This is a genomic window from Ruegeria sp. BF12 (assembly GCF_056538705.1).
Genome location: NZ_JBQFTP010000002.1, coordinates 452771 through 508064 on the forward strand (window position 1 = coordinate 452771; position 55294 = coordinate 508064).

At 56.9% G+C, this 55294-nt stretch carries 59 protein-coding genes and 1 tRNA gene (2 of these 60 cut by a window edge); 27 read left to right on the forward strand and 33 right to left on the reverse strand.

Annotation, left to right across the window (positions count from 1 at the left end; genetic code table 11):
- The 5 genes in view from ACR0J0_RS05190 to ACR0J0_RS05210 are tightly spaced (at most 44 nt apart) and all read left to right on the forward strand, a layout consistent with a single transcriptional unit that may run on beyond the window.
- Positions 1-408, forward strand: partial view of a LysE family translocator gene (locus tag ACR0J0_RS05190; RefSeq protein ID WP_480661740.1) — the 3' portion only. The gene continues 201 nt to the left of window position 1, outside the view; the window shows 408 of its 609 coding nt (coding positions 202-609); its start codon lies beyond the left edge, outside the window; its stop codon occupies positions 406-408.
- Positions 405-941 (forward strand): GNAT family N-acetyltransferase, encoded by a 537-nt coding sequence (locus tag ACR0J0_RS05195; protein ID WP_480661742.1) that lies wholly within the window; start codon positions 405-407, stop codon positions 939-941. The genes ACR0J0_RS05190 and ACR0J0_RS05195 overlap by 4 nt, the downstream gene beginning before the upstream one ends.
- Positions 942-978: 37 nt before the next feature.
- Positions 979-2013, forward strand: coding sequence for a GTPase ObgE (gene obgE, locus ACR0J0_RS05200; RefSeq protein ID WP_480661744.1), 1035 nt, complete (start codon positions 979-981; stop codon positions 2011-2013).
- Positions 2001-3107 carry a glutamate 5-kinase gene (proB, locus tag ACR0J0_RS05205; protein ID WP_480661746.1) on the forward strand — a complete coding sequence of 369 codons (1107 nt, stop codon included), beginning with the start codon at positions 2001-2003 and terminating at the stop codon, positions 3105-3107. The genes obgE and proB overlap by 13 nt, the downstream gene beginning before the upstream one ends.
- 44 nt (positions 3108-3151) lie before the next feature.
- On the forward strand, positions 3152-4414 hold the full coding sequence (locus ACR0J0_RS05210) for a glutamate-5-semialdehyde dehydrogenase (RefSeq protein WP_480661748.1): 1263 nt from the start codon (positions 3152-3154) through the stop codon (positions 4412-4414).
- On the opposite strand, the gene ACR0J0_RS05215 is transcribed toward ACR0J0_RS05210, so the two are convergent.
- Positions 4411-5007 carry a histidine phosphotransferase family protein gene (locus ACR0J0_RS05215; RefSeq protein ID WP_480661750.1) on the reverse strand — a complete coding sequence of 199 codons (597 nt, stop codon included), beginning with the start codon at positions 5005-5007 and terminating at the stop codon, positions 4411-4413. The two genes, ACR0J0_RS05210 and ACR0J0_RS05215, sit on opposite strands and share 4 nt — an antisense overlap.
- Positions 5008-5051: 44 nt before the next feature.
- Between ACR0J0_RS05215 and ACR0J0_RS05220 the strand changes: the two genes are divergently transcribed.
- The 5 genes from ACR0J0_RS05220 to tsf all read left to right on the forward strand — a co-directional run bounded on the left by ACR0J0_RS05220 (position 5052) and on the right by tsf (position 8840).
- Positions 5052-5234 carry a DUF3553 domain-containing protein gene (locus ACR0J0_RS05220; protein ID WP_480661752.1) on the forward strand — a complete coding sequence of 61 codons (183 nt, stop codon included), beginning with the start codon at positions 5052-5054 and terminating at the stop codon, positions 5232-5234.
- 98 nt (positions 5235-5332) lie between these two features.
- Positions 5333-6088, forward strand: a complete 756-nt coding sequence (gene olsB, locus ACR0J0_RS05225) for an L-ornithine N(alpha)-acyltransferase (protein WP_480661754.1) — start codon at positions 5333-5335, stop codon at positions 6086-6088.
- Positions 6054-6929 carry a lyso-ornithine lipid O-acyltransferase gene (olsA, locus tag ACR0J0_RS05230; RefSeq protein ID WP_480661756.1) on the forward strand — a complete coding sequence of 292 codons (876 nt, stop codon included), beginning with the start codon at positions 6054-6056 and terminating at the stop codon, positions 6927-6929. The genes olsB and olsA overlap by 35 nt, the downstream gene beginning before the upstream one ends.
- Before the next feature lie 166 nt (positions 6930-7095).
- Positions 7096-7887 carry a 30S ribosomal protein S2 gene (rpsB, locus tag ACR0J0_RS05235; RefSeq protein ID WP_475203200.1) on the forward strand — a complete coding sequence of 264 codons (792 nt, stop codon included), beginning with the start codon at positions 7096-7098 and terminating at the stop codon, positions 7885-7887.
- Between the two features lie 77 nt (positions 7888-7964).
- A complete protein-coding gene (gene tsf / locus ACR0J0_RS05240) occupies positions 7965-8840 on the forward strand; it encodes a translation elongation factor Ts (protein WP_480661758.1) in 876 nt (291 codons plus the stop codon).
- 364 nt (positions 8841-9204) lie between these two features.
- On the opposite strand, the gene ACR0J0_RS05245 is transcribed toward tsf, so the two are convergent.
- From ACR0J0_RS05245 to ACR0J0_RS05255, 3 genes are all read right to left on the reverse strand, one after another.
- Positions 9205-9960 carry a LuxR family transcriptional regulator gene (locus tag ACR0J0_RS05245; protein ID WP_480661760.1) on the reverse strand — a complete coding sequence of 252 codons (756 nt, stop codon included), beginning with the start codon at positions 9958-9960 and terminating at the stop codon, positions 9205-9207.
- Positions 9957-10406, reverse strand: a complete 450-nt coding sequence (aroQ, locus tag ACR0J0_RS05250; protein WP_480661762.1) for a type II 3-dehydroquinate dehydratase — start codon at positions 10404-10406, stop codon at positions 9957-9959. The genes ACR0J0_RS05245 and aroQ overlap by 4 nt, the downstream gene beginning before the upstream one ends.
- A 128-nt stretch (positions 10407-10534) precedes the next feature.
- Positions 10535-11536: an NADPH:quinone oxidoreductase family protein gene (locus ACR0J0_RS05255; RefSeq protein ID WP_480661933.1), complete on the reverse strand. Its 1002-nt coding sequence runs from the start codon at positions 11534-11536 to the stop codon at positions 10535-10537.
- 134 nt (positions 11537-11670) lie between these two features.
- On the opposite strand from ACR0J0_RS05255, the gene ACR0J0_RS05260 reads away from it, so the two are divergent.
- Complete coding sequence (locus tag ACR0J0_RS05260) at positions 11671-12489, forward strand: SDR family oxidoreductase (protein WP_480661763.1); 819 nt, start codon at positions 11671-11673, stop codon at positions 12487-12489.
- A gap of 23 nt (positions 12490-12512) precedes the next feature.
- Positions 12513-13538 (forward strand): phosphotransferase family protein, encoded by a 1026-nt coding sequence (locus tag ACR0J0_RS05265; protein ID WP_480661765.1) that lies wholly within the window; start codon positions 12513-12515, stop codon positions 13536-13538.
- A 12-nt stretch (positions 13539-13550) separates the two neighbouring features.
- Here ACR0J0_RS05265 and ACR0J0_RS05270 read toward each other — a convergent pair whose 3' ends face one another.
- A complete protein-coding gene (locus ACR0J0_RS05270) occupies positions 13551-14159 on the reverse strand; it encodes a DsbA family protein (protein WP_480661767.1) in 609 nt (202 codons plus the stop codon).
- A gap of 197 nt (positions 14160-14356) precedes the next feature.
- Between ACR0J0_RS05270 and ACR0J0_RS05275 the strand changes: the two genes are divergently transcribed.
- Both ACR0J0_RS05275 and ACR0J0_RS05280 read left to right on the forward strand, forming a co-directional pair.
- Positions 14357-15586: a serine hydrolase domain-containing protein gene (locus tag ACR0J0_RS05275; RefSeq protein ID WP_480661769.1), complete on the forward strand. Its 1230-nt coding sequence runs from the start codon at positions 14357-14359 to the stop codon at positions 15584-15586.
- Between the two features lie 47 nt (positions 15587-15633).
- The gene (locus ACR0J0_RS05280) at positions 15634-16503 is read left to right on the forward strand and encodes an acyl-CoA thioesterase (RefSeq protein WP_480661771.1); all 870 of its coding nucleotides are present in this window, start codon (positions 15634-15636) and stop codon (positions 16501-16503) included.
- Here ACR0J0_RS05280 and ACR0J0_RS05285 read toward each other — a convergent pair.
- The 12 genes from ACR0J0_RS05285 to ACR0J0_RS05340 all read right to left on the reverse strand — a co-directional run bounded on the left by ACR0J0_RS05285 (position 16500) and on the right by ACR0J0_RS05340 (position 28265).
- On the reverse strand, positions 16500-17267 hold the full coding sequence (locus tag ACR0J0_RS05285) for an SDR family oxidoreductase (RefSeq protein ID WP_480661773.1): 768 nt from the start codon (positions 17265-17267) through the stop codon (positions 16500-16502). The two genes, ACR0J0_RS05280 and ACR0J0_RS05285, sit on opposite strands and share 4 nt — an antisense overlap.
- Positions 17268-17382: 115 nt before the next feature.
- Positions 17383-18612, reverse strand: coding sequence for an acyl-CoA dehydrogenase (locus ACR0J0_RS05290; RefSeq protein WP_480661775.1), 1230 nt, complete (start codon positions 18610-18612; stop codon positions 17383-17385).
- Between the two features lie 123 nt (positions 18613-18735).
- Complete coding sequence (phoB, locus tag ACR0J0_RS05295) at positions 18736-19425, reverse strand: phosphate regulon transcriptional regulator PhoB (protein ID WP_480661777.1); 690 nt, start codon at positions 19423-19425, stop codon at positions 18736-18738.
- Positions 19426-19437: 12 nt separating this feature from the next.
- Positions 19438-20139 carry a phosphate signaling complex protein PhoU gene (gene phoU / locus ACR0J0_RS05300; protein ID WP_480661779.1) on the reverse strand — a complete coding sequence of 234 codons (702 nt, stop codon included), beginning with the start codon at positions 20137-20139 and terminating at the stop codon, positions 19438-19440.
- 16 nt (positions 20140-20155) lie between these two features.
- Complete coding sequence (gene pstB, locus ACR0J0_RS05305) at positions 20156-20953, reverse strand: phosphate ABC transporter ATP-binding protein PstB (protein WP_239335200.1); 798 nt, start codon at positions 20951-20953, stop codon at positions 20156-20158.
- 12 nt (positions 20954-20965) lie between these two features.
- The gene (gene pstA, locus ACR0J0_RS05310; protein ID WP_480661781.1) at positions 20966-22327 is read right to left on the reverse strand and encodes a phosphate ABC transporter permease PstA; all 1362 of its coding nucleotides are present in this window, start codon (positions 22325-22327) and stop codon (positions 20966-20968) included.
- The gene (pstC, locus tag ACR0J0_RS05315) at positions 22324-23796 is read right to left on the reverse strand and encodes a phosphate ABC transporter permease subunit PstC (RefSeq protein ID WP_480661783.1); all 1473 of its coding nucleotides are present in this window, start codon (positions 23794-23796) and stop codon (positions 22324-22326) included. Before pstC ends, pstA begins: the two co-directional genes overlap by 4 nt.
- 83 nt (positions 23797-23879) lie before the next feature.
- Positions 23880-24920, reverse strand: coding sequence for a substrate-binding domain-containing protein (locus ACR0J0_RS05320; RefSeq protein ID WP_480661785.1), 1041 nt, complete (start codon positions 24918-24920; stop codon positions 23880-23882).
- A 196-nt stretch (positions 24921-25116) separates the two neighbouring features.
- Positions 25117-26163: a sensor histidine kinase gene (locus tag ACR0J0_RS05325; RefSeq protein ID WP_480661787.1), complete on the reverse strand. Its 1047-nt coding sequence runs from the start codon at positions 26161-26163 to the stop codon at positions 25117-25119.
- Between the two features lie 32 nt (positions 26164-26195).
- Positions 26196-26720 (reverse strand): gamma carbonic anhydrase family protein, encoded by a 525-nt coding sequence (locus ACR0J0_RS05330; protein WP_480661789.1) that lies wholly within the window; start codon positions 26718-26720, stop codon positions 26196-26198.
- Complete coding sequence (gmk, locus tag ACR0J0_RS05335; RefSeq protein ID WP_480661791.1) at positions 26717-27358, reverse strand: guanylate kinase; 642 nt, start codon at positions 27356-27358, stop codon at positions 26717-26719. The genes ACR0J0_RS05330 and gmk overlap by 4 nt, the downstream gene beginning before the upstream one ends.
- A gap of 16 nt (positions 27359-27374) precedes the next feature.
- Positions 27375-28265: a YicC/YloC family endoribonuclease gene (locus ACR0J0_RS05340; RefSeq protein WP_480661792.1), complete on the reverse strand. Its 891-nt coding sequence runs from the start codon at positions 28263-28265 to the stop codon at positions 27375-27377.
- A gap of 244 nt (positions 28266-28509) precedes the next feature.
- Here ACR0J0_RS05340 and ACR0J0_RS05345 point away from each other — a divergent pair, with 244 nt between their 5' ends.
- Both ACR0J0_RS05345 and ACR0J0_RS05350 read left to right on the forward strand, forming a co-directional pair.
- Positions 28510-29184, forward strand: a complete 675-nt coding sequence (locus tag ACR0J0_RS05345) for a PAS domain-containing protein (RefSeq protein ID WP_480661794.1) — start codon at positions 28510-28512, stop codon at positions 29182-29184.
- 188 nt (positions 29185-29372) lie between these two features.
- Positions 29373-29843, forward strand: coding sequence for an aminoacyl-tRNA deacylase (locus ACR0J0_RS05350; RefSeq protein WP_480661796.1), 471 nt, complete (start codon positions 29373-29375; stop codon positions 29841-29843).
- Between the two features lie 154 nt (positions 29844-29997).
- Here ACR0J0_RS05350 and ACR0J0_RS05355 read toward each other — a convergent pair whose 3' ends face one another.
- Complete coding sequence (locus ACR0J0_RS05355) at positions 29998-31368, reverse strand: class II 3-deoxy-7-phosphoheptulonate synthase (RefSeq protein WP_239335189.1); 1371 nt, start codon at positions 31366-31368, stop codon at positions 29998-30000.
- A 169-nt stretch (positions 31369-31537) separates the two neighbouring features.
- Here ACR0J0_RS05355 and ACR0J0_RS05360 point away from each other — a divergent pair, with 169 nt between their 5' ends.
- Positions 31538-32542: a GlxA family transcriptional regulator gene (locus ACR0J0_RS05360; protein WP_480661798.1), complete on the forward strand. Its 1005-nt coding sequence runs from the start codon at positions 31538-31540 to the stop codon at positions 32540-32542.
- A gap of 7 nt (positions 32543-32549) precedes the next feature.
- Here the strand turns inward: ACR0J0_RS05360 and ACR0J0_RS05365 are convergent, their stop codons facing one another.
- The gene (locus ACR0J0_RS05365) at positions 32550-33644 is read right to left on the reverse strand and encodes a PQQ-dependent sugar dehydrogenase (RefSeq protein WP_480661801.1); all 1095 of its coding nucleotides are present in this window, start codon (positions 33642-33644) and stop codon (positions 32550-32552) included.
- Positions 33645-33798: 154 nt separating this feature from the next.
- On the opposite strand from ACR0J0_RS05365, the gene ACR0J0_RS05370 reads away from it, so the two are divergent.
- The 3 genes from ACR0J0_RS05370 (at position 33799) to ACR0J0_RS05380 (ending at position 36723) form a co-directional block, all read left to right on the forward strand.
- Positions 33799-34980 (forward strand): ABC transporter substrate-binding protein, encoded by a 1182-nt coding sequence (locus tag ACR0J0_RS05370; protein WP_480661803.1) that lies wholly within the window; start codon positions 33799-33801, stop codon positions 34978-34980.
- Between the two features lie 127 nt (positions 34981-35107).
- Positions 35108-35896: an ABC transporter ATP-binding protein gene (locus tag ACR0J0_RS05375; protein ID WP_480661805.1), complete on the forward strand. Its 789-nt coding sequence runs from the start codon at positions 35108-35110 to the stop codon at positions 35894-35896.
- Complete coding sequence (locus ACR0J0_RS05380; protein ID WP_480661807.1) at positions 35893-36723, forward strand: ABC transporter ATP-binding protein; 831 nt, start codon at positions 35893-35895, stop codon at positions 36721-36723. The genes ACR0J0_RS05375 and ACR0J0_RS05380 overlap by 4 nt, the downstream gene beginning before the upstream one ends.
- A gap of 521 nt (positions 36724-37244) precedes the next feature.
- Here the strand turns inward: ACR0J0_RS05380 and ACR0J0_RS05385 are convergent.
- Positions 37245-37595, reverse strand: coding sequence for a hypothetical protein (locus ACR0J0_RS05385; RefSeq protein WP_480661809.1), 351 nt, complete (start codon positions 37593-37595; stop codon positions 37245-37247).
- A gap of 537 nt (positions 37596-38132) precedes the next feature.
- Here ACR0J0_RS05385 and ACR0J0_RS05390 point away from each other — a divergent pair.
- The 4 genes from ACR0J0_RS05390 (at position 38133) to ACR0J0_RS05405 (ending at position 41503) form a co-directional block, all read left to right on the forward strand.
- Complete coding sequence (locus tag ACR0J0_RS05390; protein WP_480661811.1) at positions 38133-38507, forward strand: hypothetical protein; 375 nt, start codon at positions 38133-38135, stop codon at positions 38505-38507.
- Between the two features lie 236 nt (positions 38508-38743).
- The gene (locus tag ACR0J0_RS05395) at positions 38744-39754 is read left to right on the forward strand and encodes a branched-chain amino acid ABC transporter permease (RefSeq protein WP_480661813.1); all 1011 of its coding nucleotides are present in this window, start codon (positions 38744-38746) and stop codon (positions 39752-39754) included.
- Positions 39751-41064, forward strand: coding sequence for a branched-chain amino acid ABC transporter permease (locus ACR0J0_RS05400; protein WP_480661815.1), 1314 nt, complete (start codon positions 39751-39753; stop codon positions 41062-41064). Before ACR0J0_RS05395 ends, ACR0J0_RS05400 begins: the two co-directional genes overlap by 4 nt.
- Before the next feature lie 187 nt (positions 41065-41251).
- Positions 41252-41503: a hypothetical protein gene (locus ACR0J0_RS05405; protein WP_480661817.1), complete on the forward strand. Its 252-nt coding sequence runs from the start codon at positions 41252-41254 to the stop codon at positions 41501-41503.
- Positions 41504-41541: 38 nt separating this feature from the next.
- Here the strand turns inward: ACR0J0_RS05405 and ACR0J0_RS05410 are convergent, their stop codons facing one another.
- Entirely contained in the window at positions 41542-43083 is a 1542-nt protein-coding gene (locus tag ACR0J0_RS05410) for a helicase HerA-like domain-containing protein (protein ID WP_480661819.1), read from the reverse strand.
- Positions 43084-43514: 431 nt separating this feature from the next.
- Between ACR0J0_RS05410 and ACR0J0_RS05415 the strand changes: the two genes are divergently transcribed.
- Positions 43515-44123 carry an invasion associated locus B family protein gene (locus ACR0J0_RS05415; RefSeq protein WP_480661821.1) on the forward strand — a complete coding sequence of 203 codons (609 nt, stop codon included), beginning with the start codon at positions 43515-43517 and terminating at the stop codon, positions 44121-44123.
- Between the two features lie 66 nt (positions 44124-44189).
- Here ACR0J0_RS05415 and ACR0J0_RS05420 read toward each other — a convergent pair whose 3' ends face one another.
- Genes ACR0J0_RS05420 through ACR0J0_RS05435 form a run of 4 tightly spaced genes read right to left on the reverse strand, consistent with a single transcriptional unit; the run spans position 44190 to position 48430 of the window.
- Complete coding sequence (locus ACR0J0_RS05420; protein ID WP_480661823.1) at positions 44190-45398, reverse strand: beta-ketoacyl-[acyl-carrier-protein] synthase family protein; 1209 nt, start codon at positions 45396-45398, stop codon at positions 44190-44192.
- 9 nt (positions 45399-45407) lie between these two features.
- Complete coding sequence (locus ACR0J0_RS05425) at positions 45408-45665, reverse strand: acyl carrier protein (protein ID WP_480661825.1); 258 nt, start codon at positions 45663-45665, stop codon at positions 45408-45410.
- A 32-nt stretch (positions 45666-45697) separates the two neighbouring features.
- Positions 45698-46789, reverse strand: a complete 1092-nt coding sequence (gene lpxD / locus ACR0J0_RS05430) for a UDP-3-O-(3-hydroxymyristoyl)glucosamine N-acyltransferase (protein WP_480661827.1) — start codon at positions 46787-46789, stop codon at positions 45698-45700.
- A 36-nt stretch (positions 46790-46825) separates the two neighbouring features.
- Positions 46826-48430, reverse strand: a complete 1605-nt coding sequence (locus ACR0J0_RS05435) for a L,D-transpeptidase family protein (RefSeq protein WP_480661829.1) — start codon at positions 48428-48430, stop codon at positions 46826-46828.
- A 354-nt stretch (positions 48431-48784) separates the two neighbouring features.
- Here ACR0J0_RS05435 and mepK point away from each other — a divergent pair, with 354 nt between their 5' ends.
- Positions 48785-49354 (forward strand): peptidoglycan L,D-endopeptidase MepK, encoded by a 570-nt coding sequence (mepK, locus tag ACR0J0_RS05440; RefSeq protein WP_480661831.1) that lies wholly within the window; start codon positions 48785-48787, stop codon positions 49352-49354.
- A gap of 452 nt (positions 49355-49806) precedes the next feature.
- Entirely contained in the window at positions 49807-49983 is a 177-nt protein-coding gene (locus tag ACR0J0_RS05445; protein WP_480661833.1) for a hypothetical protein, read from the forward strand.
- 240 nt (positions 49984-50223) lie between these two features.
- On the opposite strand, the gene ACR0J0_RS05450 is transcribed toward ACR0J0_RS05445, so the two are convergent.
- The 8 genes from ACR0J0_RS05450 to sufB all read right to left on the reverse strand — a co-directional run.
- Positions 50224-50300 (reverse strand) — tRNA-Arg (locus tag ACR0J0_RS05450).
- A 66-nt stretch (positions 50301-50366) separates the two neighbouring features.
- The gene (locus ACR0J0_RS05455) at positions 50367-51587 is read right to left on the reverse strand and encodes a cysteine desulfurase (RefSeq protein ID WP_480661835.1); all 1221 of its coding nucleotides are present in this window, start codon (positions 51585-51587) and stop codon (positions 50367-50369) included.
- A gap of 12 nt (positions 51588-51599) precedes the next feature.
- The gene (locus ACR0J0_RS05460) at positions 51600-52166 is read right to left on the reverse strand and encodes a YIP1 family protein (protein ID WP_480661837.1); all 567 of its coding nucleotides are present in this window, start codon (positions 52164-52166) and stop codon (positions 51600-51602) included.
- On the reverse strand, positions 52163-52648 hold the full coding sequence (locus tag ACR0J0_RS05465; protein ID WP_480661838.1) for a YIP1 family protein: 486 nt from the start codon (positions 52646-52648) through the stop codon (positions 52163-52165). Before ACR0J0_RS05465 ends, ACR0J0_RS05460 begins: the two co-directional genes overlap by 4 nt.
- Positions 52648-53928 (reverse strand): SufB/SufD family protein, encoded by a 1281-nt coding sequence (locus ACR0J0_RS05470; protein WP_480661840.1) that lies wholly within the window; start codon positions 53926-53928, stop codon positions 52648-52650. The genes ACR0J0_RS05465 and ACR0J0_RS05470 overlap by 1 nt, the downstream gene beginning before the upstream one ends.
- Positions 53928-54683 (reverse strand): Fe-S cluster assembly ATPase SufC, encoded by a 756-nt coding sequence (gene sufC, locus ACR0J0_RS05475; protein ID WP_239335139.1) that lies wholly within the window; start codon positions 54681-54683, stop codon positions 53928-53930. Before sufC ends, ACR0J0_RS05470 begins: the two co-directional genes overlap by 1 nt.
- A 51-nt stretch (positions 54684-54734) precedes the next feature.
- A complete protein-coding gene (locus tag ACR0J0_RS05480) occupies positions 54735-54938 on the reverse strand; it encodes a hypothetical protein (RefSeq protein ID WP_480661843.1) in 204 nt (67 codons plus the stop codon).
- A protein-coding gene (gene sufB / locus ACR0J0_RS05485) for a Fe-S cluster assembly protein SufB (RefSeq protein WP_480661845.1) crosses the window boundary here: on the reverse strand, positions 54938-55294 show its end. The gene runs 1164 nt beyond the window's last position; only the last 357 of its 1521 coding nucleotides appear in the window; its start codon lies off the right edge, out of view; it ends in the stop codon at positions 54938-54940. Before sufB ends, ACR0J0_RS05480 begins: the two co-directional genes overlap by 1 nt.

Genomic DNA, 55294 nt, shown 5'->3' on the forward strand with positions numbered 1-55294 from the left:
CCGATGGTCTTTACGGTGCTGAAATACGCCTCGGCGGCGTATATCTGCTGGCTTGCGTGGAAAATCGCCAACCTGCGCCTGTCGCGCAGTGAGAGCACCGGAGAAGTGCCCGGTTTTTGGGCGGGATTGATTGTTCACCCCCTTAACCCAAAGGCTTGGGCGATGATCATCGCCGGTTTTACCGGGTTCGTTGCGGCTGGCACGCCCACCTTTAACGCAACGTTCACGATCGCTCTCTGTTTATTGTTTTGCCAGGCGGTCTTACATCCGATCTGGACTTTTGCCGGAGATAGAATTGCCCACGTGGTTGAAGGTCGGCCCGTGGAAAAATATCTGATGTGGACGTTAGCCAGTCTCACTGTTGCGTCTGTACTTTTTGTGTTGTTCGGAGGAGGAACGCACTCATGAAACTTGAGACAATAATAAACCAGCCGGTCATCGAAACCGAGCGGTTCGATCTGCGCCCACTGCGCCGTTCGGATTTGGGTCTCATTGAACATTATGCAGGTGATGAGCGCGTGGCGCGCATGACCACAAGTATCGCGCATCCACTGGCGCCTGGCTCGACCGCGGCTTTCATTACCCGCTCGATGGGTGACGAACGAGACGAGGACGTCTGGGTCATGGATGCAACCAAGGATGGTGGTCCCGAGCTGATCGGCCTGATCTCGCTGAAACGGCTTGACCGGAACCAGTCCGAAGTTGGCTATTGGGTCGCGCCGATCTATTGGAACACAGGCATTGCTTCGCAGGCAGTCGAAGCGCTGGTCAATGCAAACCCGTTGGAAAATGCGACGATGTTTGCCAGCGTGTTTCAGGACAATCCGGCCTCGGCCCGGGTACTTACGCATTGCGGGTTTGAATACCTTGGGGATGCCGAAAGCTATTCGGTGGCACGCGATGCGAATGTGCCCACCTGGACGTACAGTAAAAAACTCTGACTTGTGGCCGATGGGGCCTTTGCATTAGGGGACAGTCATGAAATTTCTCGATCTTGCAAAGGTCTACATCCGGTCCGGGGCCGGCGGTGGCGGGTGCGTCAGCTTTCGGCGCGAAAAGTACATTGAATACGGCGGTCCCGATGGCGGCGACGGCGGTAAAGGCGGGTCCGTCTGGGCCGAGGTTGTGGATGGGCTGAACACCCTGATCGACTTCCGCTATCAGCAGCACTTCTTCGCCAAGAACGGCCAGCCCGGCCGTGGTCAGCAGCGGACAGGCAAGGATGGCGACGACATCATCCTGCGCGTTCCCGTTGGCACCGAGATACTGGACGAAGATGAAGAGACGGTTATCTGCGACCTGACCGAAGTTGGGCAGCGTTTCTTGTTGGCCAAAGGCGGCAATGGTGGCTTTGGCAACCTGCACTTTAAATCGGCCACCAACCAGGCTCCGCGCCGTGCAAATCCGGGGCAGGCCGGAATTGATCGTACGATCTGGCTGCGACTGAAATTGATCGCAGATGTTGGTCTGTTGGGCATGCCCAATGCGGGTAAATCGACCTTTCTGGCCGCCACATCAAACGCGCGCCCCAAGATTGCCGATTATCCGTTTACAACACTGCATCCCAATCTGGGCGTCGTGGGTGTCGACAATGTGGAATTCGTTGTCGCCGACATCCCCGGCCTGATCGAAGGCGCACACGAAGGGCGTGGAATCGGAGATCGGTTCCTTGGCCACGTCGAACGGTGCGCTGTTCTGTTACATCTGGTCGATGGTACGTCGGAAACCGTGGCCGAGGACTACCGGACCATCATTCATGAGCTCGAAGCCTATGGCGGTGAGCTGGCGGAAAAGCCACGCATTACGGTTCTCAACAAGGTCGATGCGCTGGACGAGGACGAGTTGGAGCTGAAAAAGGCCGAGTTGGAAGAGGCCGTTGGCGGCCCTGTGATGACAATGTCCGGCGTTGCGCATCTGGGCGTGACCGAGGTTTTGCGCGCCTTGCGAACCCAAATCGACGAAAACCGATTGCGGCAAAAACCCGTTGAGGAGACGAAGTCTTGGCAACCCTGACCGCAGCACGCCGATTGGTGGTCAAAATCGGGTCTGCCTTGCTGGTAGATCGCGATACGGGTTTGCTGAGATCAGACTGGTTGCATTCGCTCGCCCGAGACGTGGCGTGGCTCAAGGGGCAGGGGACTGATGTGATTCTAGTCTCGTCCGGCTCAATCGCATTGGGGCGCGGAGTTTTGGGCCTGCCAATGGCGACTTTGCCGTTGGAACAGTCTCAGGCTGCGGCAGCGGTGGGCCAGATCAGGCTGGCACGCGCCTATGAAGAGGCTCTGACGCCCCACAAGATCACCACCGCACAGGTTCTGGTGACGTTGGAAGACAGCGAAGACCGGAGGCGCTACCTGAACTCGCGCGCGACCCTGGAGACTCTGCTGAGCTTGGGTGCGGTTCCGATTGTCAACGAAAATGACACAGTGGCCACAGATGAGATCCGGTATGGCGACAATGACCGGCTTGCGGCGCAGATCGCGGTGACGGTAGGGGCCGACCAGCTGATCCTGTTGTCCGATGTGGATGGGTTCTATACTGGCAACCCCAACGAGGACAGCACTGCCAAGCGGTTCGACGTTATCGAAACCATCACGCCAGAGATCGAAGAGATGGCAGGTGACGCGGGTTCTGGCCTGTCCAAAGGCGGGATGAAGACAAAACTGCTGGCGGCCAAGATGGCAACGGCGGCAGGGTGTGACATGGCAATTACCGAAGGTTCGACTCTGAACCCTCTGAAATCGCTTGAAGATGGCGCAAACTGCACCTGGTTCACGGCAACTCTTGACCCGCATGCCGCGCGAAAGCGCTGGATTTCGGCCATGAAGCCCCGCGGTGAGATTGTGGTCGACGCAGGCGCTGCAAAGGCGTTGGGCAACGGTAAAAGTTTGCTCCCCGCTGGCATCGTTGAAGTCACTGGCGACTTCGGGCGTGGCGATCCGGTTGCCATCATGGATCCGCAGTCGCGGCGGCTCGCACAGGGCCTCAGCCGCTATACCGCGCAAGAGGCGGATGCGATCAAAGGGCGGAAATCCTCGGAAATCGAGGCGACACTGGGGTATCCAGGCCGGGCCGTGCTGATCCACCGCGATGATTTGGCGCTGTAACGGCGCGATGGTAGAACCAAAAGACCGACCGAAAGGCACCTGAGATGAAGGATTTCGACAACATTCCCGCCCTGATGGCCGATCTTGGAAAACGCGCCAAAGCGGCCTCGGCCGATCTGGCCTTTGCAAGTGCCGAACGTAAGCATGCTGCACTGATCGCCGCGGCTGACGCCGTCTGGGCCAATCGCGCGCAGATCATCGAGGCGAACAAGAAAGACCTGGAGTTCGGTCGCGAAAAAGGCCTGAGCCCTGCGATGATGGATCGCCTCATGTTGGACGAGGCGCGTGTTCAGGGCATGGTCGACGGTCTTCGCACCGTTGCAGATCAGGCCGATCCCGTCGGCGAAGTTCTATCCGAATGGGACATGGCCTCGGGCCTGAACATCCAGCGCGTGCGCACACCGCTGGGCGTCATCGGGGTGATCTATGAAAGCCGTCCCAATGTTACTGCAGATGCGGGCGCGTTGTGCTTGAAATCCGGCAATGCGGTGATCCTGCGCGGTGGCTCGGAAAGCTTCCATTCCTCAACCGCCATTCACGCCTGTCTTGTCGAAGGGCTGAAGGCCGCGAACCTGCCTGAAGACTCGATACAACTGATCCCGACGCGGGATCGCGCCGCAGTACAGGAACTGCTGACCATGACCGATTACGTGGACGTTATCGTTCCGCGTGGCGGCAAGGGGCTGGTCGGACTGGTTCAGCGCGAGGCGCGCGTGCCGGTCTTTGCGCATCTCGAGGGCATCGTGCACATCTATGTCGACAAGGCGGCCGACCCACAGAAAACGCTGGATGTCGTGCTGAATGCCAAGACAAGGCGCACGGGTATTTGCGGTGCGGCTGAATGCCTTCTGATCCATCAGGACATTGCCGAGACCCTTGGCCGGGACATCATCTCAGCCCTGCAAGCTGCTGGCGTCGAAGTTCATGCCCAAGGTCCTTTGGCCATCGAAGGCAGCGTTGAGGCAACCGATGATGACTGGGGCAAAGAGTTCCTCGACAGCATCATCGCGGCCAAACCCGTGGCGGACATTGACGCGGCCATCGCTCATATCCGGCAGTTTGGGTCGAACCACACGGACTGCATCATGACTGAGGATGCTCAAGCGGCTGCGCATTTCTTTGAGCGGCTGGACAGCGCGATCCTGATGCACAACGCTTCGACTCAATTCGCCGATGGCGGAGAGTTTGGCATGGGGGCCGAGATCGGTATTGCAACCGGCAAAATGCACGCACGCGGCCCGGTAGGGGCCGCCCAGTTGACCAGCTTCAAATATCTGGTCCGTGGCAATGGGACCGTCCGTTCCTAAAAACGGATGACAACGCGGGTTGAGGCGGTCTCCGCCGACACCCGCCGCCCCATCGACACGGCGGTTTGTGGCAACAGCGCAAACTGCACCTGAGCCGGGGTTACTTTGTTTGGAAACTGACCCTTTGGCAGGTTCTTCCAAAGATCCATATCCAAATTTAGCTTGTCGGCAACGCCCGTTACCGTCCAACCGCCGCCGAAACTTTCGACCGTTACCTCGCCGCCCATGGGCATTGCGCTTTCACAGCACATCAGTGCCAAAAAGGCGAGTTTCACCTGATTGCGCGGAACCGCCTCGGTCAGATGCCAGTTGACGCGGACACGGCCGGCGCGTTCGATGTCCTTCAGAAGCTCCGAGACCTCGGCGCGGCCCAGGGGCTGATCACTGGCCGAACCAAAAGCGACGCGAAAGAACCTAATTCTTGCCCCGGCACTGCCAACACTGCCCGTAATCAGCTCCATCTCAGGCCCCTGAACAGAACCAACCATCTCAAGCAGCTCGAGACCATTGGTGATTGCTCCAATGGGACTGATCAAATCGTGGCAAATCCGGGAGCCGATCAATTCGGCCAGATTGACGTTGGTGTCGCCCATGCATACTTCTCCTGCTGTATCTGCCGCCGGACCGGAGCCCGTTCATGACAGACCTCAATGCCATTCTTGCACCGGGCATGTATGTCCGCCACCCCGATTTCCCCGATTGGGGTGTTGGTCAGGTACAGTCCAACATTGGGGGCAAAGTCACCGTGAACTTCCGCGAGCAGGGGAAAGTTGTGATTGACGGAACCCGCATCGCCCTGATGCCGGTCTTTGATCCGTGAAACTGGTTTAGGAATGGTTAACGCCCGGCACCAGCCGTGCCGGTTGCCATTCGCCCAAAAACTGCGGTATCAGCGCCTAAACAATAACGGAAACCCCGATGCCGGATGCAGGCCCTTCTTTCACCATCAAACTTGCCGAGTCCGAGGCAGAACTGCGCGCGGCGCAAAGGTTGCGTTACGACGTATTCGTCCGCGAATTGGGCGGCGGCGGTGAGATGGTGGACCACGAAGCAGGCCTAGAGCAGGACCGGTTTGATTCCTACTTTGACCACATGCTGGCCTATGACGACGCCACAGGCGAAGTTATCGGTGTTTACAGGCTGTTACCGGGCGAACGTGCACTGGAATTGGGACAGTTCTATTCCGAAGACGAATACGATCTGACCGTATTGAAGCAGAGCGACCGCAAGCTGCTGGAGCTTGGCCGGTCCTGCCTGCATCCTGACTATCGGGGCGGCACGGCGATGTACCATCTGTGGAACGGCCTAGCCGGATATGTGACCGAGCGCGAAATCGAGGTACTGTTTGGTGTCGCCAGTTTCCACGGCATCGACGTTCAAAAACTCGCGCAGCCCTTGTCGATGTTGCACCACAACCATCTGGCCCCACCGGACCTGCGGGTCAGAGCTCAGCCGGACGTGTTTCAATCCATGGACCTCGTCGCGCCAGATGCTCTGGATCGGCGCGCTGCGATGGTGCAGGTACCCGCACTGATCAAGGCATACCTACGCCTCGGCGGTTTTGTGGGTGAGGGGGCCTTCATCGACCACGCCTTCAACACGACGGATGTCTGCCTGATCCTTGACACGGCGCGTATGAATGAACGCCAGCGACGTATCTATGGCGGAGCCTGAGCCGGTGTCCGATCCGCTTTGGAATAGTGAGGATGCGCCTGCCCCAGTCGAACTGGGGTTGGTCGGCTGGACGCTAGTGGTCCTGCGAGGAGTACCGCTGGCGCTGCTTGTCTTCGGCGGACTGATCCTTCTGTTAGCAGTGCGCCTGATCGAACGCCCCTTGTACGGGGTACGCCGCCCGATCACCCCGTTTATCGCGCAATTCGTCTGTCGCAATGCGCTGCGTCTACTGGGCATAGGATTTCGCAGTTCCGGAGAACTGATGAAAGAGCGCGGGGCCGTGGTCGCAAACCACACCTCGTGGCTGGACATTTTTGCACTAAATGCCCGCAAACGCGTTTATTTCGTCTCAAAAGCCGAAGTTGCCAAATGGCCCGGAATTGGTTGGTTGGCACGTTCTACGGGCACCGTTTTTATCGAGCGCGACCGCAAGAAGGCCCGCGAACAGACCCTGATCTTCGAAGAACGCCTAAAAGCTGGCCACAAGCTGTTGTTTTTCCCCGAAGGAACCTCGACCGACGGACTGCGCGTTTTGCCATTCAAAACAACACTCTTCGCGGCGTTCTTTTCAGAGGAACTTCGGGAATTTATGTATGTTCAACCCGTTTCGGTGGTGTTTCACGCGCCTGTCGGACAACCGGACCGGTTCTATGGCTGGTGGGGCGATATGGATTTCGCGCCGCATCTCCTCAAAACACTGAGCGCCCGCAAGCAGGGCAGTGTCGAGTTGATCTACCATGCGCCCGCCAAGGTCAGCGACTTCACCGACCGCAAAGCGCTCGCCGCACATTGCGAAGAGGCCGTGCGCCATGCGCATGCTTTGGCGCGGCTTGAAAAATAAGGGCGATTGGCCCTTGCGCTGCCCGAATTCCTGCCGTATACGCGCGCCATTCAAACCCGCAGGCGGGGTTTGGCCTTTTTGAGGGAGACATCCTCATCAAGACCGCCGGTTGGAGCATCCGCTTCTTTCACCCCCGCCCAGGCGTAAACCGGAAAAGGAAAATAGCATGGCTCTTCCCGAGTTCACCATGCGTCAGCTGCTGGAAGCTGGCGTTCACTTTGGTCACCAGACACAGCGTTGGAATCCCCGCATGGGCCCGTTCATCTACGGCTCGCGCAATGGCATCCACATCATGGACCTGACCCAGACCGTTCCGATGCTGGACCAGGCGCTGCAGGCTGTTCGTGATACCGTCGCAAAAGGTGGCCGCGTTCTGTTCGTTGGCACCAAGCGTCAGGCTGCTGGCCCGATCGCCGAAGCTGCTGAAAAGTCGGCTCAGTACTACATGAACCACCGCTGGCTGGGCGGCACTCTGACCAACTGGAAAACCGTTTCCCAGTCGATCAACCGTCTGAACCAGATTGACGAAGCGATGGAATCGGGCGCAGAAGGCCTGACCAAGAAAGAGCGTCTGGGCATGGAACGTGACCAGGCCAAGCTGCAGGCTTCGCTGGGCGGTATCCGTGAGATGGGCGGCGTTCCGGACCTGCTGTTCGTCATCGACGTCAAAAAAGAAGCACTGGCCATCGCAGAAGCCAACAAGCTGGGTATTCCGGTTGTGGCTGTTGTCGACACCAACTGCTCGCCCGACGGCGTTGACTACATCATCCCCGGCAACGACGACGCGGCCCGTGCGATCTCGCTGTACTGCGACCTGGCCGCTCGCGCGGCTCTGGACGGCATGACCGCTCAGATGGGTGCGGCTGGCGTTGACATCGGTGCCTTCGAAGAAGCTCCGGCCGAGGAAGCCGTTGCTGAAGAAGCACCCGCCGAAGCAGAAGCACCTGCAGAAGCGTAAGCTGCCCGTCACGTAAATGACATATGGGGCAGGGTATGACCTGCCCCAATTCCGTTTGAATTGAGGAGAGCCAAAAGATGGCAATCACAGCAGCAATGGTTAAAGAACTGCGCGACTCGACCGGCGCAGGCATGATGGACGCAAAAAAGGCGCTGACTGAAACCGGCGGCAACATGGACGAAGCCGTTGACTGGCTGCGCACCAAGGGTCTGGCCAAAGCGGCCAAGAAATCGGGTCGTACCGCAGCAGAAGGCCTGGTTGCAGTGCACGTCGACGGTGGCAGCGGTGTCGCGGTCGAAGTGAACTCGGAAACCGACTTCGTCGCGAAAAACGCCGATTTCCAGGAAATGGTTGGCAAGATCGCATACGCAGCTGAAGGCGTCGACAATGTCGAAGCACTGCTGGCTGCTGATCTGGGCGGTAAATCCGTTGCTGACACGCTGACCGACAAGATCGCTACCATCGGCGAGAACATGTCAGTGCGCCGCATGGCCAAACTGTCGGGCGACACGGTTGTGTCCTACGTCCACAACGCAGCCACCCACGGCATGGGCAAAATCGGCGTTCTGGTTGCTATGACCGGCGGTGACGAAGCAATCGGCAAGCAGGTTGCAATGCACATCGCGGCCGTGAACCCGGCAGCTCTGTCCGAGGCAGACATGGATCCGGCAGTGGTCGAGAAGGAAAAGCAGGTCCAGATGGACATCGCCCGTGAATCCGGCAAGCCGGAACAGGTGATCGAGAAGATGATCGAAGGCCGTATGAAGAAGTTCGTGGCTGAATCGACTCTGCTGAACCAGTCCTTCGTTGTGAACCCTGACCTGACCGTTGAAGCAGCGGCCAAAGAAGCAGGCGCAACCATCACCGGTTTCGTACGTCTGGAAGTTGGCGAAGGCATCGTGGTCGAAAAAGAAGACTTCGCAGCCGAAGTTGCCAAAGCCGCACAAGGCTAAGACAGGAGAGGCCTCGAAAGGGGCCTTTACCCTGAAAAGAAATTAACCGGTTACGCTATGCGTAGCCGGTTTTTTTTCGCTGGTTCGCGCACCGAACTCACATGATTATTGAAGGAATGAGGGGCCCCGCAGATGGGGATGGTCGAGGCCCCCCAAAATTCCAACTAAGAGACGCGTACAAATAGGCGCCCTTGTGTCAGAGTGATCGGAGAGCTTTGTTAATGCAAAGATCCAACCAAAACGTTCCCAGGCTAAAGCCACCACTCACGGAACGCTATCACTTTGCAACTAGGGCTCAGATTTGGGAAGTCATGTTTTCCTTACCCAACGTAAATTGACGCAAATCAGCGTCAAAAATGACACGTCATGCTTCCATTTTGAACATCTGATTTTGCAGCGAAGCCTTCAGTACAGCTTGCGCCGTGGTCTCAACCGAAAGAGATTCGCGCGCGAGCCTGAGATGCTTTTCTACCGTTGCCGCGGTCAGCCCCATGAGCAGGGCGATATCCTGCGTTGTCTTTCCGTCACCGACCCACTCCAACGCCTCACGCTGGCGCTTTGTCAGGGCTCGGTTTGGGGCATTGTAGGGCAGGGTGAGGATCTTGAGGTGCGCGACATTGTTCATCAACAGGATGTCATCGCCATGTTCCGCCCAGATCGCGTCGACGTCACTCTGACTGACCGACCCACCAGCGGAAAGTGAAATTGCCCCTTTGGACCGCATCGACACAGACGTAAAGCTGATGGTGTATCCGGCCACCACACCTTTTGATCGGTTGAACTCATAGACCTGACGTTCTTCGGCGGTCATCGTGCCGTCAGAACTCATGTCCTGGATCAGTTTCCAGCTGGCTGCACCTTCGTTGTTCAACGCCCATTTCAACATCGGAGCGTGGAAGTACAGTCCGTCCCGCACGAAACCATCAATGTAGTCATTCCCGTGGTTGGTCAGGATGGTGAAGTCTTCGGGGTCACCCAGCGAGGTTTCGGTTCTGTAACGCGTGTAACCATACAGCAGTCGGTCGAAACCGAACTCTGCCATCTGGCGGCAATGAGCGTCCCAAAGCTCTTCCAGCGTTTTGACGTAGCTGAGAAAATTAAGGTATTCGCCCAGCTTCATGCGGCCCCCTCATTCTTGAGATGAGCCGACAGCGCGTCCAGCGCCATAACGTAGCCTTGAAGGCCAAATCCACAAATCTGGCCCAGTGCAACCGTCGCGATATAGGAAGTGTGTCGAAAGGGCTCGCGGGCATGAATATTGGACAAATGAACTTCCACCACCGGCAACTCGACCGAGGAAATCGCATCCATCAGTGCGATCGACGTGTGGGTGTAAGCTCCTGCGTTCAGAACGATCCCATCCTGCGTACCTTTGGCCGCATGGATGGCATCAATCAACGCACCTTCGTGGTTTGATTGCACATGTGAAACGTCCAACCCAACGGACGCACCATGGTTTACGCAAGCTTCTTCGACCATTTTCAAAGTCGTACGACCATAAACCTCGGGTTGCCGAGTACCCAGTAGGTTCAGGTTTGGACCGTTCAAAATCAGAACTTTATACATTATTTCACAATCCCCATTTATTGGTTCATAAACGTGAAAAGGTATGGATGTCCACCAGCCTGCGCACTCATCGGGCGAGTGTCGCCAATCGAACACCATCATCCCTAGATAATGAACCTCGGCTGCTGTCAGGTTTCGGGTATCGTAACCACAACTTTTCCGAGAACAGACCTCTCACTCAGCAAGGTCAGAGCGTCGCTCGCGTTTTCCAACGGAAATCGGGCGCTGATTTGCGGCTTTATCTGAGCTTTTGCATATAAATCGAACAGCTCACTGATATTTTCCGCGTGGCCCCTTGGGTCCCGAAACACCGAAGCCCCCCAGAACACGCCAACAATTTGGCAGCCTTTCAACAACGGCAGATTGAGCGGGATTTTGGGAATGCCACCCGGAAAACCTACAACAAGAAACCTTCCATTCCACGCCATACTACGCAGTGCGGGCTCAGCATAGTCGCCGCCAACAGCGTCATAGACGACATCAACTCCATTTGAGCCAGCTAACGCTTTGATGTCAGAAGAAAATGCCTTTTGCGCGTCACGATCCATCTGGCGTGAATAGACGATGGTCTCATCCGCACCGATTTGACGGCAGAAATCCGCCTTTTCCGGCGAAGATACCGCGGCGATCACCCGGGCGCCCATTGCCTTGCCTAACTCAATGGCAGCGCTTCCGACGCCTCCCGCCGCACCTAAGACCAAAAGGGTTTCCCCGGGCTTCAACGCCGCGCGATCCTTCAACGCGTGATACGAGGTTCCGTAGGTGAAAATGAAACAGGCCGCGTCTTCGAAAGGCATCGTATCGGGAAACTTGACGGCCGTTGCAACCTTGACGGTCAGATGCGTTGCAAAACCGCCGTGTCCAGTCAGCGCCGAAACCCGGTCGCCTACATCAAATCCGCTGACGCCCTCGCCAACTGCTAATACTTCACCGGCGATTTCACCTCCGGGGGCGAATGGTCTTGGTGGCTTGATCTGATACAGGTCCTGGATCATCAGCGTATCGGGAAAATTGACCCCGGCGGCTTTGACTCCGACCAGCAATTCTCCTTTGCCCGGCACCGGATCGGGTAGAGTCGTAAGTTCCAAAGTTTCCGGCCCGCCCGGAGCGACGCTGAGTAAAGCTTGCATATCGGCCATGTTGTCCTTGTTATTCGGTTAGGAGGAACTTTGGCGCAGCGGCGGACGTTGTCAACAATTCGGCGAGGCGCAATCCTCGTCCGCGACCATCGCCCGCGCCACTAATCACAATCGAGGAGCAGACAATGACCCCTGAAGCCCTATTTTCACTGGAGGGAAAAACCGCACTGGTAACCGGTGGTGCGACCGGAATTGGCCGGATGGCAGCCGAGGCGCTGGTCAGGGCAGGGGCACGCGTATTAATCGCATCGCGCAAGGGTGATGCCTGTGAGGCCGTCGCCGCCGAGTTGAATGCCCTAGGCGCCCCTGGCAGCGCAGAAGGGTTCAGCGGTGATGTCGGCACCGAAGACGGTGTTCAGGCGATGGTTGACGAGGTCAGGAGGCGCACGGATCAGCTTGATATATTGATGAATAATGCCGGGATATCCTGGGGCGCGCCGATGGGGCAGTTTCCGTATCACGCGTGGGACAAGGTCATGTCTATCAATGTCGCCGGGTTGTTTGAACTGACCCAAAGACTGCTGCCTATGCTGATGAAGTCCGGAACCCCCGATGACCCGGCACGCGTCGTCAATGTGGGTTCGGTTATGGGCGAAGTTCCCATGGGTGATGGCGCCTACAGTTATTCTGCATCGAAAGCCGCCGTGCTGCACCTGACCAAAATTCTGGCCAAGGAGCTTTCCCCGTATCACGTCACAGTCAACGCCCTAGCACCCGGACCTTTTGTGTCGCGCATGACGGCCTTCGCAACGGCCGACGAAGGCACCCGCGACAAGGTTGGCAAATCGGTGCCGATGGGACGCGTCGGACGCGACGAGGATATCGCCGGGTGCGTGCTGTTTCTGTGTGGACGTGGCGGCAGCTACGTTACCGGGGCCGTCATCCCTGTCTCTGGTGGCATCAACGTTGTAACGGCCGGCAATATCTTTGCCGAGGCGCTGTAAGAAATGGGTCATAGGTTTTTGAAATGACATATAAAGCCCAACTCGACCTGCTAAACCTCGATACCTATATGAGCGCAAATCTAGACGGCTACCGAGGACCGCTAGAGGCGACGAAGTTCGCAATAGGCCAGTCCAACCCGACGTTCGAGCTGCGCACGCCATCAAAAACATATGTGCTGCGTCGCAAGCCGCCCGGCGTTTTGTTGAAATCGGCCCATGCGGTGGAACGGGAGTTTCAGGTCCAAAAGGCATTGGCCGAAAGTGCGGTGCCAGTTCCTCGCATGATGCTGTTGTGCGAGGACGACGACGTTATCGGATCCGCTTTCTACATCATGGAACGATTGCAGGGGCGCGTGTTTTTGGAACCCACCATGGATGGGACCGACAACGAAACCCGCTCGGGCGTGTTCGACGAAATGAACCGCGTGTTGGCCGATCTGCACGAGGTCGACGTCGATGCGGTCGGGTTGTCTGACTATGGCCCACCGGGAAACTACTTTGAACGTCAGATTGCACGGTGGACCAAGCAGTATCGAGCCTCAGAAACAACGACGATTGCCGAAATGGACACTCTGATTTCCGCGCTTCAATCGTCGATCCCAAAGGACGACGGGCAACGAACACTGGTGCATGGCGATTACCGCATCGACAATTTGATGTTCCAGCAAAATGGTACACGTTGCGTCGGCGTTCTGGACTGGGAGCTGTCCACCATCGGACACCCCTATGCGGATCTGGCCGCGGTCATCATGCAATGGCAGCTGCCACCCGGCAAGGAAGGGCGAGGACTGGCCGGCGTTGACCGCAAGGCATTGGGATTGCCATCTGATCAGGAGTTTATCGAACGCTATTGTCAGCGCCGGAATCTGCCAGGGATCGAGAGTTTCGGTTTTTACCTGGCCTTCAATTTCTTCCGAATGGCAGGAATTCTGCAGGGTGTCTACAAACGCGCACTGGATGGAAATGCGTCAGACCCCAAGCGCGCGCAGGTGTTCGGCGCCTACGTCCCGGTGTTCGCGAAACACGGCCTTGCTGCGCTTGAGCAATAGGTCAGGCGGCTTTCAATGTTCAGACTGAGAAAGCTCCAACTCAAGATTACCCAGGCTGTTTTTGCCGAAAAACATCTCGGACCCAGCAAACATCGTGGGTACCCCGAATACCCCGCGCCTTACAGCGGCTTTGGATTGTTCTTTTAGCCGCTGCTTCACGTCCGCGCCGGTCATTGCCTCACGCAGTTTTCGCACAGGAAGTCCATGTTCCTGTATAATGTCCATCAGAACACTTAGTTCATCGACTTTCTGTCCATGCACCCAAATCGCATCAAAAACAGCTTCTATATAGTTATTTTCCCATGACTTTCCTGACGCAAAAATAGCGCCCCGCATTGCGAATTTCGTATTGATCGGGAAATGCGGGCTCATGTGAAAACTCAGACCGCGCCTCCGGGCAAAACGATGAAGGTCATGGGTCAGATATGCTGACTTCTGGCGGTTTTCTGAGAAAGCCTGAAACGGACTTTGATTGTTCGTCGCCTTGAACACTATGGATAGTAACACAGGCACATAGTTCAACTGAACACCGTCACGTTCGGCTAACTCGGGCAAAACCTTATGCGCCAGAAAGGCATTGGGGCTGCAGAAATCGAAAATGAAATCTATTGACTGCGTCATGGTCTAACTCCGATACGGCGATCAATGAACTGCACTCTGCGACACAAGGCGAATCTGTAACGCATTCAGTGTAACAGGTGGAATGAAAGACACGCAGCGTTGCAGTGAACCCAACAGCGAAAAAACGCGAATTCCCCTGTCAATTCAGTGCGCCACCCGTCAAGATCAGTCTCACGACCCAAGGAGACCTGACATCCATGTGCAGCCAGTTGGCCCTTGATCCAACCCGCCTGAACAGCATCCGCGACTGGATGCAGCGATATGTCGATCAACGGAAATACGCGGGCAGTTCGCTGTTGCTGAGACATCAAGGTTCCGAGGTGTTTTTTCATGAGTGTGGCGTCAGAAGTGTCGAAAAGGGGCTGCCATTTCAAAGGGACACGATTGCCCGCATCTATTCGATGACCAAGCCCATCACCTCGGTTGCCATTATGATGCTGGCCGAGCGTGGCCTGTTTCACCTCGACGCTCAAATATCTGATTTCATTCCCGAGTTTGGGTCGATGAAGGCCTTGGTCCTGGGCGCGGAACGTCTGGACCAGACCGAGGATGCCCCGACGCCAACGCTGCACCAATTGCTGACTCATACAGGGGGGTTCAGCTATCCGTTCAATCCGGGCGTTCTGCCGTCGGCGATGGATGCAAAAGACCTTATCTTTGGTCCGGATCAAGGTCCTCTGAAAGACCGGATCAGTGTGCTGGCTGAATTGCCGCTGGCGTTTCAGCCCGGAACCCGCTGGGAATACTCGGTTTCCACGGATGTGCTGGGCCGTGTGGTCGAGGTGGTTTCAGGAAAGTCACTCGATCAGTTCTTTGCTCAAGAGATTTTTGAGCCGCTCGGAATGGTCGAAACCGGGTTTTCTGTACCCAAAGGGGCAGGGGATCGGTTTGCCTCCCTGTATACGCCACTGGCCGGGGATGCCATGGCGCTGAACTCGGCCGAAACCGGCGAGGATACCCTGCGACTAACGGATCAAGCGGGTGACTCTCCTTTTGAAAACGCCACAACGTTTTCTGGTGGCGGAGGTTTGGTCAGTACGATTGACGACTATTCGAAGTTTGTCGAAATGATGCGGAACCGAGGGCAGGGTAACGGGAACCGGCTATTGGGTCCCAAGACCGTAGACTTCATGCTGCATAATCATTTGCCCGGCGACATCGCCTCGATGGGCCCGCAAAGCTTCGCCGAACAGCCGATGGAAGGCATGGGTTTCAGCCTGGCCGGCTCGGTGGTCGTGAACCCGGGCCGCACCCGAACACCCGGTTCGTTGGGCGATTTCAGTTGGGGCGGCATGGCGTCGACGTTCTTTTGGATTGATCGCTGCAACGATTTGAGCGCGGTGTTTTTCACCCAATTGTCCCCGTCCAGTTCATACCCGTCACGTGCAGAACTAAAAGCACTCGTCTTGGCTGCCTTGATTGAATGATCCATGTGGCACTGATACGCCTAGCCTGAATAACCGGAGCGACAATCATGACCGAAGCAGAACGTGTCCTTCTTGACCTTTTGAACCTCGAAAGGCTTGAAGTTGATTTGTTTCGGGGCACAGGATCAGGTGGAGAAACACCGACCCGGATATTTGGCGGACAAGTCGTCTCACAAGCGTTGGCGGCGGCGTACAGAACCGTAGAAGATCGGCTGTGTCATTCTCTGCACGCCTACTTTATTCGCCCCGGTGATCCGTCTATTCCTGTTATTTATCAAGTTGATAGAGCCCGAGATGGAGGTTCCTTCACCACGCGACGCGTGGTCGCGATTCAGCACGGCAAGCAAATCCTGAACATGTCGGCCTCGTTTCACATTCTCGATGAGGGATGGGATCACCACCACCAGATGCCTCAAACGGGATCACCCGAAAGCTATCCGTCGCGCACCGAACTGCGCCAGAAATACCTGCATCTGGTACCCGAGAAACTGCGCGGAGAGCTGACCCGAGAGCGTCCGATCGAAGTCCGCGAAGCCAGTCACCTGGACCCGTTTACGCCGGAGAAATCGGATGACCGAAACCAGGTCTGGTTCCGTATGCCTGGCGCTGCAGGCGTTGATGCAGCCACTCAGCAGCTACTGCTGACCTACGCTTCGGACATGTATCTCATGGGTTCTGGTATGCGCCCACACGGGCTGAGCTGGTTTACCGGCGAAGTCAATGCCGCCAGCCTGGATCACGCGATGTGGTTTCACGCTCCGATCCACTTCGAGAATTGGCATCTATATTCTATGGATTCACCTTGGACCGGGCGAGGGCGCAACTTTAACAGAGGGTCCATTTACGCTCAGGACGGCACGCTAGTGGCATCGGTCACTCAGGAAGGTCTGATGCGCAAGGCGCAGAAAAAGCCTTAGCCGCCTTCGGTAAACTGTTGATTTAGCTTACGCATTCCGCCCAGCCAGCGATCATAATCCCCGGTTTTGTGCCTCATATAGTCCAACACCTGCGGATGTGGCAGCACCAGAAACTGTTCTGCCTCAATCGCTTCAACACAGGCTTGGGCAACGTCCTCGGGTTCCAGCATTCCGTCGATAGACGCGACCGAGTCCTCAAAGCCGCGCGTCATTTCAGATCGAACCGCTTGTGGACACAGAACGGACACGCGCAGGCCTTTATGGCCATACGTCAGAGACAGCCATTCAGCGAAACCAACGGCAGCGTGCTTTGAAACCCCGTATGGCGCAGCGCCGGGTTGGTTCAGCAATCCAGCCGCCGAGGCCGTGGTCATGATGTAACCGCCGCCGCGAGCAATCATACGTGGAACCAGGTGCCGCGCTGTCCAGACATGGGACATGACATTGATCTTCCAGATCCGATCCCAATCTTCATCCGGCACGTCGAGACCACCGAGTGTAAGAATACCAGCATTTGCGCAAAACAGATCAACCGGGCCGATCTTATCTTCGACGTGATCAATCAGCGCTTTGATGCTGCTTTCGTCAGAAACGTCGCAAGAAACTGCGTGACCGCCGATTTCCTGGGCCACAGATATCGCAGCATCCGCTTCGATATCTGCGCATACGACAGTAGCACCTTCATGCGCGAACCGGGTTGCAAGGCCTTTGCCAATGCCGTTGGCTGCGCCGGTTACGACCACTGTCTTACCATTCAACTTCATCCAAAACTCCATTCAGGCGTTTAGGAAAGTATCGTAAGGCACTGGCGATTAGAGAAAAGCCCTAATCGCACAGCTATTTTTTACATAATACCGATTACACGATATCTGAAATATCCTAGTAGAAGGCCTGCAGCCCGGTCTGCGCCCGCCCCAGGATCAGCGCGTGAACGTCGTGTGTGCCTTCATACGTGTTCACGGTTTCCAGATTGACCATATGGCGGATCACTTGGAACTCCAGAGAGATACCGTTGCCGCCGTGCATATCACGCGCCATCCGAGCGATGTCCAATGCCTTGCCGCAGTTGTTGCGCTTGACGATTGAGATCATTTCGGGCGCGGCTTCGGCTTCATCCATCAGACGACCAACACGAAGGCTGGCTTGAAGACCCAGCGCGATCTCAGTCTGCATGTCTGCCAGTTTGCGCTGGAATAGTTGTGTCTGTGCCAAGGGCTTGTTGAACTGTTTGCGATCCAGCCCGTACTGGCGAGCGCCATGCCAGCAGGATTCGGCGGCGCCCATGACGCCCCAGCTGATGCCATAACGCGCACGGTTAAGGCATCCGAAAGGACCTTTGAGGCCCTGCACGTGAGGCAGCAACGCACCCTCGTCCACTTCGACGCCGTCCAACACAATCTCACCGGTGATCGACGCACGCAGGCTCATTTTATTCTGAATCTTTGGCGCGCTCAGACCCTTGAGGCCTTTTTCAAGAACAAAGCCGCGGATCTTGCCGTCATGGGCATCAGATTTGGCCCAGACAATAAATACGTCCGCAATTGGCGAGTTCGAGATCCACATCTTGCTGCCGGTCAGCCGGTAGCCACCGTCGATTTTCTCGGCGCGGGTTTTCATTCCGGCGGGATCGGAACCTGCGTCTGGTTCGGTCAAGCCAAAGCAGCCGACCCATTCACCACTGGCCAGTTTCGGAAGGTATTTCCGACGCTGTTCTTCGCTGCCATAGGCATAGATCGGATACATCACCAGCGAGCTTTGCACCGACATCATTGATCGATAGCCGGAGTCGACACGCTCAACCTCGCGCGCGACCAATCCGTAGGACACGTAACCTGAGCCCAGACCGCCATATTCCTCGGGGATCGTGGTGCCCAACAGGCCCATTTCGCCCATCTCGCGGAAAATTTCCGGATCGGTCTCTTCTTTCTGAAAAGCTTCCAAAACCCGGGGCTGAAGCTTTTCCTGCGCGTATGCATTTGCGCTTGCCGCAATCATACGCTCATCTTCGGTCAGCTGATCCGCAAGGCGAAACGGATCGTCCCATGTGAACGATCCCATATCAGGTGCATCTTTGGCGCGCAAAGTCGGTTTTGTGTCAGGGGCGTTCATCTTGCTTCTCCGCTTAGTCAGCTTTGCCGCAAAGTAACCCGCCAGAAACGCAAAAAACAGTCAGAGTTTCGCATCTAACCATGAGTAAACCGCATAGAACGGGGCGCGCCCTGCCCCGTTCGCTTACCCCAGCGCGTAACCGGCACCGCGGACTGTCCGAACCGGATCCTCGCCGCCGTGCTGGGTCAGAGCCTTGCGCAGGCGGCCGATGTGAACATCAACCGTTCTGGTATCGACATAGATATCCCGGCCCCAGACACGATCCAGCAATTGCTCGCGGCTCCAGACGCGTCCGGGTTTTTCCATAAACGTGCTCAGCAGGCGGAATTCGGTCGGACCCAGTTTCAAAGGCTTGCTGTTGCGACTGACCTTGTGAGTTTCCGAGTCCAGAATGATATCACCGTATTCCAACCGGATTCCAACAGTCGCCGGACGAACCCGACGCAGTTGAGTACGTACGCGCGCCATCAACTCAACGACCGAGTACGGTTTGACCACATAGTCATCGGCACCAGTTTCAAGACCGCGCACCTTGTCGACCTCTTCGGATCGTGCCGAGAGCATGATGATCGGGATCGCGCGCGTGTCAGGCCGTGTTTTCAGCCGGCGGCAGACCTCAATCCCGCTGAGGTTCGGCATCATCCAATCGAGAACGATAATGTCAGGACTATCTTCATCTACCAGCAGCAGTGCCTCTTCGCCGTTGGCCGCTTTGGAAACCCGAAAGCCTTCTGCCTCGAGGTTGTAGGCCAGCACTTCACGCTGCGCCAGTTCATCCTCGACAACCAGAACAGTTGGTTGATCCGCAGACATATCCGTAATCTCCTATGCGGATTGCGACGTGATATCGGCCTTGGGCCGCGCTTCGGTCGGGCGCTCGCCGGTGACCAGATAAACAACCTGCTCGGCTATGGCGGTGACGTGGTCGCCCATACGCTCAATGTTCTTGGCGATGAAATGCAGATGCATGCAGGACGAAATGTTCCGCGGGTCTTCGGCCATGAAGGTCAGAAATTCACGGAACAGACCATTGTACATCTGATCGACTTCCTCATCCCGGTCAATCACGTCAGCGGCCAGTTCGGCGTCCCGCTGGATGTAGGCGTCCAGAGCGTCGCGCAGCATCCGCTCGACCTCGCGCGCCATGCGGCGCAGGGCTGCAGCGCTGCCGTTAATCTCGCCTGCATTGACCAGAACCGTGGTTCGCTTGGCGATGTTTTTGGAATAGTCCCCAATGCGTTCCAGGTTTGCCGACACTTTCAGTACCGAAAGAACCAGACGCAGGTCACTCGCCGTAGGAGCACGCAGCGCAATCAGCCGGGCTGTTTCCTCGTTGATGAGGTCCTCAAGCGCGTCGATGGCCTTGTCGCCCTGACGCACCTCTTGGGCCAGTTCCTCGTCGCGGGACTCAAGCGAGCGCGCGGAATTCATGATCGCGGCTTCGACCAACCCACCCATCTTCATGATATGGGCCTGTACCGCTTCCAGGTCGCGGTCGAATGCGGATGCAATATGTTGTTCGGTCATGTTCAAATACCTGTCCTCAGCCGATACGGCCGGTAATGTAGCTTTCCGTGCGGGGATCTTCGGGGTTGGTAAAGATCTGCCCCGTTTCGCCAAACTCGACCAAGTTGCCCAAGTGGAAGAACGCCGTCTTCTGGCTGACCCGTGCGGCCTGCTGCATCGAGTGGGTCACGATCACCACCGAATAGCGTGAGCGCAGTTCGTCGATCAGTTCCTCGACCTGAGCCGTCGCAATCGGATCCAGGGCCGAGCACGGCTCGTCCATCAACAGGACCTCGGGTGCGGTTGCAATCGCCCGCGCGATGCACAGACGCTGTTGCTGACCGCCCGAAAGGCCTGTGCCCGGGGCGTCCAGACGGTCCTTGACCTCATCCCAGATGGCGCCTCGGCGCAGGGATTTTTCAACGATTTCATCCAATTCGGCTTTGTTCTTGGCAAGGCCGTGGATGCGTGGGCCATATGCGACATTGTCATAGATCGACTTGGGGAACGGGTTCGGCTTTTGGAAAACCATTCCAACCTTGGCGCGCAGCTGCACCGGGTCGACCCGCTTGTCATAGATGTCCTCGCCATCCAGCAGGATATCGCCCTTGACGCGGCAGATGTCGATCGTGTCGTTCATCCGGTTCAAGCAGCGCAGGAAAGTGGACTTGCCGCAGCCGGACGGGCCGATGAAGGCCGTTACGGTTTTGTCTTCAATCTCGACGTCCACGTCTTTGATGGCGTGCGTCTCACCGTAATAGACCTGAACCTTTTTTGCGGCAATCTTGATAGCTTTGGAGTCCACGGTTCTCTCCACTCGTGTCATATCGTTCATTATAGCCTCCACTTACCAGCGGCGTTCGAAGCGGCGGCGCAGGATGACCGCAATCGTGTTCATTGTGACAAGGAAGATCAACAGAATGATGATGCCCCCCCATGCGCGTTCGTAAAAGGCCGGATCGGCGCGCTTGGACCATTCGTAGATCTGCGCCGGCATGGCCGAGTTCGGGGACAGGAAGCCCGCGACGATCCCGTCGGGCGGGTTCGAGGCAATGAATCCAACCATCCCGATCAGCAACAGCGGAGCAGTTTCGCCCAATGCCTGCGCCAAACCAATGATGGTGCCGGTCAGGATGCCGGGTGCGGCCAGCGGTAAAACGTGGTGGAATACGGCCTGCATTTTCGAGGCCCCTACCCCAAGCGCCGCATCGCGGATCGACGGTGGGACCGCCTTAAGCGACGCGCGGGTCGAGATAATGATCGTCGGCAAGGTCATCAGCGTCAGCACCAGACCGCCCACCAGCGGTGCGGATGTCGGCAGGTGCATGTAGTTGATGAAGACGGCCAAACCCAGAATACCAAAAACAATGGATGGAACGGCAGCTAGGTTCGAGATGTTGACCTCGATGATGTCGGTCAGTCGGTTCTGCGGTGCGAATTCCTCGAGGTAAATCGAGGCTGCTACGCCAATCGGCAAGGCCAGCGCCAGCACCACAAACATCATGAACAGAGAACCCAGCATGGACACACCGATACCTGCAGCCTCGGGCCGTTGGTCAGAGGCATCAGCACCAAGGATAAAGTCGGGGTTGAACGCCTTGTACAGAACACCGGCGTTGCGCAACTGGTCAACAAAATCAAGTTGTTCGACCGAGATGCTCTTATCATTGGCAATCGAGTCGCGGGTTACGCGACCTTTCATGTATCCATCGACGCGGCTGTTGGTGAGAAAGCGGAAGCTGACCGTGTTACCGATCTCATCAGGGTTGGCGATGACGTAGTTCCGCAATTCGGCCTGTGCCGCCTTGGACAGGATCTTGCCCATGTCCTTGGCCGACAAATCGGTCTGAATACCAAGTTTTGCAACTTCGGATTCCAGCGCAGACGCGATCAGAGGCGCATAACCAAAGGTCGAAACCTTCTTGATATCCTCGATATTGCGGTTGCCCTTCTTGTCCAGCTTGTCTGCCTTCAGGTCGACATCCAGCTCAAGATAGGTTTGCTGAAAGGCCCCGGTACCGGCGGTCACGATGTTCGTCACCAGAACGACCAGCATCAGCAGCCCGATACCGATTGCGGCGATGCCGTACATCTTGAACCGGCTTTCAGCCGCATTGCGCCGCTTGGTGCGCGCGTCCTTTTCGAACAGCGAACCACCCTTGGGTTTCGCGGTCGGAGCAGCGCCAGGTGTTTGGGAAATATCGGTCATTCGTACTGCTCCCGGTATTTGCGTACGATGTAGAGGGCGAAGATATTCAGCCCCAGCGTGATGATGAACAGGGTCAAACCTAGCGCAAACGCCACCAGCGTTTCGGGGCTGGCAAAGTCGGTGTCTCCGGTCAACTGGCTGACGATCCGCGTGGTGATGGTCGTCATCGCCTCGAACGGGTTGCCCGAAAACTTGGCGATCGCACCGGCGGCCATCACAACGATCATTGTTTCACCGATGGCGCGGCTGGCGGCCAGCAGAACAGCCCCGACGATGCCCGGCAGCGCAGCGGGCAGGATCACGTTGCGCACGGTTTCCGAATGTGTTGCACCAAGGCCAAGCGAGCCGTCGCGCATGGATTGCGGTACTGCGTTGATGATGTCATCCGACAGCGACGAGACAAACGGGATCAGCATGATACCCATCACCAGCCCGGCGGTCAGAACCGCGTTGGAACTGGCCATCCAGCCCACACCCAGTGTGCCGCCCTGGCCAAACATCGAAACAAGCGCCGGACCAACGGTCAGCAAAGCGAACAGACCATAAACGATGGTCGGGATACCGGCGAGGATTTCAAGCAGAGGCTTGGCGATGGAGCGTGTCGCGCCCGAGGCATACTCAGACAGGTAAATCGCAGCAAACAGGCCAATCGGCACGGCTACCAGCAATGCGATCAGCGAAATATACAAGGTTCCCCACAACAGCGGCAGGATCGACAGCTCGCTGCCGCCGCGGAAGTTCGGGGCCCAGGTGCTGCCGAAGAAGAAATCCTTCCAAGAGTGCAGCTGGAAGAAGTTCATGGTCTCAAAAAGCATCGACAGAACGATTCCGACCGTCGTCAGGATCGCGATTGACGCGGCCAACAGTAACAGCGCCAGAACGCCCTGCTCGACCACGTTGCGGGCCCGGAATTCCTTGTGCGTGCGCACATAAGCAAAAGCCGCACCAAGCAACGCCAGAGCTAGTACGACGACTTGCATCGCGACGGTCCCGGTCGATGTCATGCTGCGGAATTTCTGCGCCGCCACCAGAATGGGCTGTGTTATGTCCTGCGTCAGAACCTGCCCTGCATCTTTCAGCGTTTTGGTCAGGATTTCGATATCAGCGCTGCCATCCTGAGCCTGAGCTTCGGTCATTGCACCACTGGCAACGGCGCCGTCCAGGCCATAGGCGACACGGCGCACCTCGCTCATGATCAGACCGCGATCAGACCCTTCGGGGATCGCTTGATCGGGAATAAGTCCGGATACCGTGCTGTTCACGATCATCGGTTGGGCAAGAAGCCAGACGATCAGCACCCCAACTGCGGGAACCAGAGCCGTCAGCGCAACGTTGTAGCCGTAGTAAGATGGCAGAGAATGCAAATCGCGGGCGTCTCCTCCCGCGCTTGCCAATGCGCGGGACCGACCCGCAAAGTATCCGATCACTGCCAGCGCAAGCAGGATAAGCAACAGCCAGGATAACGCCATGAGAACTCCGTGGGGATGGCAGAGATGGAGTCAAAAAGAACCGGGGCGCGCATAAAACGCCCCGGTTCGGTTAGCAAGGGTGATTAGGAACCGCCGCCCAGTACGGTTTCGTTGGCAACAGCTTCCTGTACCTTGACCAGTTCAGGGTCGGATACCAGGCCGTATTCTGCCAGCGGGCCGTCGGGGCCAGCGATCTCGTCGGCGACGAAGAACTCAGCATATTCTTTCAGGCCTGGGATCACGCCGATGTGGGCTTTCTTCACGTAAAAGAACAGCGGGCGGGAAACCGGATATTCACCGGATGCGATCGACTCGGTCGACGGAACGATGCCGGACATGGTCGCAACCTGCAGCTTGTCGGTGTTGTTCTCGTAGAACGCCAAACCAAAGACGCCGATGCCGTCCTTGTTGCTGTCGATACGGGCCAGAGTTTCGGTGTAGTCGCCGTCGATGTCGACCGAAACGCCATCGGTACGCAGAGCGATACAGGCTTTTTCGGCAGCTTTCTTGTCGTCGCCGTTGGCAGCTTTGTAGACGTCGAAGTCGCCCAGGTGCTCACAACCGGCTAGGATCACCTTGTCTTCGAACACTTCACGGGTACCGTGCTTGGTGCCCGGGATGAAAGCTGCGATCGGCTGCGCCGGGAACGCGGGGTTGACGTCGGCCCAGGTTTTGTTCGGGTTGTCGACCAGTTCACCATCAACAACGATCTGAGCGGACAGGGCTTTGTACCAGTCTTCCGGCGTGAACTCGAACGAGTTGCCGTTGATGTCGGATGCGAAAACGATGCCGTCATAACCGATCTGAACTTCGATGATGTCGGTAACGCCGTTTTCAGCACAGGCTTTGATTTCTTTTTCACGGATCTGGCGCGATGCGTTCGCAACGTCGATGGTGTTTTCGCCAACACCTTCACAGAAACGCTTCAGACCGGCCGACGAACCGCCCGATTCAACAACCGGCGTCGGGAAGTCAAAGTTTTCACCGAAGGCTTCTGCAACGATCGAAGCGTAAGGCAGCACGGTTGACGAACCAGCAACCTGAACCTGGTCACGAGCAGCGGCCGCGGTGGCCGATACAGCAGCAATGGTAAGCGCCGAAGCCGACAGTTTTACAAAGGACATTTCAGTCTCCTTGAGAAAGGTAAATTCTGATCACCCCCATGATGATCTTGGGGCGAACCCCTAAGAGGCGTCGGTAAGCCTTTTGTGACAAGTACGTAACGGTTTTATGACAAGTCACAAATTACTTAGTATTTCTTAACTTGACGAGGCGTAGGGGGTCAGCACCGAGAATTGTTTCCAGGCGAAACGTCCGCGGTCACCGCGGCAATATCACCGTAAAAACAGAGCCTTTGCCCAGATCACTTTCGACACGCAAGCGGCCCCTGTGGCGGTTCACGATGTGTTTTACGATTGCAAGGCCCAGCCCCGTACCACCCAGTTCCCGAGATCGGTGGCTATCTGCCCGATAGAATCTCTCGGTCAGGCGCGGCAGATGAACGGCGTCGATTCCCGGCCCTTTGTCAGCGATCTGAACCCGAACCGCCGGGCCGCGCATGGCAGTGTCCCGTTCGGATGACACGACGCGCACGTCCACAACTCCTCCACTGCCGCCGTATTTGATCGCGTTCTCGATCAGATTGGTGAAGACCTGACGCAGTTGATCGCTATCACCGGTCAACGTGATCGGCCCGCATGACGCATCAAGCGTAAGGTCCACACCTGCCTTCTCGGCCAGAGGTCGCAGCGAAGTCAAAGTCGATTGCAACAACCCGGTCAGTTCAAGCTGCTCTTTGGGCCTGACGCGTTCTTCGCTTTCAACGCGGTTCAGCGACAGCAAATCGCCCACCAGCCGATTCATGCGATTGGCCTCGTCGGTCATGATCTGAAGAAACCGGTCTCTCGCGGCCTCATCATCGCGCGCGGGGCCTCGCAGGGTTTCAATGAATCCCATGAGAGCCGTCAATGGCGTGCGCAATTCATGACTGACATTCGCCACGAAATCGCGCCTCATCTGCCCGGCCTGTTCCAGATGCGTTATGTCCTGAAACACCGCCATGACTGCGCCGCCATCCACGGCACCCACGCCGTTCATGTAACGGCACTGAACTTCGAACGTGGTATCCTGAGCCCCATCATTGCCGAGGTGCCGGGTTTTGGCCGGCCCTTTGCTGCGCAGGCTTTGTTCCATCGCGTCGATGACCTGAGGCTGCCGGAGGATCGTCGCGAAATGCCGACCTTCGATATTCTGTCCCAGCATTGTCCGGGCATCGGTATTGGCGGCGATGATGCGTTCGGTTTGATCCACCATGAGGGCAGGCATCGGGATGGCCGACACGATTTCAGCAAGCAGGTCGTTTGGCATGTCTGAATTCTCTTGAACCAGTTGGGATCGCGCTAAGGCACGAGTTTCAACATATCCCTGAACGCGCGCATGTTCTGTTGATAGTGCAACGCGCTGAGCGTGATTTTTTTCGCCGCCGCCTCGTCTAACTCCCGCACGATCTTACCCGGAGAGCCCATGACCAGAGAATTATCAGGGATCTCTTTGCCTTCGGTAATCAGCGCCCCGGCACCGATCAGGCAGTTTTTCCCGATCTTCGCCCCGTTCAGAACAATCGCGCCCATCCCGATCAGTGTGTTCTCGCCGATTGTACAGCCGTGCAGCATGACCTTGTGACCAATGGTGCAATTCTTGCCAATGGTCAGAGGGTATCCGGCGTCGATATGCATGACGCAGTTTTCCTGAACATTGCTGCCCTCGCCCACACGGATCTCTTCGTGATCTGCGCGTATCGTGCAGCCGAACCAGACCGAGGCCCCCTGCTCCAGCACGACTTTCCCGATCAGGTTGGCGTCCGGTGCAACCCATGTGTCTTCGTGGATTTGCGGTGTGTGATTGCCCAGAGCGTAAATCGTCATGACAAACCTTCGAATTCGTTTTGCAGCGTGCGGACGTGGTTCTGCAGTTTAGGTTGCTGGATCCGGCGCATACGCTCGGCGCTGACGATGGTTTTCAGCTTTTCCTCGGTGGCGTCCAGATCATCATTGATCAACACGTAGTCGTAATAGCCCCAGTGGCTGATCTCATCCCAGCTTTTCAGCATCCGCTTGGCGATCACGTCTTCGCTGTCCTGTCCGCGGCTTTCGAGCCTGCGGCGCAGTTCGGGGATAGACGGCGGAAGGATAAAGATCGACAGGGCGTGCTTACCCAGGTCTGAGTTGCGGATTTGCACCTCACCCTGCCAGTCCACGTCAAACAGAACGTCCTTGCCAGTATTAATCGAGTCGCGAACAGGCCCTGCAGGAGAGCCGTAGAAATTGCCGAACACATGTGCGTGTTCCAACATCTGTCCTTCGGACACCTGCTGGCGGAACGCATCTTCACTCAGGAAGTAGTATTCGCGCCCATGTTCTTCGCCGGGACGCGGTGCCCGCGTGGTGGCCGAGACCGAGAACTCAAGTTCCGAATCCCACTGCATCAGCCGCTTGGCCAAGGTCGATTTACCGGCCCCCGAAGGTGAGGACAGAATGATTAGTAGGCCGCGTCGATCCGCCATTTGGGCGCTCCTGTCGTTATTCCACGTTCTGCACTTGCTCGCGCATCTGATCTATTACGGCCTTCAACTCAAGACCAACCGCCGTCAGGTCGGCGCTTTGTGCTTTCGAACACAGCGTATTGGCCTCGCGGTTGAACTCCTGCATCAGGAAATCCAGCTTGCGCCCGACCGGTGCGCCTTGCGCCAACAGATCCCGCGCGGCCACAACATGCGCCTTCAAGCGGTCGATCTCTTCGGTGATATCCGCTTTGACAGCAATTAGCGCCAGTTCTTGCGCGACGCGGTCGGGGTCAGCCCCTTGGGCGTTGTCCAGCACACGCGCCAAGTTATCGCGCAACGCTTCGGCCATCTTGTCCTTGCGCTGTTCTGCCAACTTTGCCGCCTGAGCGGTCAGCGTGGCGACCTGATCAAGCTGCTCATCCAGAACGGCGGCAAGCGCGCGCCCCTCGGTTTGACGCATCTCGATGAAATCGGACAACAACCCGGCAAATTCTGAGGTCAGGTGCGCGACCAGCGGTGCCGGATCATCCACGTCACTGCCTGCGTCCATCATCCCCTTTAGGGAAATCAGATCAGCGGCTGTGGATGGGGCCAGGGATACCGCCCGCGCAGCGGCCATCTCTTGCGTCCGCGCCACGGCGTCCAGAACCGCGCCCATCGCCACCTCATTCAACACCATGTCTGGTTCGGATTCATCGCGGCTCAGACGTAAGGACAGCGTGACATTGCCTCGGCTCAGCTGTTTCGACATGTCGGCCCGCAACGCGGCCTCAAGCCCGGTAAGCCACTCGGGCACACGCAGACGCATGTCCAGCCCTTTGCCGTTCACGCTACGCAACTCCCACGTCCAGCTATGAGGTCCAAACGCCCCTTTACCCGAGGCGAATCCGGTCATGGATTTTATCATGCCTGCCCTTCCTAAAGCTGCCCGATCCCGTTTGCTGAGCGCACCTAATGCCAACAATGGACACAGGGCAAGTGTTTGCTGACTCTGCCTTTGTGCGCCAGTCATTAACCATTCGTTAAAGATTTGCTCCAAAATTGAATCAACCCGCGTCTATCTTACCATTGCGAAGGCTGGTCTCTGAAAGAAGTCCCCGGTATTTCGCATTTTATGAAAATGACGGTCGATAGACGCCAGGGTGATGAAAATGAAAACCTTTTTCGGGAACGGTTCCGGGTCAAGTTTTGGAAAGATCGTCGCTATGGATCGTTTTGACAGCGGGCGCAGCCTCTCGCCCATCCGACAGGCCGAGGCGTATTGGACGGCGCTCTTGTCAGGTGACGACGTTCCCATGCGTTCGCAAATCGACCCGCGCGGGCTTGAGAACATTCTGGAATACACGTTTGTTCTGGAACGCATCGCCCCTGGTCTGGCAAGGTTTCGTCTGGCAGGCAGCCATTTGAACAAACTTGCCGGAATGGAAGTTCGCGGCATGCCCCTGACCGCCTTTTTCGAACCCGCAGTGCGCGATCAGGTCAAGAACGTTCTAGAGCAGGTCTTCGCCCAGCCAGCGATCGCAAACCTGAGCCTTGAATCGTCGGGCAAACTTGGCCGCGTTCAACTGCAGGCGCGAATGATCCTGCTGCCGCTAAAAAGCGACCTGGGCGATGTCAGCCGGATCCTGGGCGTCATGGTCAGCGACGGCACAATTGGCGCTACGCCCCGGCGGTTCACTATTTCGGATATCAACTTACGTCCCGTTTCGGACGTGCAGGTGCCGAAACCGCAGCCCCAACCCGTTGAAGCCGGTTTTGCGGAAGAGCAAAGGCAATTCAAACGACCTGGGTCGCATCTGCGGCTGGTCGTGTCCCGCAAGGATTGAAAGCCGAAAAAAACCGGCCTTTCCGATGGCGGACCCTACCAAACGTATTTTGTTGCGCCAGGGACCCTAACCCCTTGCCCGAGCCGCGCAACAGGCGCAAAATGTAAACTCACATACCAATTCGCGCCCTGGGCGCGCACCGTGGCAGGTTCTGCGGCCGGGACGCCTTCGATGACACGGAGGGCACCATGACTATTGCAACTCGCTTGAAACACCATCTGGACGCCCAAGGGCTTCCTTTTGACACTATCACGCACCCATATGCGGCAACTGCCAGCGAATGCGCCGAAGCGGCGCATGTCCCCGGCGATCACCTGGCCAAATCCGTTCTCATTCATATGGAAGAAGGACCGATGCTGGCTGTTCTGCCCAGCAATCATCAGGTCGATCTGACCGCCCTGCAATCAATGATGAACCGCCGCCTTGGTTTGGCACCGGAATCTGAAATGCGCGATCTGTTTGATGATTGCGCCCTCGGAGCAGTCCCTCCGGTAGGTGATGCTTATGATGTTCCGACCGTCGTTGACAACAGCCTAACCGGGCTTGATAAAATCTGGTTTGAGGCGGGAGATCACAAAACTCTGATTGAGATGCGCGGCGAGGATTTTGACACGATGATGAAGGATGTAAAACACGGCGCGTTCTGCTGTATGCACTAACAGACATTACAGATTGCCGTTGGACACTATTGAGTGGGCAATACACTACAAAATCAAAGACCTGCCGCGATTATCGCGACAGGTCTTCGTGGTTTTTGCATCTCACCGGACAGACTGCGTTACCATGCACCCTGCCAATCCTCTTCAACTGATATCAGCTGGCCGCGCGCTTGTTGCGATCACGGCGCAGGTTGGTCAGTTCTTCCGCAACCAGGAAGGCCAGCTCCAGCGACTGCGAGGCGTTCAGACGCGGGTCGCAGGCTGTGTGGTAGCGATCCGACAGGTCTTCTTCGGTCACGGCGCGCACACCGCCGGTGCACTCGGTGACGTCCAGACCGGTCATCTCGAAATGCACGCCACCGGGAACGGTGCCCTCGGCCTGATGTACACCGAAGAAATCGCGCACCTCGCGCAGGACCGAGTCGAACGGACGGGTTTTGTACCCGGTCGCCGACTTGATCGTGTTGCCATGCATTGGATCGCAGACCCAAGTGACTTTTGCGCCTTCTTCCTTCACAGCCTTGACGAGACGCGGCAGATGCTCACCTGCTTTGCCTGCACCGAACCGTGCGATCAGGGTCAGGCGACCCTCTTCGTTTTCCGGGTTCAGCTTGGCCATCAGAACCTTTAGGTCTTCGGCGGTCGTGGTCGGACCACATTTCAGGCCGATTGGGTTCAGCACGCCGCTGCAGAATTCGACATGTGCGCCGTCCGGCTGACGCGTACGGTCGCCGATCCAGATCATGTGACCCGAGCCAGCCAACCAGTTGCCGGAGGTCGAATCAAGACGGGTCAGCGCCTCTTCATATTCCAGAAGCAGGCTCTCGTGGCTGGTGTAGAACTCCACGGTCGAGAACTCATGCGTGGTATCGGCCGTGATGCCAGCAGCATTCATGAAGTCGATCGTGTCCTGAATACGGTCGGCAATTTCCGAGTACTTCTGAACATCCTGCTCATCGGTAAAGCCCAGGGTCCACGAATGCACCATACTCATATCGGCGAAACCACCGGTCGAGAAGGCGCGCAACAGGTTCAACGTGGCCGCTGCCTGAGTATAGGCCTGCAGCATCTTTCCGGGATTCGGAATGCGCGCTTCTGGCGTGAACGCCAGTTCGTTAATGATGTCACCGCGGTAGCTGGGCAGCTCCACGCCATCCACAACCTCTGTCGGCGCGCTGCGCGGTTTGGCAAACTGGCCCGCCATGCGGCCCACTTTGACCACAGGCACCTTGGCGCCATAGGTCAGAACCATCGCCATCTGCAGCATCACCTTGAAGGTGTCGCGGATCGCGTCCGCGCTGAATTGTTCAAAGCTTTCAGCACAATCCCCGCCCTGCAACAGGAAGGCCTCGCCGCGACCGGCGGCACCAAGATGTTGCTTGAGACGCCGTGCTTCGCCTGCAAAGACCAGCGGGGGATACTGTGAAAGCTGAGCCTCGACTTTGGCCAATGCGGCCGCGTCGGTATACTCTGGCATCTGAACCCGGGGCTTATTGCGCCAGTTCGTTTTTTGCCATTCGGTCATAGCTTTGATCTCCGCTGAAGTAGTCAGGTGGTCTCTATACAAAATGCAATGAAGACTGACCATATCCCTTTTGCGCCTCTTGACGTCGGAAACAAGCTTTGGTCATGGTGGCTGATAATACTGACGCCGGACGCCACGTAACACGGCGCCGAATCAAGGACACCAAGCCATGCAAGAGCAACGCCAAGTTGTCACAGTGGACGGCACTGAGGCCAATCCTCGCCATTTCGTCTTTGTCCTCCTGGACAAGTTCTCTTTGCTGTCTTTTGCATCTGCATTGGACAGTCTTCGCATTGCCAACCGGATGGCGGACAAAGAGCTCTATACATGGACGCTGGCTGGCGAAGGTGGTGAGATGGTCAGTTGTTCTGCCGGGACCACATTCAGCCTGGATGCTGACCTCATCGAATTGCAGCGCGACGACGTTGTGTTGATCTGCGGCGGCGTAGACGTACAATTGGCGACAACCAAGAAAATCCTGAACTGGGTCCGCCGAGAGGCGCGTCGCGGACTGCGCATCGGCGGATTGTGTACAGCGGCTTATACCTTGGCCAAAGCCGGGTTGCTCGACGGCAAGCGCGCCACAATTCACTGGGAAAACTCGGACAGTTTCATCGAGGAATTCGATGAGGTCGAACTGACAAAATCCGTCTTCCAGATCGACGGCAACCGGATGACGACGGCAGGCGGAACGTCCTCAATTGACCTGATGCTCAAGATCATTGCCGACGACTTTGGTGAGGATTTGGCGAATGCGGTGGCGGATCAGATGATCTATTCATCGATCCGCACCGATCAGGATACGCAGCGCCTGTCGACGCCAACACGGATCGGCGTGCGGCATCCAAAACTGAGCCAGGTTATCCTGATGATGGAAAAGAATATCGAAGAGCCGATCTCGCCTTCGATTTTGGCCAAGGATGTCGGTATGTCCACGCGACAGCTGGAACGTTTGTTCCGCCGATACCTCAGCCGCTCGCCCAAGCGCTACTACATGGAACTGCGACTGCACAAAGCGCGTAACCTGCTGATGCAAACGGATATGAGCGTTATCAACGTCGCGCTGGCCTGCGGATTTGCCTCGCCGAGTCATTTCTCGAAATGCTACCGGGCACATTACAACACCACGCCCTACCGAGAGCGTGGTGCGCAAAGCGGGCGGCTTTCGGTCTGATCCGCGCCTATCCGGGGGTCATGCGATAGATGGCCCCCTGTCCCACGGAAATAAACCAGATCGACCCGTCAGCGGCTTCGACGATGTCGCGCACACGCTCGGTTTCGGGGCCCTTGATCTGTTCAACCTCGCGCAGGGGCGCCCCTTCAAGCCGTGCGATATAGTCGAATTTGAGGGAACCGACGAAGATGTCACCTCTCCATTCCGGCCACAGCTTACCAGAGTAAACCATCAGCCCGGACGGAGCGATGGAGGGATCCCAGTAATGCTCTGGCTGCTCCATTCCCGGTTTTGAAGTGCCCTCGCCTATCTTTTGTCCTGAATAGTGCACGCCGTAAGAAATCACCGGCCAGCCGTAATTCCGGCCCGGACGGATCAGATTCACCTCGTCGCCGCCCTGAGCACCATGTTCCGAGATCCACAAGCGGCCCTGACCGTCCAGCCCTGCGCCTTGCGCGTTCCGATGTCCATATGACCAGATTTCGGGCCGAATACCCGACTTACCGACGAAAGGGTTGTCAGCGGGCACCGTTCCGTCCCGGTTTAGGCGAATGACCGTCCCCATGTGGTTGGACCTGTCCTGCGCGGTCGGACGATCCCCGCGGTCGCCAATTGTGACAAAAAGCGTCCCGTCCTGCGCCTCGACGACCCGCGAACCAAAGTGCCGACCAGTAGATCCGCCCGGAACGGCTTCGAAAATAACGCGTACGTTGTTCAGCCGGTCCCCATTTTCCGACAGGCGTGCCACGGCTACAGCCGTGCCAGCCCCGCCTCTTTGGGGCTTTGAAAAGGTCAGAAAGACTTCGCGGGTTCGCGCAAAATCCAGGGCGACAGTAATGTCCAGCAATCCGCCCTGCCCGTTTGCCGCCACTTTGGGCACACCGCCGACGCGTTTGGCGTTTCCCTGCGACACAAGCAAAAGCTCCCCGTCCCGTTCGGTCACAAGGATACCGCCGTCAGGCAATAGCCCGATGGCCCAGAGCGTATCCAACCCCTCGACCATCGACGTGACACGCACCGCACCGGCTGAGGTTTGCAGGACATCGGCATTGATGGGAGCGGCCAAAACCGACAGGACCAGAATCGCAACAGCCCTAATCATCATAAATCTCCAGTTCCGGAATTCTGCGACAAACACATCAAAACAAATAGGATTATGTCCGACAAAAACACATTTGCGTTAGGACTTTTCTTTTCCAGACAGCTTGCCTAGGGTCGTGCGCAGAACGAATACGTTCCAATTAGGGAGTAACCATATGAAAAAGCTGCTTACAGCAACTGCAGCATCCGCTCTGCTGGCCGGTCCGGCACTGGCCGAAGACGTAACTCTGGGCGTTCTGTTCGGGTTCACCGGCCCGATTGAATCGCTGGCACCTGCCATGGGTTCGGGCGCAGAACTGGCGATGGCCGAAGTCACCGAATCCGGCAAACTGCTGGATGGCTCGACTGTCACTGCATCGCGCGCTGACACCGGCTGCATCGACAATGGTTTGGCGACTTCGAACGGCGAACGCATGATTGCTGACGGCGTTGCCGGAATCATCGGCGGCGACTGCTCAGGCGTGACCGGCGCGATCCTGCAGAACGTTGCGATTCCGAACGGCATGGTCATGATCTCGCCGTCGGCGACTTCGCCCGGCCTGTCGACCATGGAAGACAACGGTCTGTTCTTCCGCACCGCTCCGTCGGATGCGCGTGAAGGCGAAGTGATGGCCGACATCCTGAAGGACCGCGGCATCAACTCGATCGCTCTGACTTACACCAACAACGACTACGGCAAGGGTCTGGCAGACGCGATCCAGTCCTCGTTCGAAGCAGCCGGCGGTGAAGTCACCATCGTTGCCGCGCACGAAGACGGCAAAGCCGACTATTCGGCTGAAGTCGGCGCGCTGGCATCCGCCGGTGGCGACATTCTGGTCGTAGCAGGTTATCTGGACCAGGGTGGTCTGGGCATCATCCAGTCCTCGCTGGACAGCGGTGCGTTCGACACATTCGGTCTGCCGGGTGGTATGATCGGTGACTCGCTGCCTTCAAACGTCGGCCCCGACCTGAACGGCTCGTTCGGTCAGATCGCCGGTTCGGGCGGTGAAGGTGCTGAAAAGTACTTTGCCATGGCCGAGGCTGCAGGCTTTGACGGATCGTCGCCCTATTCGCCTGAATCCTATGACGCCGCGGCTCTGTTCATGCTGGCCATGCAGGCCGCAGGTTCGACCAACCCTGCTGACTACGGCGCCAAAATCATGGACGTTGCCAACGCTCCGGGTGAGAAAATCTATCCGGGCGAACTGGCTAAAGGTCTGGAATTGCTGGCTGCGGGTCAGGACATCGACTATGTCGGCGCATCGGGCGTTGAGTTGATCGGCCCCGGTGAAAGCGCGGGTTCGTACCGCGAGATCGAAGTGACCGACGGCAAGAACGAAACCGTCAACTTCCGTTGATCCTGTATCAAACGTCATAAAATCAAACAGCCCGGGCCTTGTGTCCGGGCTGTTTCAATGAAAAAAGGCCGCACCTCTGTAACGGGGATGGGACAACAGCGCCGAAAAACGGCGGCTAGGGGAAAAGATGATCGTCGTCGAGGACGTGCACAAGCATTTCGGCGGGTTTCACGCGGTGGATGGGGCGTCGCTGGAAATCCAAAAAGGTTCGATCACGGGCCTGATCGGTCCGAACGGGGCTGGCAAAACCACTCTGTTCAACGTGATCGCGGGCGTTCTGCCACCGACCAGCGGTAAGGTGTTCATGGATGGTGAGGAAATCACCGGTCTGCCGCCGCATGACCTGTTCCACAAGGGACTGCTGCGGACATTCCAGATCGCGCACGAATTCTCGTCGATGACCTGCCGCGAAAACCTGATGATGGTCCCCGGCGCGCAATCCGGGGAATCGTTGTGGAACACATGGTTCGGCCGCAAGCGCATCGCCGATGAAGAGCGCGCCTTGAAGGCCAAGGCTGATGAAGTGCTGGAGTTCCTGACCATCGAACATCTGGCCGACCACAAGGCGGGTCAGGTTTCGGGTGGTCAGAAAAAGCTGCTGGAACTCGGCCGTACCATGATGGTCGACGCCAAGATCGTGTTCCTGGACGAGGTCGGCGCAGGTGTGAACCGCACCCTGCTGATGACCATCGCCGACACGATCCTGCGCCTCAACAAGGAGCGAGGCTATACTTTCGTCGTTATCGAGCACGACATGGATTTCATCGGCAAGATCTGCGACCCGGTCATCTGTATGGCCGAGGGCAAGGTGCTGGCCGAGGGGACTCTGGACGAGATCAAGGCAAATGAGCACGTGATCGAGGCCTATCTGGGCACCGGCCTGAAGAACAAAGACAAGCTGGAGGCCGGGGCATGAGCGACAATCCCTATCAGGATGACAAGGGCAACAAGGACGCCTCGATCACCAATACCCACGGGGTTGGCACCATGACGCCTGCGCACACGAAAAGCGGCAAAACGCACAGAGTTGAAGGCGGCCCCTTTCTGATCGGCGACACCATGACCGGCGGCTATGGCAAAGGGCCGGACATCCTGCACGACTGCACCATCGCCGTCGACAAAGGTGAGATCGCGGTCATCGTGGGCCCCAACGGAGCTGGCAAATCGACCGCTATGAAGGCGGTGTTCGGCATGCTTGATGTCCGCTCGGGCGCGGTGCGGCTGGATGGTGAGGACATCACCAACCTCACCCCGCAGGATCGCGTGATCCGCGGCATGGGATTCGTGCCGCAGACCTCGAACATCTTCACGTCGATGACGGTTGAAGAAAACCTTGAGATGGGCGCTTTCATCCGGCGCGACGACATCAGCCAGACGATGGAGCAGGTCTATGATCTCTTCCCCATCCTGCGCGACAAACGCAACCAGCCTGCCGGAGAGCTTTCGGGTGGCCAGCGCCAACAGGTCGCCGTCGGTCGCGCGCTGATGACACAGCCCAAGGTGTTGATGCTGGATGAACCGACCGCAGGTGTTTCGCCCATCGTGATGGATGAACTGTTTGACCGGATCATCGAGGTTTCTCGCACCGGACTGCCGATCCTGATGGTTGAACAGAACGCCCGCCAGGCGCTGGAGATCGCGGACAAGGGATACGTGCTGGTTCAGGGGCGGAATGCCTATACCGGTACGGGCAAGGAGCTGTTGGCTGATCCAGAAGTCCGGAAGAGTTTCCTAGGGGGCTGAGGATGCGAAGAGCAACAGCGGCGCTTCTATTGTTGATGCCTCAGCATGTTAGCAGCGCAAGCAACATCCTTCGTTTGTAAGTTCAATACTGAGTGCACTCGAGCCGGAGGATGCGAAAGAAAGGAAATGAACTTAACTTTCTTTTTAGACGACCAAGGCCAAGCATACATGCAAGGGAATTTAGATCTGGTTCTGGTCATGCCGCTTTCCGGTGATCTAGCTTTTTCTTTCGTTGAACCCGCGGGGAGCGGAATAGTTCAATCCACGTCCGTGTTGGAAGATGGGACAGCCGTTCACTCTCGGCATACAGCAATGTTCGGAGAGTTCGTTACTTCCCAGTGGCACGGACAATGTCCTAACTTCGGCGGATCAAATTAGTACTAGCCACAAAACGCCTGATACCGCTCTCCGTTTTCGTTTCAACTTGCTCGCATGGTTGTCTTCCCAACCAATCCAAGAAGAAGGAAAACAGGACGTTCCGCTTTTAGCCCTGTTTTCACCGCGTTGATGCTTGGGATCGCTCACCCAATCGGATCACCACAAGACCCAAAGTCCTGCGCGGCATGTGGACCTTTGATTGACATGTCATAGTTCAGGCTCTCAAAATCGACGACAAAGGTAATCACATCCTTGTCTTTGATGTGCAGGAACGTCAGCGAGTTCAGCCCGCCAATGATCGTGGCCTCACCTTTGACCTCATCCGTCACGATGAAACCTTTATCCGTTGCCCCCGACCGCGCCAGTGTCACCGCGCCACCTGTGCTGTCCGAGGTACAGTTCACCACGAAATCCTCTCCGTTCAGAGGATCGTTCTGAGCTGCCGCAACACTGGGCACTGCCAACCCCAAAAGCAAAATTGCCACGTTTTTCATTTCTTGCCTTTCTGTTCCCCGGACCCGTTGGGTTTACATCGCAACGCGATCCGTATTCCGTACTTTGGGCTTCGCAAGTCCGAGCGAGCCGTTCTGGAAAACTAGGGATATCCTGTTGAGATCAAAGCCGAGTTCCGGGTGGATCACTCCATCTTGAGGTTGCGTGAGACCGACCGCTGCCCGAAACTCCTTGTTTCTCAGGAAATGGCACTTCAGACGATTCCGCTTGTTTCAGGTTCGTGACAAAGAGATTCTGCTTACGTTACATCCGCCGCGCTTCAATGTGGCTGAAACATGGCAGAACCAGTAATGCTCGTCTGTCACCGGACGGCCCGCAAGAAATTAATCCTGTTTTTTCAATGCACAATTTTTGCAGACACCGGTCACAATAAATTTTGCCCTTCAGAATTCTGACCCCGGAAAGATCAATTCTCGCCATTTTCGCAGCCTAGTCAGGCGCGGAAACCGGGCCTTCGAAGGTCCGTTTTGACCACGACCGGACCGATCCATCGGCCAACATCTTTTAGGAGAGCTTTTATGAAACATCTGGCCGCTCTTGCTGCCTTGATCCTGCCCGCTGCTGCGCAGGCTACAACGCAGAAAACGCCGGGAGCTGAGTTTGTTTACGAGTGTCAGATTGAAGAGGTTTGCAAGTCCGGTAAATGCAGTCCTCTTGCCACGCCCACCAAGATCACACTGAAACGCATCGAGGGCGAATCCAAGGGAACTGTGAGCGTTGATGGTGAAGTGACCGAAGTGCACGTTTTCAAAGGTCTCGGTGCGAATGAATTCCTTCAGCTCGCCAAGGGGGGTAGCATCGGTTACACGGTCAACAACACTTCTGGTGCTCTGGCAATCCGGGCGACGGGCGCCAACAGCCGCAATGAGCGTGGCACCTGCGCCGTAAACTGATTAGGTATGCTTTAATTCCGCAATACCGGCTAAATTGGCAAAAGGTTCAGGCGGGTCTGACCCCACCTGAACCCTCTTAAAGACACCCCTGTTGGCGCTGGTATTGCAACTGTTGCTGACATTGTGGTTTTCGGGTCAGAAATTTCCCCAATTACCGTCAGAAAACGCACGGGAATGATTGTGCATATGGCGAAACGCATGCCATAAAGCCGCACCCGAAAGAACGAGACGATCAAATGGACTTATTGAATGCGTTAGTCGCGCTGGCAAACTTTGTCATCGTGCCTGCGGTTGCTTACGGCAGTCAGCTGGCTCTTGGGGCGCTGGGGGTCACCCTCATCTACGGCATCCTGCGGTTTTCGAATTTTGCCCATGGTGACACGATGGCCTTTGGCGCGATGATTGCTGTGCTGGTCACCTGGGGCCTGCAAGCCGCCGGGGTAAGTTTTGGCCCGCTGCCCACCGCCCTGCTGGCCCTGCCCTTTGCGATACTGGGCTGCATCGTTCTGGTGCTGATCACCGACCGTCTGGTGTATCGGTTCTATCGGGAGCAAAAGGCCAAGCCGGTGATCCTTGTGATCGTCTCAATGGGTGTGATGTTCATCATGAACGGCCTTGTGCGGTTCGTCATCGGGCCGGATGATCAGCGGTTCTCAGACGGCGCGCGATTCATTGTTTCCGCTCGCGATTTCAAGGCAATGACCGGTCTGCGCGAAGGGCTTGCGATCAAGACCTCTCAGGGTATCACCGTGGTCGTCGCCGTAGTCGCCGTGGCGCTGCTATTCTGGTTCCTGAACAAGACGCGTACCGGCAAGTCGATGCGCGCGTATTCCGATAACGAGGATCTGGCGCTGCTCTCGGGGATCAACCCCGAACGCGTCGTGATGATCACTTGGATCATCGTGGCAGCTCTGGCGACCACGGCTGGCGTGTTGTACGGGCTGGACAAGAGCTTTAAGCCCTTCGTTTATTTCCAGCTGCTGCTGCCGATCTTTGCATCTGCCATCGTTGGTGGCCTCGGCAACCCGCTCGGCGCGATCGCAGGCGGGTTCATCATCGCGTTTTCCGAAGTGACGATCACCTATGCGTGGAAAAAAGTGCTGACATACGTTGCGCCCGAGGGCCTCGAACCATCCGGATTGGTCCAGTTCCTGTCCACCGATTACAAATTCGCCGTCAGCTTTGTCATCCTGCTGATCGTGCTTCTGTTCAAACCTACGGGTCTGTTTAAAGGGAAAGCGGTATGACCGAGTCCGTCAAAAACACGCTGCTTTTCGTGGTTGTAGCTGGATTGATCCTGCTGACCGGATTTACCCAAAGCTGGAACGCAGCGATCCTGATCCTGAACATGGGGCTGATCTCGGCCATCATGGCCATCGGCGTCAACTTGCAATGGGGATTTGCCGGCCTGTTCAATGTTGGTGTCATGGGTTTTGTTGCGCTGGGCGGTCTGGCGGTTGTGCTGGTTTCGACACCTCCGACAGCCGGAGCATGGTCCTCAGGCGGATACGGTATCGTTTTGGCATTGCTGTTGGGCGCTGCGACGGTTGTTGCGGCCGTGCTGGTTGCGCAGAAAATGCCAAAGGGGCGCGTGCGGACACTATCGAGCATCGCCATCCTGATCGTTGGCTTTTTCATCTATCGCGCGGTCTTCGACCCTAGTGCGGCAGCTGTCGAGGCAATCAATCCCGCCGTGGAAGGCAACCTTGGCGGCTTGAACCTGCCGGTGTTGCTCGCCTGGCCTGCTGGTGGTCTGCTGGCCGCTGGTGCTGCGTGGCTGATCGGTAAAACGGCCCTTGGCTTGCGTTCGGATTATTTGGCGATTGCGACGCTTGGCATTGCCGAAATCATCATCGCGATCATGAAAAACGAGGACTGGCTGGCCCGCGGCGTCAAGAACGTCTACGGCATCCCGCGCCCCTCGCCTGTCGTTGGATACGAAGTCGAACTGCAGAACGACCCCAACTTTATTGCCCGGGCGGACTGGTTTGGGCTGGACCCAGTTATCGCGTCGACCCTTTCGGTCAAGCTGGGCTACTCGCTGCTGTTCATGATCGTTCTGCTTGTCCTGTTGTGGATGGCACAGATGGCGCTCAAAAGCCCATGGGGCCGCATGATGCGCGCCATCCGCGACAACGAAGTCGCAGCCGAAGCCATGGGCAAGGACGTCACCCGCCGTCACCTGCAGATTTTCGTGCTCGGCTCGGCCATCTGCGGAATCGCTGGCGCGATGATGACAACGCTGGACGGGCAACTTACCCCCGGCACCTACAACCCCCTGCGGTTTACCTTCCTCGTTTGGGTCATGGTGATCGTAGGTGGGTCCGGCAACAACTTTGGTGCCGTTCTGGGCGCATTCCTGATCTGGTTCCTGTGGGTTCAGGTCGAGCCGATGGGCTTGTGGTTCATGAACCTGATCACCGCAAGCATGCCGGATGGCAGCGCGCTCAAGTCGCATCTGATCGAAAGCGCTGCGCATATGCGCCTGTTCACGATGGGTCTTATTTTGCTGATCGTGCTCAGATTCAGCCCACGGGGTTTGATCCCCGAAAAGTAAGATCACAGGCCATCAATTCTCGAAACCGCGCTAACTCTTTGGCGCGGTTTCTTGATTTCATGAGGCGTTCAGATTAGACGACCCTCAGTACCGCCATGATCCAGCCCTCTTTTTGGCCAGTATTTACGCTAATTTGACCCTTGGCCCGCGATCATTCGGGAAATCTACGAGTATAAGAAGAGTGCACATGAATACTTCCCTCACCAAAACGATCCTTTTTGTCCCGCTGCTGTTCGCTGTGGCGGGGTGTATTCCCTCTCCGGAAGATCTGGAGACGACGCCGGTCAAAGTCCAAACGCCCAAAGGCGAGGTCACTTGTCAGCTGTACCGTCAGGACCGCGTAACCTGGGATCGAGCAATCAACTTCCCGGCGACCAAGATGTCAGTTCCCGAGGCGGATGCCTATTGCCGGCAAGAAGGTCAGCGTCGTCTGAAGTAGGATAAGCGTCGGGCAAGAATACTCCTGCCCGACAGCCCTTATCTGGCTTTGAACAAACCGCCAAGAATGCCACGCACGATGCGGCGGCCGGTTGTTCCTTTCAGCTCTTTGATCACGGCCTCGCTCATCGCGGTGGCAAACGTGTCTTTCTTGCGCATTACACGCGAGGATGACCGCCCGACCCGACTGCCGGAATAGCGTCTTGCGGTCGCGAATTCCCGTTCTGCGGTTGATTTGGTTTCCAACTGCTCTTCGGCCTCAGCGGCGGCCTGCGCTGCTGCATCGGCGCGGGTTTGAAGGATTTCAAACGCAGACTTCCGGTCCGTCAATTTACCGTATTTCGCATTCATCGCCGAGGCATCCATCAACGCCTTCCGCTCGGCCTTGGTGATCGGCCCCAGTTGCGATCCGGGCGGGCGGATCAGGGTCCGTTCGACAATCCCCGGTACACCTTTCTTTTGCAGCATCGAGGTCACCGCCTCACCCACGCCAACCTCGCGGATGGCCTCTTCGGTATCGAAGGCAGGGTTTTCGCGATAGGTTTCCGCCGCAAGACGCAGGTTTTTGCGATCCCGCGCCGTGAACGCACGCAATGCATGCTGAACCCGGTTGCCCAACTGACCAAGTATATCCTCGGGAATATCTGCCGGGTTTTGCGAGATGAAATAGACGCCGACGCCCTTTGAGCGGATCAAACGCGCGACCTGCTCGACCTTGTCGACCAAAACCTTGGGGGCGTCATCGAACAAAAGGTGCGCCTCGTCAAAAAAGAAAACAAGCTTGGGTTTGTCCGGATCACCAACTTCGGGCAATTCCTCGAACAGCTCGCTGAGCAACCAAAGCAGGAAGGTCGCATACAGGCGGGGTGATCCCATTAGCTTGTCGGCAGCCAGAATATTCACGACGCCCTGCCCGTTTTCGTCCACCCGCATCAAATCGGCCAGTTCCAGCGCGGGTTCTCCAAACAGCTTGGTGCCCCCTTGATTTTCCAGCACCAGCAGACGGCGCTGGATGGCTCCGATTGATGCGGTAGAAACATTCCCATACCGCAACGACAGCTGGGCGCGATTTTCTCCGATCCAGACAAGCAGGGACTGAAGGTCCTTGAGATCCAGCAACGGCAATCCTTCCTCGTCAGCCACTCGGAACGCGATGTTCAGAATCCCTTCCTGCGCCTCGCTCAGATCCATCAGGCGCGATAGCAAAAGAGGTCCCATCTCGGTCACGGTTGTACGGACGGGGTGCCCCTGTTGGCCGAACAGGTCCCAGAACGTGACCGGGCAAGCCGCATAGGTGTAGTCGGAGAATCCGATCCGTTGCGCCCTGTCCTGAAACGCCCCATTAAGCTTATGGCTCTGGCTGCCTGCCTTGGCCAAACCGGACAGATCGCCTTTGACATCGGACAGAAAAACCGGGACGCCCGCCTGGGAAAACCCCTCCGCCAAGATCTGCAATGTCACGGATTTGCCTGTCCCCGTTGCCCCTGCGATCATGCCGTGGCGATTGGCATATTTCAGCGTCAGCGACTGCGGTTGGCTGTAGTCGTTGCCAGAACCGCCCAAAAAGATGTTTTCGTCCATGAATGTAAGGCCTTATTTCCACCGATCTGCGGCCAGCATACAAAGTTAACCTTTACCTGCGAAAGTCTAATTGCTGCCCTCGTGGTTCAGGTTGCGGGGCGGCAGTTTTCCTCCCTGTCGACTGACCGCGCCTTCGGGCGCGGTTTTTTTCACAAATCATGGCCGAGGCATTAAAAATTCAGGTTAGCAGTTGACCGCTGCGCCCGCCTTTCGTAACGTCTGCGCATAACTAAGTCGGCCAGTCCGACGGGGAGAACATTCTATGAAAGGGAGCCGCTCCACCGGCTCCCTTTTTCCTTGGCTGAAACGCAGGCCGAGCCGGTCTGGGCGGCAAAAAAACGTTCACATCCTGAAATGGCCAACCTTAGCCCCTGACAGCATCAACCAAGGGTGATAGACCAAAGCAAAATAAACACATTGCCGAGGCATTCATGATCAAGAACACTCTATCCGTCAGCCTGATGACTGCCGCCCTGTGGTGCGGGGCCGCTTACGCGCAGGAAGCGACGCAGGAAACCGAACAACAGCCCGAATCCTCGCAGACCGAGGCCGGAAACGATCTGGATCTGGGTGAATCCGGACCGCGAATTGGCGAGCAATACGTCAAAGAAGAAAAAGGCGACTGGTCGATCCTGTGCATCAAAACCAATGCGGATGAAGACCCTTGTGCTATGCGTCAGATTTTGACTGGTGAGCAAGGCCAGCCGATTGCGGAAATCACCATTGAAAGGCTTCCCGAAGGCGCCGCTGCCGTCGCAGGCGCAACCGTGGTCGTACCCCTTGAAACGATGCTGCAAGCCCAACTTGCTCTGTCTGTGGATGGCGCACCGGGCAAGCGCTATGACTATCATCACTGCAACCCCGTCGGGTGCCTTGCGCAACTGGGCTTTACCCAGGGCGATGTGGACGCGATGAAAGCCGGCACCAAGGCAACCCTGTCGCTGGTTTCGGTCCTCGCACCTAGCCAACTGTTGGAAATGGAAGTGTCGTTGGCTGGCTTCACAGCCGGGTTCGACGGCCTGAAAGTCCTACAGAACTAAGATTCTCCAAAACAATAAAGCGCCGCCGAACTGCCTCGGCGGCGCTTTTGCGTCAGATAACTTGATTTACACCCGTTTTAAGGCCAGCACAGCGTTGAGCCCACCAAACGCAAAAGCGTTGCTAAGCGCCACGTCCACTTTTGCCTCACGCGCTTCATTCGGCACTACGTCCAGCGCACATTCCGGGTCCGGCTCTTCGTAGCCAATGGTTGGGGCAACCACACCATCCCGAAGCGCCATGATACAGGCCAGCAATTCCACCGCGCCGGTCCCGCCGATCAGGTGGCCGTGCATTGATTTGGTGGACGAAATCATCAGTTCATCAGCGTGCGGGCCAAAAACATCCGCGACGGCCGCGCATTCCGTCTTGTCATTAGCCGCCGTGCCGGTTCCGTGCGCGTTGATGTACCCCACCTTGTCGGCGCTCAGGCGTGCATCTGCAAGTGCGCCCGACATGGCACGGGCAGCACCTTGTTTGCTGGGCATCACGATGTCCGACGCATCCGAGGACATTGCGAACCCAACGACTTCACACAGGATATCGGCACCGCGGGCGCGTGCATGTTCGTACTCTTCGAACACGAACACCCCTGCGCCTTCGCCCTGAACCATTCCGTTTCGGTTTGCGCTGAATGGGCGGCAGGCGTCTTTGGACATCACGCGCAGCCCTTCCCAGGCTTTGACGCCTCCAAAACACAGCATGGATTCGGAACCACCGGTCAGCATCGCCGGAGCCGCGCCACTGCGGACCATCTGGAACGCCTGCGCCATTGCGTGATTGGACGAAGCGCAGGCCGTCGAAACGGTAAAACTGGGGCCTTTAAGGTTGTGCTCCATCGACACGTGGCTGGCCGCCGCGTTGTTCATCAGCTTAGGCACGACAAACGGGTGCACCCGGTTCTTACCGTCTTCGTAAACCGAGCGGTAATTGTCATCCCAGGTCGAAACACCTCCACCGGCGGTGCCTAGAACAACGCCGGAACGGGCGGCGAGTTCGCCGTGAAACTCAATCCCGGATTGATCTATTGCTTCTTTCGCGGCTGTCAGAGTGAACTGCGTGAACCGGTCGTAAAGGCTCATCTGTTGGCGGTTAAAGCGACCTTCGGCCTCGAACCCCCGGACCTGGCCACCAATCTTGATGGCCAGCCGGTCGACATCACGAAACTCGAGCTCGGAAATACCGCAACGCCCTTCGCGCATCGCCTCTAAGGTATCGGGCACCGAGTGGCCCAGCGAATTGATTGTACCGGCCCCGGTAATGACGACGCGTTTCATGGGAATATGTCAGACCTTTTCCGACACCAGCTTTTCGATACCCGCGATAATTTTCGCCACGTTCGAAATATCAAAGTCGCTGGCCGTTGGCTCATTGGCATTGAACGGAACCGAGATGTCGAATTCTTCTTCGATGGCGAAAATACTCTCGACCAATCCCAGGCTGTCGATACCAAGATCCTCGAGCGTGCTTTCGGGGGTCACATCCGATGGCTCCAGCACGGCCTGCTCTGCAATGATTGCGATGACGCGGTCGCTGATGCTCATGTCGATCCTCTGATTATCATGTTGTGGTTGATTTAATCGCTCGGAGCCTGTTTGGAAACAGCCTTTTTCAGCGCCTCGACGTCACGTGCCAGCCGAGGCAGGCGTCGTTGCGCTTTGTAAATGTCTGTATGGGTTTCCATTTTGATGCCCGGATAGCCCATGATCACGCGTCCCTTGGGCACATTAGACAGGATTTTCGTACCCCCGCCCGAGATCACACCATCACCGATAAAAATGTTGTCGACCACACCGGTCTGGCCGCCCAAAACTACGTTATTTCCGATCTCAACTGAGCCAGATACGCCAGTTTGCCCGCACAACAAGCAATCCCGACCAACGCGCGTATTGTGGCCGACATGAACCAGATTATCGAGCTTTGACCCATCGCCGATGCATGTGTTCCGGATGGTGCCATTGTCGACGGTGCAATTCGATCCAACCTCGACGTCATTGCCAATTTCCACAGCGCCAAGGGAGTGGATACGCAGCCAGCTTTGCGCGCGTACTTCGCCTTGATCGCCCATGGTTTTGCGAGCATTCTCGGCACCCGAGACCTCGGGCGTTACAAAGCTGAACCCATCACCACCAATCCGCGCACCCGGCTGTGCGATGAAACGGTCGCCAATTTTTGCGCGGGCTCCAATGCTCACCATCTCACGCAGCACCGCATTTTCACCAAGAACTGAGTCAATTCCAATTACGCAGTGCGGGCCGATGACGGCGCCTTTGCCGATGCGAACACGCGCGCCGATAACTGTCAGGGGCCCAATCGAGGCACCTTCGCCAATTTCCGCAGTTGGGTCGATCACGGTCGAGGGATGAATACCGGGCTCAACCCCCTGCCCGCGATCCAGCATCGCGGTGACCCCGGCCATCGCCATGCGCGGACGCGGCACGAAAATCGCGGCCTCCAATCCCATTGCCTGCCAGTCCGCACCTTCCCACAAGACCGCAGCGCGAGCTGAGCCCGCGTTCAGCGCGTCGGCGTATTTCGGTGACATCGCCATTGCCAGATCTGTTGGCCCGGCGTCGGCCGGTTCTGCGGCGCGCTCTATAACAACGGTCAGATCGCCTTGGCTGTCTGCGCCCAAGGCTTCGGCAATTTGCTCAATGGTATACTGCATGACGGGCTTCCCGAATTAAGGACCTGCCCCCGGTGCTTACCCCTGAACGTCCGGCAGGGCTACCCCTGCTTTCTGCAGAGCCTCCCAGATTTTGCGATCGCGGTCATAGACGTCGCGACGATACTGCACTTCACCCTTCGGGCCGATATAGGCCGTGCGATAGATCAGGTGAACCGGCACGTGCTTTTCAAGCTGGACAGTCGTTTCTTTACCGGTCGCCAAAACACGGTGGAAGAACGCCTTGGGGTCTTCCTCCTGTTTGGCCAACAGCGCATAGGCGAACTCAAACGGTTGCGCCAACCGGATACACCCGTGCGAGAATGCCCGCACCTCACGTGCAAAAAGGGATTTCTGAGGTGTATCATGCAGATAGATGTTGTACTTGTTGGGGAACATGAACTTCACCAGCCCCAACGCATTGCTTTTGCTGGGGGGTTGGCGCATCGCAAACGGGAAGTTCCGGGTGTTAAATTGGGTGAAATCCACAGCGCCCCGGTTCACCACTCGACCACTACGGTCCGTGATCTGGATATGACCTACCGCGTTGGGGTTCGACTGCAGTTTTGGCAGATATTCCTTCGTAATGATCGAGCGCGGCACATACCAACTTGGGTTGATGACCATATGCTCCATCTCGTCCGAGAATTCCGGGCTGCGACGGTCATGAACGTTCTTTCCGATCACAGCGCGAGTTTCGAAGGTCACACGGCCATCGTCCACGATCTTGGCTGAGAAATCCGCCTGGTTTACCAGGATGTGTCGCTCGCCCCGTTCGCGCGGCAACCAGCGCTCGCGTTCCAGAGCAACATAGACGGCCTTAAGTCGTTCGGAAGCACTGCGGTTAAGCTCGGCGATGGTACCTTGTCCGGCCACGCCATCCGGTGCCAATCCGTGCGACTGCTGAAACTCCTGAACCGCAGCCAGCATCGCATCGCCGAAGGTCGGGCTTGCAGTTGGCCGCAGATAACCCATCGAAATCAACCGGTTACGCAGCTTAATTACATTAGGACCTGTGTCACCGTGCTCAAGCTTATCCTCGGGAACGCCAACACCCCAACCCCCTTGATTGACCAGCGCCTCAAGTGCGATTTTTTGCTTCATCAACGCCCGATACTGGGTGGATTGCGGTGCGAGTTGATCAAAATAGGCATCGCCATCCGCAGCGAGCAGACCCTGCAAATGCTCGGACGCTGATCGCCGCGCAACCTTCCGGACCAGCCCTTCGTCAATGTCCGCCGGGCGCAAAGCACCTGAATACAGGTCACTTGCATAATTTACGAATGCCTTGGTAAGCGCGATTTCGACCGCTCCCAAATCTCGGAGAGAATTGGCGTCCTGCATTTGGGTCAACAGCGATTGCACGTCATACGGTCCGTCGGGCAGACCATGCAGATGCGTCGAAGACAGCTCTTTAATCAATCGTGCCCGCCGCGCCTCGTGCGCCGTCGTATTGCCGACCCAGATCGGCGAAAAACCACTGGTACGATAGAAATCGGCTATGCCAGATCCTGCCGAGGCAAATTCAGCAACGGCCATCTGAAAGGCTGTCTCAGTAGATGTCTGTGCAGTTGCCAAAGAGGCAGACGCCGAAATGCAAGCGGCGAAAATGAGACTCGTTGGCAACCGAAAAAATGCTCGCATGAGATGACCCTGATTATTCAATAACTTGCGCATTCTGAGGCGCGTGCCGAACAAATATGGTTTTCAGCCGGACATTTTGTCCATTCACAAATACATCAATATGTCGCATCAGTTTGCTCCTGATGCGCGTTTGCATCGGCCATGTCGCGCCAAAGCCTAATTGCCTCAATATTATACCAAATTGCATCACCTGCGCAAAAAACTGCCGAAAATTCCCCCTTGAAAAGATGAATGTGAAAGATTTCTTGGCTGCCTTTTGCGACTGTGTCATAAATCCCGCATCTGGGATGGGAAAAAATTAAGATCGCGCGCGTAACATCGTGTGCAGGCAGGAACAGTACGGGACGAAACAAAATGACCACGAGCAGTACATCGGGTTTGACCCGGCGTGCCCTATTGGGCGCATTCGCGGCAACAGCAGTTGTAGCAGCACCGACTTATTCCAATGCAGCAGGTTTTTTGCGTGGCGGCGGTGATATCCGTCGTATTCGCATGTATTCGGGCCGCACCGGCGAACGGATTGATATGGTCTATTGGGTCGACGGCAAGTACATCAAGGACGCCGTCAAGGAAGTAAACCACTTCATGCGTGACTGGCGAACCGATCAGGTCAAGTCTATGGACCTGCGCACCATCGACATCATGGCTGCATCTCACAATCTGCTGGATGTCAACGAACCCTATATGCTCCTATCCGGCTACCGCTCCCCCCAGACCAACGCGATGCTCCGTTCACGGTCGCGCCGTGTAGCAAAGAATTCGCTGCACATGAAAGGCCAGGCCGCTGACCTGCGCCTGTCCTCGCGCTCGGTTTCCCAGATGGCCAAGGCGGCCATGTCCTGCCGCGCCGGTGGTGTCGGCAAGTACTACCGTTCGAACTTCGTCCATATGGATTGCGGTGAAGTTCGGTCGTGGGGCGGTTGAGCCCCTCCATAACACGTTTCGTTTCTGACCGTTATCGAGCGCCGCCAGGCGCTCTTTTGCGTTTTGCCGGAACGTTCTGGGCCATATAGGGAAAAACCAGTCGTTCAGATCTTATTGTGAGATTTAGGCGAACCTCAGGGAACTTTGGCCTGCGGTTTCGGCCCTTGTTGATACAGGTTAACCCGGGACGAGCTGCGAACGCGCTCAATTACTGCGACAACACTCTTCCGTCCGGTTGATCAGCTACCACGCCGCTGGGCTCCGCCAATACCGGTAACTTCCGCCTTCGTATCAAGGACAGTGGGGCGGATCACCTGCGGACACTACGGCGACGCCCAAGTCTTACCTCCCTACGTGGCAGACACCAAAAGCAAAAAGGTTCGGCTGCTCACTCCAAGCGCCTTCCAACCTGTCAGGGTTACGATCAAATTGGATATCAAAAGAGTAAACCTATGATCACGACAATCATTGATGTCATTGCCTTTTTCCTTCTGGCCGCGGCGCAGAAACTTGGGTGCCAAGCCGGGGAGTTCCGACATCAAATCAAGGATAGCGACGACAAGCCACCCGTTGTTGTCTTCGCACTTGTCGCTGGGGTGGCCGCCTATTTGCCACTGGTTTTTACGTGATTTCAGCCCCATCCCTGCGAGGCGCCAGTATTGCAAATGGCATGGCTACTTCGCGTGAAGAATGAGCCGCACCTAAGCCGGTTTAAAAAATCCCTCTATGTTGCAGCTCTAGCGAACGTCCTTACTTGCGCCACCAGGCAACGCCAAACACTAGATTCCAGCGGCCCCAAATCAGTGTCAAAAACAGCATGCAACGAAGCTCACTGCCTAACCGTTTTGTCAGAACTTAAAATAAGAGAATGGCGCACCTGAGAGGATTCGAACCTCTGGCCTCTGCCTTCGGAGGGCAGCGCTCTATCCAGCTGAGCTACAGGTGCCTTGGCCGTTAGCTAACCTTGTTCCGAACCGGGTGCAACTGGAAATCGACAGCTGCTAACCCGGTTTCACGCAAACAAGTCATGCGCCAGTTCCAGCGCGTCGATCAGGGTATCGACCTCGTCCGTGGTGTTGTACAGACCAAAGCTTGCGCGACAGGTCGCAGTCACGCCGTAGAAATCCATCAGCGGGCCGGCGCAGTGGTGACCGGCACGGACAGCGACGCCTTTCTTGTCCAGAATCGTCGAGACATCATGCGCGTGTCCCGCCCCATCCAGCGTAAAGCTGAAGATCGCGGCCTTGTCAGGGCGCGTACCCTGAACCTGCACCCAGTTCAGACCCGTCAGCTTCTGCATCGCATAATCGCGCAGGCCCGCCTCATGCGCGGCAATATTCTCCATCCCCAGATTCATCATGTAATCCAAGGCAGCACCAAGGCCGATGGTTTGAACGATGCCCGGTGTACCGGCCTCGAACTTCATTGGCGGGTCGTTGTAGATCACCTGATCCTTGCTGACCTCTTTGATCATGTCGCCGCCGCCAATAAAGGGGCGCATTTCGGCCATACGCTCGGATTTGATGTAGATCGCGCCCGAACCAGACGGACCGTAGAGTTTATGCCCGGTGATCGCGTAGAAGTCACATCCGATATCCTGCACATTCACGGGCATATGCACCGCACCCTGGCTACCGTCGACCAGCACCGGAACGCCCTTGGCATGCGCGCCTTCGGAGATGGCTTTGACATCAACCACAGTGCCCAGAACGTTCGAGCACTGTGTCACGGCGACCAACTTGGTTTTCGGGCCAATCGCATCGATTACGGCCTGCGGGTCCAGACCACCGTCGGCGTCCACATCGACCCATTTCAAGACAACGCCCTGCCGTTCGCGCAGGAAATGCCACGGAACGATATTGGCGTGGTGCTCCATCACGCTCAGCACGATCTCGTCCCCGGCCTGCAGGCGCGGCATGGCCCAACCGTAAGCGACAAGATTGATTCCCTCGGTCGTGCCCGAGTTCAGTACGATCTCATTCTCGTTGGCCGCCCCCAGAAAACGCGCGATGGTGCCGCGAACGGCCTCGTATTTCTCGGTCGCAAGATTCGACAGGAAATGCAGACCACGGTGAACGTTCGAGTATTCCTCGGCATAGGCCCGCGTCACAGCATCGATGACGACCTGCGGCTTTTGCGCCGAAGCACCGTTGTCCAGATAGGTCAGCGGTTTCCCGTTCACTTCCCGTGAAAGGATCGGAAAGTCAGAGCGAATTTTCTGAACATCATACATGGTCTTCTTTCCCTATACAGGGCCGCCGGGCGTTAGAACGAGGACAAAGGGCACCGCAATCAAGGCAGACAACACTATGACCCCGAAGGACTTTGCAAGCGAACCGAACTGGTGCGCTTCATTCAGGAAATGGAGCGTGACGTAAAGGCTGATCAGCGCTGTGGCGAGTAAAAACATCAGCATCAGGAACGGCAGCGCGATCATGATGATCAATGTAATCAACAGCGCGGCGATCTGCAGGAACTGCAGCCAGACCGTCAACGTCAGAATATCGTCAAATGTCGCGCGACCACCGAGCAGCCGCCCAACAAACAAAAAGGCCGCAACGCTCAGCATCATGGCCCCTGCGGAACGGAGCAGGCTTAGAAAGATAGGCTGCGGAACCGGGGCAACCTCACCTTCCGGCAGAGGGATAAGCTGATCGATGCCAAGCTGGACAAGCCCGTTCAGCACAACAGCCAAAGAAAAAGCCAGCCACAAAACCTCACGTCCCGGGCGCATGTCCAGCAATCTCCGCGCTGCTTGTGCGGGGTTGGTCAGGGTCATTATCGCAAGTTCGACGATGCCAGCGGGGTTCATTCCAGATGCCTCTGCGCTTGTCTGAGGCCTGCTATCCAGAACCAGAGAAAAAGAAAAAACCAGACGGCTCCTACGACTGTCAAGGCTGGGCCGGGCCCAATAAATCCTGCGACAAGGCCATGCAACAGCAACACCGGTGTTGATGACAGCAGCGCCCAGAACAAGGCCAGTCGCGCACCGTAAGACGTACCGCGCCCTCCTACCAGCCGCGCCGCCCCATAAGAGACAAAGGCAAGCAAGTAGAAGAACAGGGGCAGGATAAAGACCGTTCCGAACAAACTTGCACCCATCAGTGCATTCAGTTCCACGCCTTCAAAATGTGCGCGCCGCGCCAGGCCAGGCAGTTGCGCGATGAAGGCCACGACACAGAAAGCCATGACAAACACCAACGCCCTGTCCTCGCGCGGGCCTAGGTCAAGCAAGCGGCGCACGACCTGTCCCGGCCCCCGATAGGTGGCCACGATATCTGACGTCAAAGGCATCAGATGTGCCGCGACAACCAGCCTTCAAGGCGGTCCACGATGGCCTCGGCCAGCGCTGCGTCCTCGATCTCGTCAACTGCTTCGGCCAGAAACGCCAGCGTCAGCATGTTGGTGGCGTCCTTCATCGGAACACCGCGCGAGCGCAGGTAGAACAGCGCCGTCTCGTCAATCGCGCCCGAGGTCGAACCGTGTGAACAGGCGACATCGTCGGCGTAGATTTCAAGCTCGGGCTTCGCGAGGAACTGGCTATCGTCATCCAGCAGCAATGATTGGCTGATCTGGTAACCGTCGGTCTTCTGAGCGCCTTCCTTGACCAGGATCTTGCCCTGGAACACGCCGGTCGCGCCATTGCGCAGAACCTTCTTGAAGACCTGTCGGCTTTCACAGTTCACCGCATCATGCGTGATGAATACCGTGTCATCGTGGTGGAATTCACCGTCGCCGACGCATGCGCCCGCCACATGGGCAACCGCATCGTCGCCGGTCAGTTCAATCACCTGCTCATTGCGAGTCAGAATGCCATTCACCGTCAACGTGAAGGACTTGTAGACCGATTTCTGACCGAGGCGGGTGAACATGTGCGTGGCCGCACGACGCTCGTGATCCCTACCCTGCGCGCGCACATGATGCAGCATACCGCCGTCAGCGATGTCGATCTCCATGCACTTATTGAAACGCGATGCTGCCGGACCGTTTTCGAGGATCGTCACCTCAGCACCGCTTTCTACACGAACGATATGGTGCAGCATGGCGTCAGAGGTTTCCGACGCATGGCGATAGATCAGACTGATCGGCTTGGACGGTTTACCAGTCACATGGATCGCAACCCCGTCTGCCGCAAACGCCGTGTTCAAAGCCGCCAGTGGCCGTTGAACCGGAGACTGCCCGCGCGCTTCAAGAACGCCGTACAACTCTTTGGCCCAATGGATATCCTTGCAGCAGATATCTTCGATACGTTCGACTTTGACGCCTTCCAGTTCCAGATCGTCCGATTCCTCGGGGCTGAACACGCCATCGATAAAGACGATCTTCAGACGGTCGAGATTGCCGAACAGCAGCGGCTCATCCGAATGGAACAGCGCAGCACGTGGCGCTTCGGGCGAGATCAGCGTGTCCGGGCGCGTGTATTTCCAATACTCGTCGCGCCGACCCGGCAGACCCATCTCCAGCACTCGGGCCAGCGCATCTTCGCGCGCGGCGCGGGTGCAACCGGCGTCGGGCATAGTTAGCGCGGCCAGCCGCGCCTCGGTCGCGGTTTGTTTAACTTCGGGCAGCGCCATCAGTTCACCTCGGCCAGAATGTCGGCATAACCATTGTTTTCAACTTCCAGCGCCAGATCGGGACCACCGGTTTTCACGATCCGACCATCTGCCATGATGTGCACAACATCGGGTTTGATGTGGTCCAGCAGACGCTGATAGTGGGTGATCACCAGAAAGCCACGGCCTTCGTCTCGCAACGCGTTCACGCCTTCGGCCACCAGCTTCATCGCATCGACGTCCAGACCCGAGTCCGTTTCGTCCAGGATGCACATCTTGGGTTCCAGCATTGCCATCTGCAGGATTTCGTTCCGCTTCTTCTCACCACCCGAAAAGCCAACATTCACCGGCCGCTTGAGCATATCCGCGTCGATCTTCAGCGATTTTGCCTTGGCGCGAACCAGCTTCAGGAAGTCGGCGGCCGACAGTTCCTCCTCACCGCGCGCCTTTCGCTGGGCATTCACGGCGGTACGCAGGAAGGTCATGTTACCAACACCCGGAATTTCGACCGGGTACTGGAATGCAAGGAAGACACCGGCAGCAGCGCGCTCTTCCGGTTCCATTTCCAACAGATCCTCGCCGTCCAAAGTGGCCGAGCCTTCGGTCACTTCATACCCGTCGCGGCCCGACAACACATAGCTGAGGGTTGACTTGCCCGAACCGTTCGGGCCCATGATCGCGTGCACCTTGCCTGCCTCGACGGTCAGGTCGACGCCTTTGAGGATTTGCTTTTCTTCTTCCTCAAGTTTCACGTGCAGGTTTTTGATTTCCAGCATTTTTTGTCCTTTTGCGTAACGCAAGGGGCGTCCGATAGCCCCGGTCTATGTCTATCCCAGAATCCGACGCATGATGCGTGCCGCAACCCATCCAAGGATCGCTCCACCACCTACAGCCCAGACTGGGTTGATGAATTCCATATGGTTGGTGTTGACGTAGGCAACGCCCAGCAACCCGCCCAAAACCGGGAGCACGTAACCCACAAGGGTCAACACATCATCCTTACGGATGGACTTACCAGGCTTACGCGCCATCAGCCAACCGAGCCTTCCAATGAGATTGCAACCAGCTGCTGCGCTTCCATCGCGAATTCCATTGGCAGCGCCTGCAGGACGTCCTTGCAGAACCCGTTGACCACAAGTGCCACGGCTTCTTCCTCGTCCATGCCACGCTGGCGGCAGTAGAACAGCTGATCTTCATCCACTTTGGAGGTTGTCGCCTCATGCTCGACGCGCGAGGAATTGTTGCGGACCTCGATATATGGAACCGTATGGGCCCCGCATTTATCACCGATCAGCAAGCTGTCGCACTGAGTATAGTTGCGGCTGTCCTTAGCCTTGGGGTGCATCGAGACCAGCCCGCGATAGGTGTTCTGAGCCTTACCCGCGCT

Bases quoted from the DNA above. Each gene is read 5' to 3' on its own strand.
- aroQ (WP_480661762.1), bottom strand. From the start codon at position 10,406: ATGTATAAAGTTCTGATTTTGAACGGTCCAAACCTGAACCTACTGGGT.
- ACR0J0_RS05340 (WP_480661792.1), bottom strand. From the start codon at position 28,265: ATGATAAAATCCATGACCGGATTCGCCTCGGGTAAAGGGGCGTTTGGA.
- phoB (WP_480661777.1), bottom strand. From the start codon at position 19,425: ATGTCTGCGGATCAACCAACTGTTCTGGTTGTCGAGGATGAACTGGCG.
- ACR0J0_RS05285 (WP_480661773.1), bottom strand. From the start codon at position 17,267: ATGAAGTTGAATGGTAAGACAGTGGTCGTAACCGGCGCAGCCAACGGC.
- ACR0J0_RS05415 (WP_480661821.1), top strand. From the start codon at position 43,515: ATGATCAAGAACACTCTATCCGTCAGCCTGATGACTGCCGCCCTGTGG.
- olsA (WP_480661756.1), top strand. From the start codon at position 6,054: ATGAACGCCAGCGACGTATCTATGGCGGAGCCTGAGCCGGTGTCCGAT.
- ACR0J0_RS05370 (WP_480661803.1), top strand. From the start codon at position 33,799: ATGAAAAAGCTGCTTACAGCAACTGCAGCATCCGCTCTGCTGGCCGGT.
- ACR0J0_RS05195 (WP_480661742.1), top strand. From the start codon at position 405: ATGAAACTTGAGACAATAATAAACCAGCCGGTCATCGAAACCGAGCGG.
- ACR0J0_RS05375 (WP_480661805.1), top strand. From the start codon at position 35,108: ATGATCGTCGTCGAGGACGTGCACAAGCATTTCGGCGGGTTTCACGCG.
- ACR0J0_RS05410 (WP_480661819.1), bottom strand. From the start codon at position 43,083: ATGGACGAAAACATCTTTTTGGGCGGTTCTGGCAACGACTACAGCCAA.
- lpxD (WP_480661827.1), bottom strand. From the start codon at position 46,789: ATGCAGTATACCATTGAGCAAATTGCCGAAGCCTTGGGCGCAGACAGC.
- tsf (WP_480661758.1), top strand. From the start codon at position 7,965: ATGGCAATCACAGCAGCAATGGTTAAAGAACTGCGCGACTCGACCGGC.
- ACR0J0_RS05385 (WP_480661809.1), bottom strand. From the start codon at position 37,595: ATGAAAAACGTGGCAATTTTGCTTTTGGGGTTGGCAGTGCCCAGTGTT.
- ACR0J0_RS05360 (WP_480661798.1), top strand. From the start codon at position 31,538: ATGCAAGAGCAACGCCAAGTTGTCACAGTGGACGGCACTGAGGCCAAT.
- ACR0J0_RS05355 (WP_239335189.1), bottom strand. From the start codon at position 31,368: ATGACCGAATGGCAAAAAACGAACTGGCGCAATAAGCCCCGGGTTCAG.
- ACR0J0_RS05390 (WP_480661811.1), top strand. From the start codon at position 38,133: ATGAAACATCTGGCCGCTCTTGCTGCCTTGATCCTGCCCGCTGCTGCG.
- ACR0J0_RS05365 (WP_480661801.1), bottom strand. From the start codon at position 33,644: ATGATTAGGGCTGTTGCGATTCTGGTCCTGTCGGTTTTGGCCGCTCCC.
- rpsB (WP_475203200.1), top strand. From the start codon at position 7,096: ATGGCTCTTCCCGAGTTCACCATGCGTCAGCTGCTGGAAGCTGGCGTT.
- ACR0J0_RS05460 (WP_480661837.1), bottom strand. From the start codon at position 52,166: ATGAACCCCGCTGGCATCGTCGAACTTGCGATAATGACCCTGACCAAC.
- gmk (WP_480661791.1), bottom strand. From the start codon at position 27,358: ATGGCGGATCGACGCGGCCTACTAATCATTCTGTCCTCACCTTCGGGG.
- ACR0J0_RS05255 (WP_480661933.1), bottom strand. From the start codon at position 11,536: ATGCAAGCTTTACTCAGCGTCGCTCCGGGCGGGCCGGAAACTTTGGAA.
- ACR0J0_RS05325 (WP_480661787.1), bottom strand. From the start codon at position 26,163: ATGCCAAACGACCTGCTTGCTGAAATCGTGTCGGCCATCCCGATGCCT.
- ACR0J0_RS05330 (WP_480661789.1), bottom strand. From the start codon at position 26,720: ATGACGATTTACGCTCTGGGCAATCACACACCGCAAATCCACGAAGAC.
- ACR0J0_RS05290 (WP_480661775.1), bottom strand. From the start codon at position 18,612: ATGAACGCCCCTGACACAAAACCGACTTTGCGCGCCAAAGATGCACCT.
- ACR0J0_RS05210 (WP_480661748.1), top strand. From the start codon at position 3,152: ATGAAGGATTTCGACAACATTCCCGCCCTGATGGCCGATCTTGGAAAA.
- ACR0J0_RS05425 (WP_480661825.1), bottom strand. From the start codon at position 45,665: ATGAGCATCAGCGACCGCGTCATCGCAATCATTGCAGAGCAGGCCGTG.
- ACR0J0_RS05405 (WP_480661817.1), top strand. From the start codon at position 41,252: ATGAATACTTCCCTCACCAAAACGATCCTTTTTGTCCCGCTGCTGTTC.
- ACR0J0_RS05280 (WP_480661771.1), top strand. From the start codon at position 15,634: ATGACCGAAGCAGAACGTGTCCTTCTTGACCTTTTGAACCTCGAAAGG.
- ACR0J0_RS05445 (WP_480661833.1), top strand. From the start codon at position 49,807: ATGATCACGACAATCATTGATGTCATTGCCTTTTTCCTTCTGGCCGCG.
- ACR0J0_RS05275 (WP_480661769.1), top strand. From the start codon at position 14,357: ATGTGCAGCCAGTTGGCCCTTGATCCAACCCGCCTGAACAGCATCCGC.
- phoU (WP_480661779.1), bottom strand. From the start codon at position 20,139: ATGACCGAACAACATATTGCATCCGCATTCGACCGCGACCTGGAAGCG.
- ACR0J0_RS05435 (WP_480661829.1), bottom strand. From the start codon at position 48,430: ATGCGAGCATTTTTTCGGTTGCCAACGAGTCTCATTTTCGCCGCTTGC.
- ACR0J0_RS05480 (WP_480661843.1), bottom strand. From the start codon at position 54,938: ATGGCGCGTAAGCCTGGTAAGTCCATCCGTAAGGATGATGTGTTGACC.
- olsB (WP_480661754.1), top strand. From the start codon at position 5,333: ATGCCGGATGCAGGCCCTTCTTTCACCATCAAACTTGCCGAGTCCGAG.
- ACR0J0_RS05320 (WP_480661785.1), bottom strand. From the start codon at position 24,920: ATGTCCTTTGTAAAACTGTCGGCTTCGGCGCTTACCATTGCTGCTGTA.
- pstC (WP_480661783.1), bottom strand. From the start codon at position 23,796: ATGGCGTTATCCTGGCTGTTGCTTATCCTGCTTGCGCTGGCAGTGATC.
- ACR0J0_RS05470 (WP_480661840.1), bottom strand. From the start codon at position 53,928: ATGGCGCTGCCCGAAGTTAAACAAACCGCGACCGAGGCGCGGCTGGCC.
- ACR0J0_RS05455 (WP_480661835.1), bottom strand. From the start codon at position 51,587: ATGTATGATGTTCAGAAAATTCGCTCTGACTTTCCGATCCTTTCACGG.
- ACR0J0_RS05350 (WP_480661796.1), top strand. From the start codon at position 29,373: ATGACTATTGCAACTCGCTTGAAACACCATCTGGACGCCCAAGGGCTT.
- mepK (WP_480661831.1), top strand. From the start codon at position 48,785: ATGACCACGAGCAGTACATCGGGTTTGACCCGGCGTGCCCTATTGGGC.
- sufC (WP_239335139.1), bottom strand. From the start codon at position 54,683: ATGCTGGAAATCAAAAACCTGCACGTGAAACTTGAGGAAGAAGAAAAG.
- ACR0J0_RS05400 (WP_480661815.1), top strand. From the start codon at position 39,751: ATGACCGAGTCCGTCAAAAACACGCTGCTTTTCGTGGTTGTAGCTGGA.
- ACR0J0_RS05395 (WP_480661813.1), top strand. From the start codon at position 38,744: ATGGACTTATTGAATGCGTTAGTCGCGCTGGCAAACTTTGTCATCGTG.
- ACR0J0_RS05265 (WP_480661765.1), top strand. From the start codon at position 12,513: ATGACATATAAAGCCCAACTCGACCTGCTAAACCTCGATACCTATATG.
- ACR0J0_RS05220 (WP_480661752.1), top strand. From the start codon at position 5,052: ATGACAGACCTCAATGCCATTCTTGCACCGGGCATGTATGTCCGCCAC.
- ACR0J0_RS05380 (WP_480661807.1), top strand. From the start codon at position 35,893: ATGAGCGACAATCCCTATCAGGATGACAAGGGCAACAAGGACGCCTCG.
- pstB (WP_239335200.1), bottom strand. From the start codon at position 20,953: ATGAACGATATGACACGAGTGGAGAGAACCGTGGACTCCAAAGCTATC.
- ACR0J0_RS05270 (WP_480661767.1), bottom strand. From the start codon at position 14,159: ATGACGCAGTCAATAGATTTCATTTTCGATTTCTGCAGCCCCAATGCC.
- ACR0J0_RS05245 (WP_480661760.1), bottom strand. From the start codon at position 9,960: ATGAAGCTGGGCGAATACCTTAATTTTCTCAGCTACGTCAAAACGCTG.
- obgE (WP_480661744.1), top strand. From the start codon at position 979: ATGAAATTTCTCGATCTTGCAAAGGTCTACATCCGGTCCGGGGCCGGC.
- ACR0J0_RS05345 (WP_480661794.1), top strand. From the start codon at position 28,510: ATGAAAACCTTTTTCGGGAACGGTTCCGGGTCAAGTTTTGGAAAGATC.
- ACR0J0_RS05260 (WP_480661763.1), top strand. From the start codon at position 11,671: ATGACCCCTGAAGCCCTATTTTCACTGGAGGGAAAAACCGCACTGGTA.
- ACR0J0_RS05215 (WP_480661750.1), bottom strand. From the start codon at position 5,007: ATGGGCGACACCAACGTCAATCTGGCCGAATTGATCGGCTCCCGGATT.
- ACR0J0_RS05465 (WP_480661838.1), bottom strand. From the start codon at position 52,648: ATGCCTTTGACGTCAGATATCGTGGCCACCTATCGGGGGCCGGGACAG.
- ACR0J0_RS05420 (WP_480661823.1), bottom strand. From the start codon at position 45,398: ATGAAACGCGTCGTCATTACCGGGGCCGGTACAATCAATTCGCTGGGC.
- pstA (WP_480661781.1), bottom strand. From the start codon at position 22,327: ATGACCGATATTTCCCAAACACCTGGCGCTGCTCCGACCGCGAAACCC.